Origin of the sequence: Metabacillus niabensis, assembly GCF_020524345.1 — a bacterium.
GTDB lineage: Bacteria > Bacillota > Bacilli > Bacillales > Bacillaceae > Metabacillus > Metabacillus niabensis_B.
In genome coordinates this window covers 1-57,671 of sequence record NZ_JAIVLH010000020.1, presented here as the reverse complement: position 1 = coordinate 57,671, position 57,671 = coordinate 1, and the positions used below count along the sequence as shown (strand labels likewise).

59 protein-coding genes and 2 pseudogenes are annotated in these 57,671 nt (G+C 35.8%); 23 read left to right on the top strand and 38 right to left on the bottom strand.

The window, feature by feature from the left end; translation table 11 throughout:
• Positions 1-287 precede the first annotated feature (287 nt).
• Positions 288-575 carry a hypothetical protein gene (locus tag LC095_RS20080; protein WP_226529858.1) on the top strand — a complete coding sequence of 96 codons (288 nt, stop codon included), beginning with the start codon at positions 288-290 and terminating at the stop codon, positions 573-575.
• Positions 576-610: 35 nt separating this feature from the next.
• Positions 611-1,393, top strand: a complete 783-nt coding sequence (gene yidC, locus LC095_RS20075) for a membrane protein insertase YidC (protein WP_226529857.1) — start codon at positions 611-613, stop codon at positions 1,391-1,393.
• A gap of 165 nt (positions 1,394-1,558) precedes the next feature.
• Here the strand turns inward: yidC and LC095_RS20070 are convergent.
• The 5 genes and pseudogenes from LC095_RS20070 to LC095_RS20050 form a co-directional block, all read right to left on the bottom strand.
• Positions 1,559-1,639, bottom strand: a pseudogene (locus tag LC095_RS20070) (dihydrofolate reductase); the annotation flags it as partial.
• A gap of 205 nt (positions 1,640-1,844) precedes the next feature.
• The gene (locus LC095_RS20065; RefSeq protein WP_226529856.1) at positions 1,845-2,138 is read right to left on the bottom strand and encodes a putative quinol monooxygenase; all 294 of its coding nucleotides are present in this window, start codon (positions 2,136-2,138) and stop codon (positions 1,845-1,847) included.
• A 13-nt stretch (positions 2,139-2,151) separates the two neighbouring features.
• Positions 2,152-2,796 carry a nitroreductase family protein gene (locus LC095_RS20060; RefSeq protein ID WP_226529855.1) on the bottom strand — a complete coding sequence of 215 codons (645 nt, stop codon included), beginning with the start codon at positions 2,794-2,796 and terminating at the stop codon, positions 2,152-2,154.
• Positions 2,793-3,248, bottom strand: a complete 456-nt coding sequence (locus tag LC095_RS20055) for a MarR family winged helix-turn-helix transcriptional regulator (RefSeq protein ID WP_226529854.1) — start codon at positions 3,246-3,248, stop codon at positions 2,793-2,795. Before LC095_RS20055 ends, LC095_RS20060 begins: the two co-directional genes overlap by 4 nt.
• 532 nt (positions 3,249-3,780) lie before the next feature.
• Positions 3,781-4,479 (bottom strand): polysaccharide deacetylase family protein, encoded by a 699-nt coding sequence (locus LC095_RS20050; protein WP_226529853.1) that lies wholly within the window; start codon positions 4,477-4,479, stop codon positions 3,781-3,783.
• Positions 4,480-4,641: 162 nt separating this feature from the next.
• Between LC095_RS20050 and LC095_RS20045 the strand changes: the two genes are divergently transcribed.
• Positions 4,642-5,100 (top strand): GNAT family N-acetyltransferase, encoded by a 459-nt coding sequence (locus LC095_RS20045; protein WP_226529852.1) that lies wholly within the window; start codon positions 4,642-4,644, stop codon positions 5,098-5,100.
• 93 nt (positions 5,101-5,193) lie between these two features.
• Here LC095_RS20045 and LC095_RS20040 read toward each other — a convergent pair whose 3' ends face one another.
• A complete protein-coding gene (locus tag LC095_RS20040; protein ID WP_226529851.1) occupies positions 5,194-5,352 on the bottom strand; it encodes a hypothetical protein in 159 nt (52 codons plus the stop codon).
• A gap of 210 nt (positions 5,353-5,562) precedes the next feature.
• Here LC095_RS20040 and LC095_RS20035 point away from each other — a divergent pair, with 210 nt between their 5' ends.
• Complete coding sequence (locus LC095_RS20035) at positions 5,563-6,120, top strand: YtxH domain-containing protein (protein WP_226529850.1); 558 nt, start codon at positions 5,563-5,565, stop codon at positions 6,118-6,120.
• A 183-nt stretch (positions 6,121-6,303) separates the two neighbouring features.
• Here LC095_RS20035 and LC095_RS20030 read toward each other — a convergent pair whose 3' ends face one another.
• The 9 genes from LC095_RS20030 to LC095_RS19990 all read right to left on the bottom strand — a co-directional run bounded on the left by LC095_RS20030 (position 6,304) and on the right by LC095_RS19990 (position 19,253).
• Positions 6,304-8,052: a methyl-accepting chemotaxis protein gene (locus LC095_RS20030; protein WP_226529849.1), complete on the bottom strand. Its 1,749-nt coding sequence runs from the start codon at positions 8,050-8,052 to the stop codon at positions 6,304-6,306.
• A gap of 161 nt (positions 8,053-8,213) precedes the next feature.
• Positions 8,214-9,482 carry a SpoIID/LytB domain-containing protein gene (locus LC095_RS20025; protein WP_226529848.1) on the bottom strand — a complete coding sequence of 423 codons (1,269 nt, stop codon included), beginning with the start codon at positions 9,480-9,482 and terminating at the stop codon, positions 8,214-8,216.
• 146 nt (positions 9,483-9,628) lie between these two features.
• Positions 9,629-9,829, bottom strand: a complete 201-nt coding sequence (locus tag LC095_RS20020) for a twin-arginine translocase TatA/TatE family subunit (protein ID WP_226529847.1) — start codon at positions 9,827-9,829, stop codon at positions 9,629-9,631.
• A 24-nt stretch (positions 9,830-9,853) separates the two neighbouring features.
• Positions 9,854-11,605, bottom strand: a complete 1,752-nt coding sequence (locus tag LC095_RS20015; RefSeq protein ID WP_226529846.1) for an alkaline phosphatase D family protein — start codon at positions 11,603-11,605, stop codon at positions 9,854-9,856.
• A 502-nt stretch (positions 11,606-12,107) separates the two neighbouring features.
• The gene (locus LC095_RS20010) at positions 12,108-13,094 is read right to left on the bottom strand and encodes an ABC transporter permease (protein ID WP_319005825.1); all 987 of its coding nucleotides are present in this window, start codon (positions 13,092-13,094) and stop codon (positions 12,108-12,110) included.
• Between the two features lie 4 nt (positions 13,095-13,098).
• The gene (locus LC095_RS20005; RefSeq protein ID WP_226529845.1) at positions 13,099-14,649 is read right to left on the bottom strand and encodes a sugar ABC transporter ATP-binding protein; all 1,551 of its coding nucleotides are present in this window, start codon (positions 14,647-14,649) and stop codon (positions 13,099-13,101) included.
• 79 nt (positions 14,650-14,728) lie between these two features.
• On the bottom strand, positions 14,729-15,724 hold the full coding sequence (locus LC095_RS20000) for an ABC transporter substrate-binding protein (protein ID WP_226529844.1): 996 nt from the start codon (positions 15,722-15,724) through the stop codon (positions 14,729-14,731).
• Between the two features lie 546 nt (positions 15,725-16,270).
• Complete coding sequence (locus tag LC095_RS19995; protein ID WP_226529843.1) at positions 16,271-16,999, bottom strand: alpha/beta hydrolase; 729 nt, start codon at positions 16,997-16,999, stop codon at positions 16,271-16,273.
• Between the two features lie 67 nt (positions 17,000-17,066).
• The gene (locus LC095_RS19990; RefSeq protein WP_264196140.1) at positions 17,067-19,253 is read right to left on the bottom strand and encodes an MMPL family transporter; all 2,187 of its coding nucleotides are present in this window, start codon (positions 19,251-19,253) and stop codon (positions 17,067-17,069) included.
• 183 nt (positions 19,254-19,436) lie between these two features.
• Between LC095_RS19990 and LC095_RS19985 the strand changes: the two genes are divergently transcribed.
• A complete protein-coding gene (locus LC095_RS19985; protein WP_226529841.1) occupies positions 19,437-20,054 on the top strand; it encodes a TetR/AcrR family transcriptional regulator in 618 nt (205 codons plus the stop codon).
• A gap of 103 nt (positions 20,055-20,157) precedes the next feature.
• On the opposite strand, the gene LC095_RS19980 is transcribed toward LC095_RS19985, so the two are convergent.
• From LC095_RS19980 to LC095_RS19965, 4 genes are all read right to left on the bottom strand, one after another.
• Positions 20,158-20,616, bottom strand: a complete 459-nt coding sequence (locus tag LC095_RS19980) for a YfmQ family protein (RefSeq protein WP_226529840.1) — start codon at positions 20,614-20,616, stop codon at positions 20,158-20,160.
• An 80-nt stretch (positions 20,617-20,696) separates the two neighbouring features.
• Complete coding sequence (locus LC095_RS19975) at positions 20,697-20,888, bottom strand: hypothetical protein (RefSeq protein WP_226529839.1); 192 nt, start codon at positions 20,886-20,888, stop codon at positions 20,697-20,699.
• A 170-nt stretch (positions 20,889-21,058) separates the two neighbouring features.
• Positions 21,059-22,492, bottom strand: coding sequence for a PLP-dependent aminotransferase family protein (locus LC095_RS19970; RefSeq protein WP_226529838.1), 1,434 nt, complete (start codon positions 22,490-22,492; stop codon positions 21,059-21,061).
• Positions 22,493-22,554: 62 nt separating this feature from the next.
• Positions 22,555-23,415: a LysR family transcriptional regulator gene (locus tag LC095_RS19965; protein WP_226529837.1), complete on the bottom strand. Its 861-nt coding sequence runs from the start codon at positions 23,413-23,415 to the stop codon at positions 22,555-22,557.
• A 183-nt stretch (positions 23,416-23,598) separates the two neighbouring features.
• Here LC095_RS19965 and LC095_RS19960 point away from each other — a divergent pair, with 183 nt between their 5' ends.
• From LC095_RS19960 to LC095_RS19945, 4 genes are all read left to right on the top strand, one after another.
• Complete coding sequence (locus LC095_RS19960) at positions 23,599-24,678, top strand: NAD(P)H-dependent flavin oxidoreductase (RefSeq protein ID WP_226529836.1); 1,080 nt, start codon at positions 23,599-23,601, stop codon at positions 24,676-24,678.
• Between the two features lie 376 nt (positions 24,679-25,054).
• A complete protein-coding gene (locus LC095_RS19955; protein ID WP_226529835.1) occupies positions 25,055-25,921 on the top strand; it encodes a LysR family transcriptional regulator in 867 nt (288 codons plus the stop codon).
• Positions 25,922-26,071: 150 nt separating this feature from the next.
• Positions 26,072-26,440 (top strand): CidA/LrgA family protein, encoded by a 369-nt coding sequence (locus LC095_RS19950; protein ID WP_226529834.1) that lies wholly within the window; start codon positions 26,072-26,074, stop codon positions 26,438-26,440.
• 17 nt (positions 26,441-26,457) lie between these two features.
• Positions 26,458-27,129, top strand: coding sequence for an LrgB family protein (locus LC095_RS19945; RefSeq protein WP_226529898.1), 672 nt, complete (start codon positions 26,458-26,460; stop codon positions 27,127-27,129).
• A 115-nt stretch (positions 27,130-27,244) separates the two neighbouring features.
• On the opposite strand, the gene LC095_RS19940 is transcribed toward LC095_RS19945, so the two are convergent.
• Positions 27,245-27,724 carry a GNAT family N-acetyltransferase gene (locus LC095_RS19940; protein ID WP_226529833.1) on the bottom strand — a complete coding sequence of 160 codons (480 nt, stop codon included), beginning with the start codon at positions 27,722-27,724 and terminating at the stop codon, positions 27,245-27,247.
• A gap of 135 nt (positions 27,725-27,859) precedes the next feature.
• Complete coding sequence (locus LC095_RS19935; protein WP_226529832.1) at positions 27,860-29,926, bottom strand: methyl-accepting chemotaxis protein; 2,067 nt, start codon at positions 29,924-29,926, stop codon at positions 27,860-27,862.
• A gap of 414 nt (positions 29,927-30,340) precedes the next feature.
• Here LC095_RS19935 and hprK point away from each other — a divergent pair, with 414 nt between their 5' ends.
• Positions 30,341-31,258 carry an HPr(Ser) kinase/phosphatase gene (hprK, locus tag LC095_RS19930; protein ID WP_226529831.1) on the top strand — a complete coding sequence of 306 codons (918 nt, stop codon included), beginning with the start codon at positions 30,341-30,343 and terminating at the stop codon, positions 31,256-31,258.
• Between the two features lie 98 nt (positions 31,259-31,356).
• Here the strand turns inward: hprK and LC095_RS19925 are convergent, their stop codons facing one another.
• Positions 31,357-31,767: an Lrp/AsnC family transcriptional regulator gene (locus tag LC095_RS19925; protein ID WP_226529830.1), complete on the bottom strand. Its 411-nt coding sequence runs from the start codon at positions 31,765-31,767 to the stop codon at positions 31,357-31,359.
• A gap of 117 nt (positions 31,768-31,884) precedes the next feature.
• Here LC095_RS19925 and LC095_RS19920 point away from each other — a divergent pair, with 117 nt between their 5' ends.
• Complete coding sequence (locus LC095_RS19920; protein WP_226529829.1) at positions 31,885-32,646, top strand: MBL fold metallo-hydrolase; 762 nt, start codon at positions 31,885-31,887, stop codon at positions 32,644-32,646.
• A 147-nt stretch (positions 32,647-32,793) separates the two neighbouring features.
• Positions 32,794-34,101: an MFS transporter gene (locus LC095_RS19915; RefSeq protein ID WP_226529828.1), complete on the top strand. Its 1,308-nt coding sequence runs from the start codon at positions 32,794-32,796 to the stop codon at positions 34,099-34,101.
• 52 nt (positions 34,102-34,153) lie between these two features.
• On the opposite strand, the gene LC095_RS19910 is transcribed toward LC095_RS19915, so the two are convergent.
• Positions 34,154-34,636: a DUF2798 domain-containing protein gene (locus LC095_RS19910; protein ID WP_226529827.1), complete on the bottom strand. Its 483-nt coding sequence runs from the start codon at positions 34,634-34,636 to the stop codon at positions 34,154-34,156.
• Positions 34,637-35,079: 443 nt separating this feature from the next.
• Here LC095_RS19910 and LC095_RS19905 point away from each other — a divergent pair, with 443 nt between their 5' ends.
• From LC095_RS19905 to LC095_RS19895, 3 genes are all read left to right on the top strand, one after another.
• Positions 35,080-36,093 (top strand): AraC family transcriptional regulator, encoded by a 1,014-nt coding sequence (locus LC095_RS19905; protein WP_226529826.1) that lies wholly within the window; start codon positions 35,080-35,082, stop codon positions 36,091-36,093.
• Between the two features lie 103 nt (positions 36,094-36,196).
• A complete protein-coding gene (locus tag LC095_RS19900; protein ID WP_226529825.1) occupies positions 36,197-36,991 on the top strand; it encodes an SDR family NAD(P)-dependent oxidoreductase in 795 nt (264 codons plus the stop codon).
• A 313-nt stretch (positions 36,992-37,304) separates the two neighbouring features.
• Positions 37,305-38,060 (top strand): class I SAM-dependent methyltransferase, encoded by a 756-nt coding sequence (locus tag LC095_RS19895; protein ID WP_226529824.1) that lies wholly within the window; start codon positions 37,305-37,307, stop codon positions 38,058-38,060.
• Positions 38,061-38,100: 40 nt separating this feature from the next.
• On the opposite strand, the gene LC095_RS19890 is transcribed toward LC095_RS19895, so the two are convergent.
• From LC095_RS19890 to LC095_RS19870, 5 genes are all read right to left on the bottom strand, one after another.
• Positions 38,101-38,952: a LysR family transcriptional regulator gene (locus LC095_RS19890; protein WP_226529823.1), complete on the bottom strand. Its 852-nt coding sequence runs from the start codon at positions 38,950-38,952 to the stop codon at positions 38,101-38,103.
• A gap of 311 nt (positions 38,953-39,263) precedes the next feature.
• Positions 39,264-39,737, bottom strand: coding sequence for a hypothetical protein (locus tag LC095_RS19885; protein WP_226529822.1), 474 nt, complete (start codon positions 39,735-39,737; stop codon positions 39,264-39,266).
• The gene (locus LC095_RS19880; protein WP_226529821.1) at positions 39,734-39,949 is read right to left on the bottom strand and encodes a helix-turn-helix transcriptional regulator; all 216 of its coding nucleotides are present in this window, start codon (positions 39,947-39,949) and stop codon (positions 39,734-39,736) included. The genes LC095_RS19885 and LC095_RS19880 overlap by 4 nt, the downstream gene beginning before the upstream one ends.
• A gap of 344 nt (positions 39,950-40,293) precedes the next feature.
• The gene (locus LC095_RS19875; protein WP_226529820.1) at positions 40,294-40,644 is read right to left on the bottom strand and encodes a hypothetical protein; all 351 of its coding nucleotides are present in this window, start codon (positions 40,642-40,644) and stop codon (positions 40,294-40,296) included.
• A 419-nt stretch (positions 40,645-41,063) separates the two neighbouring features.
• A complete protein-coding gene (locus tag LC095_RS19870) occupies positions 41,064-41,492 on the bottom strand; it encodes a MarR family winged helix-turn-helix transcriptional regulator (protein ID WP_226529819.1) in 429 nt (142 codons plus the stop codon).
• 122 nt (positions 41,493-41,614) lie between these two features.
• On the opposite strand from LC095_RS19870, the gene LC095_RS19865 reads away from it, so the two are divergent.
• The 3 genes from LC095_RS19865 to LC095_RS19855 all read left to right on the top strand — a co-directional run bounded on the left by LC095_RS19865 (position 41,615) and on the right by LC095_RS19855 (position 44,292).
• Positions 41,615-42,202 (top strand): NAD(P)H-dependent oxidoreductase, encoded by a 588-nt coding sequence (locus tag LC095_RS19865; protein ID WP_226529818.1) that lies wholly within the window; start codon positions 41,615-41,617, stop codon positions 42,200-42,202.
• 233 nt (positions 42,203-42,435) lie between these two features.
• Positions 42,436-43,011: a TetR/AcrR family transcriptional regulator gene (locus tag LC095_RS19860; protein WP_226529817.1), complete on the top strand. Its 576-nt coding sequence runs from the start codon at positions 42,436-42,438 to the stop codon at positions 43,009-43,011.
• 57 nt (positions 43,012-43,068) lie between these two features.
• Complete coding sequence (locus tag LC095_RS19855) at positions 43,069-44,292, top strand: MFS transporter (protein ID WP_226529816.1); 1,224 nt, start codon at positions 43,069-43,071, stop codon at positions 44,290-44,292.
• A gap of 313 nt (positions 44,293-44,605) precedes the next feature.
• Here the strand turns inward: LC095_RS19855 and LC095_RS19850 are convergent, their stop codons facing one another.
• The 3 genes from LC095_RS19850 to LC095_RS19840 all read right to left on the bottom strand — a co-directional run bounded on the left by LC095_RS19850 (position 44,606) and on the right by LC095_RS19840 (position 47,500).
• Positions 44,606-45,502, bottom strand: a complete 897-nt coding sequence (locus tag LC095_RS19850; RefSeq protein WP_226529815.1) for a vanadium-dependent haloperoxidase — start codon at positions 45,500-45,502, stop codon at positions 44,606-44,608.
• A gap of 161 nt (positions 45,503-45,663) precedes the next feature.
• A complete protein-coding gene (locus LC095_RS19845; protein ID WP_226529814.1) occupies positions 45,664-46,134 on the bottom strand; it encodes a FixH family protein in 471 nt (156 codons plus the stop codon).
• Positions 46,135-46,153: 19 nt separating this feature from the next.
• Positions 46,154-47,500 carry a PepSY-associated TM helix domain-containing protein gene (locus tag LC095_RS19840; RefSeq protein ID WP_226529813.1) on the bottom strand — a complete coding sequence of 449 codons (1,347 nt, stop codon included), beginning with the start codon at positions 47,498-47,500 and terminating at the stop codon, positions 46,154-46,156.
• A gap of 188 nt (positions 47,501-47,688) precedes the next feature.
• On the opposite strand from LC095_RS19840, the gene LC095_RS19835 reads away from it, so the two are divergent.
• From LC095_RS19835 to LC095_RS19825, 3 genes are all read left to right on the top strand, one after another.
• Positions 47,689-48,363 (top strand): response regulator transcription factor, encoded by a 675-nt coding sequence (locus LC095_RS19835; RefSeq protein WP_226529812.1) that lies wholly within the window; start codon positions 47,689-47,691, stop codon positions 48,361-48,363.
• Between the two features lie 176 nt (positions 48,364-48,539).
• The gene (locus LC095_RS19830; protein ID WP_226529811.1) at positions 48,540-49,916 is read left to right on the top strand and encodes a sensor histidine kinase; all 1,377 of its coding nucleotides are present in this window, start codon (positions 48,540-48,542) and stop codon (positions 49,914-49,916) included.
• On the top strand, positions 49,913-50,476 hold the full coding sequence (locus tag LC095_RS19825) for an SCO family protein (RefSeq protein WP_226529810.1): 564 nt from the start codon (positions 49,913-49,915) through the stop codon (positions 50,474-50,476). The genes LC095_RS19830 and LC095_RS19825 overlap by 4 nt, the downstream gene beginning before the upstream one ends.
• 407 nt (positions 50,477-50,883) lie before the next feature.
• Here the strand turns inward: LC095_RS19825 and LC095_RS26935 are convergent.
• The 3 genes and pseudogenes from LC095_RS26935 to LC095_RS19810 form a co-directional block, all read right to left on the bottom strand.
• Positions 50,884-52,190, bottom strand: a pseudogene (locus LC095_RS26935) (spore germination protein).
• Between the two features lie 176 nt (positions 52,191-52,366).
• A complete protein-coding gene (locus LC095_RS26930) occupies positions 52,367-52,498 on the bottom strand; it encodes a hypothetical protein (protein ID WP_264196134.1) in 132 nt (43 codons plus the stop codon).
• Between the two features lie 472 nt (positions 52,499-52,970).
• Positions 52,971-53,564 (bottom strand): dienelactone hydrolase family protein, encoded by a 594-nt coding sequence (locus LC095_RS19810; RefSeq protein ID WP_226529807.1) that lies wholly within the window; start codon positions 53,562-53,564, stop codon positions 52,971-52,973.
• A gap of 204 nt (positions 53,565-53,768) precedes the next feature.
• Between LC095_RS19810 and LC095_RS19805 the strand changes: the two genes are divergently transcribed.
• Together LC095_RS19805 and LC095_RS19800 are read left to right on the top strand one after the other, a co-directional pair.
• Entirely contained in the window at positions 53,769-54,518 is a 750-nt protein-coding gene (locus LC095_RS19805; RefSeq protein ID WP_226529806.1) for a hypothetical protein, read from the top strand.
• Complete coding sequence (locus tag LC095_RS19800; RefSeq protein ID WP_226529805.1) at positions 54,515-55,231, top strand: hypothetical protein; 717 nt, start codon at positions 54,515-54,517, stop codon at positions 55,229-55,231. Before LC095_RS19805 ends, LC095_RS19800 begins: the two co-directional genes overlap by 4 nt.
• A 105-nt stretch (positions 55,232-55,336) precedes the next feature.
• Here the strand turns inward: LC095_RS19800 and LC095_RS19795 are convergent, their stop codons facing one another.
• The 4 genes from LC095_RS19795 to LC095_RS19780 form a co-directional block, all read right to left on the bottom strand.
• Positions 55,337-55,765, bottom strand: a complete 429-nt coding sequence (locus tag LC095_RS19795) for an N-acetyltransferase (RefSeq protein ID WP_226529804.1) — start codon at positions 55,763-55,765, stop codon at positions 55,337-55,339.
• 231 nt (positions 55,766-55,996) lie between these two features.
• The gene (locus LC095_RS19790; protein ID WP_226529803.1) at positions 55,997-56,242 is read right to left on the bottom strand and encodes a hypothetical protein; all 246 of its coding nucleotides are present in this window, start codon (positions 56,240-56,242) and stop codon (positions 55,997-55,999) included.
• A 118-nt stretch (positions 56,243-56,360) separates the two neighbouring features.
• Positions 56,361-56,813, bottom strand: a complete 453-nt coding sequence (locus tag LC095_RS19785) for a VOC family protein (protein WP_226529802.1) — start codon at positions 56,811-56,813, stop codon at positions 56,361-56,363.
• Positions 56,814-56,833: 20 nt separating this feature from the next.
• Positions 56,834-57,322, bottom strand: a complete 489-nt coding sequence (locus LC095_RS19780) for a pentapeptide repeat-containing protein (RefSeq protein WP_226529801.1) — start codon at positions 57,320-57,322, stop codon at positions 56,834-56,836.
• Between the last annotated feature and the right edge of the window lie 349 nt (positions 57,323-57,671).

The window sequence follows — 57,671 nt, the reverse complement described above, 5'->3', positions numbered from 1 at the left end:
CCACTGGAAAAGTATTTCACTTAGTTATGTTGGATAAAATGTGAAATTAGATCTTCAACACATGCACTTGATTGTTGAAGATTTAAAAATGGGAAAGCACTTTTTTTGAGTCTGTTTAATTACATTTCCTCATACTTATAATCGAATTCGACAAAATGGACCCATAATCTTGTCATTTTACAGGATCTTTTGTTTATTCCGCAGCCCCTTTTTAGATATTCATTCCATTGCCTTGCACTTAATCTTTTATTATACTTCTCTTATCAGCTCATTTTAGGGGTGAAAATTTGTACGAAATAATTTCGGATTTAATGAATATTTCCACTATATATACATTCTATGCTAGCTTTCTTTTGAGCTTAACGATTAAATATATTTGGACTTGGCATGTAGAATATGATTTCATCGAAACAGTATGTGCCTCGTCTTCAAAGGTAAATATAACTTTATCAACACCTTCTACTTTGCAGATTTATGAATGGATGTCTAACTCATTATTAGGTTGGATTGCAAGATATATTCGCAGAAAAGAAAGTTCGGATGACGATTCTGAAAGTTTTCATTCTTTCTCTTAAAAAGCATTTTTAGAAAAATGACTGGAGGAAGAAAGATGAAACGAAATAAAAACCTTATTGTTATTATTGTAGTTATGATATCTGCTTTTGTACTTTCTGCATGTTCTGCACAGAACTCAATTGGGGATGGTTTTTTTCAAAATGTATTTGTTCATCCATTTGGATCAGCCATTCATAGTATCGCTAATTTATTTAATGGCAGCTTTGGATTGTCAATCATACTGATTACACTGATTATTCGACTAATTTTGTTGCCATTGATGTTAAAACAGTATAAAAATCAACAGTATATGAAGGAAAAGATGGACTTATTAAAGCCTGAAATGGATGAAATCCAGAAAAAGATTAAGGCTGCCAAGGACCAGAAAAAACAACAAGAGCTACAGCAGGAAATGTTTGGATTATATAAAAAGCACGGAGTTAATCCACTTTCTATCGGCTGTCTTCCCATGCTTATTCAAATGCCGATCTTGATGGGGTTTTACTATGCAATCAGAGGCTCAGAAGAAATTGCGACTCACTCGTTCCTATGGTTCAGCTTAGGACAGCCGGATATTTGGATTACGGCAATTGCTGGGATTGTTTACTATGTACAATTTAAAGTATCGATATCGAATATGCCTACTCAAAATCAATCTCAAATGAAAATTATGGGGCTCATATCCCCGCTTATGATCGTGATGTTCTCTCTAAATGCTCCGGCAGCACTCCCTCTATACTGGGCAGTCGGTGGGACATTCTTAATTTTCCAGTCCCTGTTAGGGAAGAAAATATACCAGCCAAAACCAAGCAAAGCAGTTAAAACGGAGAACTTATAGCAAAAATAGGTCTGTTAGTAGCGCCAATGCTAACAGGCTTGTTTTTTATTTATATGTTGATGAAATATAGAGACATCTGGCTTGCTAATCAGGCAAGCAGCACTAATTTAGGGGTTAGTCTTTTGACCTTTATTTTTTTCAATTAAGTGTAGCTATTTAGACCTAAATCATGATATTCCTCCTATCAGGTAAAGACTTTCCGATTGACTAAAGGGTCTTTCTACCTAATATAATTGGATGTCCCTTAAGGTACAAGGTTAACTTCCTGGATATACCTGTTTACACTCCACAGATGAATGTTTAATTCGCAAATTCCATCTACTACGCAATATCAGAGTTACTTTACAATCTGGCCTTTAACATGAATATGTCGGAAGGTAACTAAGGGTATAGCATATTGCAGCGTTTGTGTAAATAGAGAAAGGATGACCGTCATGGTCATCCTTCTCAATTAATTTAATTTCTCAGCTTGATAAACATCCGCATTCAATGGAGCACTTAGCATCTCCTTAGCAGCTACGCTGAATTTTTGGAAGTGACTGCTTGCATTATGGGCCTGGACAGCCTCCATGTCCTTCCAACTTTCTACCATAATAAAGCTGTTAGCATCTTTTGGATCCTGGAATAGGTCGTAGCTGTTATTACCAGCTTCTGCACGGCTCCCCTCCATAACCGCTTCGATTTCTTGAAGGAATTCTTCTTTTTTCTCTGATTTAACTGACATTCTAGCGTGGATGATAATCATAGTTTCTCTCTCCTTATTTCCATTCTGTAATTTGTTCTACCGGCATACGATAGGACTTGTAGCCTGTATCTACTGCTTTACCGATAGAAAGCAGCATGACTGGAACATAACGGTCCTTATCCAAATCAAATGCTTCTGCAATTTGATCTTTCTCATATCCGCCAATCGGACATGTATCATAACCATATGCCTTTGCAGTCAGCATTAGCTGCATCGATACTAAACCACTATCGATTAAAATCGTTTCCCTATTTGCCTGCTCCGTTATAGCAGAAAGCAGGTTACGAATAGAGGTTACTTGCTGATCTTTTACTTCTTTAGGCATTAGACCATGCTCTACCGCTTTTCCATAAATTTCTTCCAAGTACTCAAGGTTATTCATATCAGCAAAAACAGCTATTACTGCCGAAGATGTTTTCACTTGCTGCTGATTGAATTTGGCAAGCGGTGCAAGCTTTGCTTTTGCTTCAGGGCTTTCAATAACAACAAAACGCCAAGGCTGTAAATTGACTGATGATGGCGCCTTAGTTGCAGCTGTGAGTATTTCGTACATTTCTTCTTGACTGATTTTCACATTTTCATCATACGTGCGGATGGCACGGCGATCCTGTACGATTTGTAGAAAAGCTTCTTTATTGTATATAGGTGTTTGGTTCATTTGTTTTCTCCTCCTAGTTGATTTTTGGTGACACTGGACACATTTAGCCTGACTTTGTTCAGCATCCGCAAAAATTGTTCTAGCTCTGCTTCTGTAAAGCCAGCAAGAGTCTCATTCACAAACTGACTTTTTTCCTGATATGATTGCTTAATGTGACGCTTCGCTTCTTCCTCCAGCTTCACCCATGTAGCTCGCTGATCATCTGACTTCTTATAGCGCACAATCGTACCGGCAGCTTCAAGTTGCTTTAAATGTCTGGTAACAGCGGCGGCATCGATATTGACTTCCCCTTGCAATGCTGATTGGGTAACTTCCTCATGCTGCAATAAATAATGAAGAATCTCCACACGAGAAGGGCTTGCTCCTAAGCATGACTCAAACTTTGAGCAGAGCTCCTTATTCACAGCCTGCAACTCCAAGAAAATCTGCAAACGGACGGAACAAATAGTCATCGGCATAACCTCCTTCTATAAAGTTGATACATCAATAATTGATACGTCAATGTTTGATAGGTCAATAATACATTGAAACAATAAGTATGTCAATTCTATTGCTTCATAAATACATTATTTATCATTCAAGCAACAGAATGTACAACCGGTAGGTTATTTTATTCTCCTTCTGCTTAATTCACAATTTACTTCATTTTCTATACTTTCTTAACCTAAATAAGCACTTTTCATTGTTGCAGAAAAGCGCCCTAGGGTTGAATATCGTTCATTAAGCTAAAAGCTACCCCTTAAAAAGAAAAAGTAATCTTTAACATAAACATCTGTTTGCCTCATTGTTTCTAACAAAAAATACTGAATTTATTACACTCTACTTTTTTAGTTAGACACCTGAATTTGCTTCCTTTCCCCCTCTAGTGCCCTGTTCACTTTAATAAGGAAAAAGAGATACATGCCTATACAACAATCATCCTTGTTTTACCAACTATATATTTCCAAACGAAAAGGCTAAAGATAGATCAATTTATTTCTTACCTCATAATTCTTGAAGCTCATCCACAGTCACAAATTTATACCCTTCTTTCGTAAGTTCTCTTAAAATATCTTCAATCGCTTGCATTTCCCCACCTGTTTGGTCGTACATTGGATGCAGCAAGATAATAGATCCTGGTTTAATGTTCTCTACTACATATTTTACTTTCTCATCAGCACTTGTGTAATATGTATCCGGTTCTAGAGACCACATAATAGTTTCTCTGTTGTGCTTTTTTAAATAATAAGGTAATCCCACAAATTTTTTCCCATAGGGAGGTCGAAAGTCAATTTCACTCTTATATCCAGATTTTCTAATCAACTCATCAGTTTTTTCAATTTCTTCTTTAATAAAAGCGGGAGATTTTAAAACCATTCTTTTGTGTGAAAAGGTGTGATTTCCAATTTGATGCCCTGCTTCCACCAATTTTTTTGCTTCTTCAGGGTATTTTTCAATATCATTTCCAATAAGAAAAAAAGTAGCCTTTGCCTTGTATTTATCTAATAAAGGCAGAATCTGATTCACATTCTTTGTCGGACCGTCGTCAAATGTTAAAGCAAGAACCTTGTTTTCCGTTTCAACTTGGTATGTTAAGCCTCCAAAAAATTGAAAGGTTCTTAATTTTGTAACTTTAAAAGTTCCTGCGAATAAAAGAACTATGAACAAAAATCCAATTCCTAAAAATAGTAATTTCTTTTTCATCTGTGTTTCCTTTCTTTCAAAGGCTAATATATAACCCTTGGTATTTTAGCATAATTGATACAATAAAAAGTTGGTTGCTTTAATTTACTATCGTCATATTTTCTCACATCATCATTGAAAGGATAATGGGTTAACCTTTATAGTCTAATTGGAGGTTTTTTTATGGAGATAAAAAAAGATGATTTAACTGGAGTTAAAGTAGCAGAATTAATAAGGGAGCACCTTCATGGTATGACGTTGAATTCTCCCCCTGAAAGCATCCATGCTTTAAACATAGAAAAGCTAAGACAACCAAATATTACATTTTGGACCGCATGGGAAGGTTCTGAATTAGCTGGAATGGGAGCACTCAAAGAACTCGACAGTTCTCATGGTGAGATTAAATCAATGAGAACTTCATCCTCATATCTGCGAAAGGGCGTTGCCCGAAGAATTCTCCAGCATATCCTTGACGAAGCCAAAAAGCGAGGTTATAAACAACTGAGTTTAGAGACGGGATCAATGGCTGCATTTGAACCGGCAAGAAAACTATATGCAGATTTCGGATTTAAAGATTGTGAACCCTTTTCAGACTACAAGGAAGACCCGAATAGCGTTTATATGACAAAGAAACTTGGGTAAGTTCTGGTATGGAATTTACCCTTTTTTTCACTCGTGCAACTACTAGATTTTCCACCCCCTCTCTCTCTCAATTTTTCAAGAACATACAATTTGTCAATTCTTTTTAGAAAGGTTCTCTTTTATTTCATCTAACTTCTTTTCTATCATATTTAACCTATTTTTCGTATCGTTAAAAAAGTGAGCAACTCTTGAGATCAAATAAACTACAAGAACGAAAAATAAAATAAGTAAAATAGCTCCAATAGCATCCATAGTTTCTCTCCTTTACTTTTCTAAATAACCATTCTCTCTTCAAGCACAATATCCTTCAAAAATTCATTTCCATCAATCTATCTAAAAAGGAAAAGCGTCTTTTGTTAAAGACGAACACACATCTTCATGGCACTAAAAGTTTAAACAGAAAAAAAACGGGAAAGAAAAAACTAATACCATCTATCAAATTAGTATAGGGAGATGATTTTTATGACACAAGCAGTTTCATATTCGAATGTCACATCAAACGAAGAAGAAAAGAACGGAAAGCTAGTTAAAGGAATGGTATTGGGCGCAGTAATTGGCGGAGCACTAGCCATGCTTGACTCAACCACTAGACAGAAAGTCGCTTCCAATACGAAGAGTATGAAAGACTCCACAATGGAAATGGTTGGACAAGTGAAAAATGATCCATCCGGAGTAAAAAACGACTTGCAAGATCGAATGAAATCAGCTGTATCTATTTTGAAGGAAGCCATCAATGATGCTCAAAACTTATATGAAAAGGTAAATGACGATATTGTCGGCCAGGTCAACCAAGTCAAAGAGGGGTCAACTGAAATTCTTTCTTCTGCCAAAGAAGCTACTTCCGACCTTAAAGACATCGGCGGAAAGGTAAAGGAAGCTGGTGAAGAAGTTGTGGATGAAAACAATAACGGATCAAATGGCAACATGAATAGCGATTCTACTTCAAACAATAGTACTCGCTTTAACAACTCTTCATCAGAATATAAAACCAGCAAAATACCAGGTGAACTTGGAAGATAAAACCGGTTTTCACCGGTTTTTTTGTGCTTTCATATGGAAAAAATGGTGGTTTTTCTCATCATGACACTACTGTTTTTAGCATTTGATATAACATAAATTTTGGGTGATCAGAAAAAGGCAAACTGTCAATCAGCTTGCCTTTTTTAAAAGATTCCTTTTACGATTTTTACGTTTTCTATTCCTTTATATTCGATATTTCCTTAACATGTCATCAAGTTCTTTATTCATGACATTTAAATGCTCAGCTGATTTTGCTACCTGTCCTATCGCATGGTTTTGTTCGTCAATTGAAGAACTAATTTCCTCAACAGATGCAGCAGTCTGTTCAGAAACACCCGATGAACTTTGAATTCCTTCTCCTATCAGCGAAGTCTGATTGGTAATATTCACAATTTCATCATTTAAGATACCTAGTGCTGAGACAGTTTCAATAATTGATTTTGATAGTTGTTCAAATTTATCTTGGGTTTCTAAAACATCATCATTTAATTTAGTTGATGTCATCATGGTTTGTTCTACAATTTCTACGGTATTTCTTGTTTCAGCAGCAATAGTTTCCACTACACCTCGAACTTGATATGTTGCTTGCTTAGACTGTTCAGCAAGCTTTCGTATTTCATTTGCGACAACAGAAAAGCCTTTTCCATGCTCCCCAGCTCGAGCTGCTTCAATACTAGCATTTAATGCGAGTAAATTTGTTTCAGCCGCAATGTTTTCAATTGTTTGCATAATATGGTGGATTTCCTGAGTCTTATCATATAGACTTTTTACGCCTGTATTTATTTTCTCTGACGCTTCTAAAGAAGCAGCATTCGATTGTCTCAATGATAAAACGATTTTATTTCCCTCGTTCGATAATATTTCAGATTTCCCTGTAACATCTTTTATAATATCACTTTGTTGATTTATTGAATCAATGGAGAGAGTCAATGTTTCTACACTATGATTAATGTTTTCCAGATCACTTGCTTGCTCTTGTGTTCCTAAAGAAATTTCCGAGATCGCTGTTCCAATTTCTTCACTGCTGGCTAAAGTTTGTTCAGATACGGCAGAAAGCTCTGTTGCTGAATCAAGCAGGTGTGAACTAGTACTTTTTACGCTTTGTACTAATTCAAGAAGCTGATTCGACATTTTATTATAAGCACCTGCAAGTTGACCAATTTCATCTCTTGATTCTAAAAGATTTGTAGCCTGAATCTGTCCATTTGCAATATTTATCGATGAGAGTGCAACTTCTTTCAATAAAGATATTTTCTTCCTTATCGCCATGTAAAATACTGATATACTTATTATGATAATAACTAAAGTACCAAATAAAATGATATATTTTACAACTTCCAGCCCTTCATAAAATTCATCTTCATACACAGTTAGACCCACGTACCAATCCCATGGCTCGAAATGCTCCATATAAGATATTTTTTTTCTCATTTCACCGGTTTCATCGTTCAAATCATCAAAATATACATACCGGTCTTCGATATTAGAAGCTAATGAACCTTTAACCATTTTTTCACGGTTTGTTGTGTCCTTAGGAATATCCCCTACTGGATTACTAGGGTGAACTTGTGAAGAAAAGTTTGCATCATAGCCGAGGATATAGCCTTCTCCTTTATATAAAAAATGAGATTTTTTATAATCATGTTCCCCATTCTTCAGTTTTGGTCCACTTAATAGCAACCTGGCTTCCTCTTTACCTTCTTCTATCGTTAAGTGACCACTTTCCACTTGGTGATTTATTGATTCTAGTGTAGCTAGAGAACTTTTCACAATGTGATAAAGCTCTTGCTTCCCAGCTTTAGTTAGTTGATTTTTCGCAATGTAATAACTAGTTAACCCAATCGTTGATACTGAAAACACAATGATAATAGTAAGTAATATCATCATCTTAATTGATATACTGTGCCAGTTGACCTTAAATTTCTTCTCCAAATTCAGTTCCCCCATAAATTTTCTCATTATATATATCGTTCATTTTAAAGATAATTAAAATGTTTTCGGCTTTTTTTATAATGGAAAAATTTTCTCGAGATAGGATAGGAAAAGCTAAACTTAGTTTTTTATAAGCGTACAGGTTAACTTTCATTTATTTCTTATTTCTCTTGTATGTCAGCTATCTTTCTAATCGTAGTTCCCGGATAATAATAATGGATGATTTCTCTATATGTGTAACCTTTATCACCCATTATACTTGCTCCCCATTGACCCATTCCTACACCGTGACCAAAACCTCTACCCTTTATGAGATAAAAATGATCGTGTTCTTCGAATGAATCAATGAGGTAGCTTCTAAAGGTGGATCCTCCTATTAGAGGTCTTATTTGATTTATTGCTATATCGTTGAGCTCGACCACTTCATAAAGAATTGTTCCTTCTATTAAGCGTCTTAAAAATTCTATTTTAATCGAACCTTTTTTAGCACGATTTGATTTATTATGATCTGGTGCTATACCTAGATTCGAAATAGATAAGATTTTTATATCTCCTTCAAACCCTTGTTTGTTTAGCCTTTTTTTCATAGGTTCTGTTATTGAAGGGTCCTTTTCTTCTAGCTTGACCCAGCAGTTCATTCCGGTCGCATCTATCTCCTTTAATAACAGCTGCTCTTTGTGTAAACGGAGTGTCCATGGTTGAATAGGGTCGAACTGGTCAACCTTTATGGGAAAATAAGGTTTTGCAGTTTCTTTCCATACATTTTCATTGTTTTCAGTTACTCCACCATTACTTGCCGAATAATAAGCATTGATAGGCATATTTTTAAATGTAATAATTTCATCTTTTGTTTCTTCAACAGCTTTTGAAGCTTTTTCGTGCCATTCATACCCTCCATAGACTTGAAATTGAATCGTGTCATCCATTTCCATGTCCAAATGTGTCATTGTGTAGGTCCTGGCAGCAAGCGCCTGAGCTTTTAACGTTTCCAGTTTCCAAGATGGATACACCTCAAACGGAACAACACCTTTTAAATAATCTTCCAGAGGGATTTGGTTAATCGGCCTAATGTATTGACCATCTTCTATAGTAAATTCCATTGCCCCAAGATATTTTTTATCATTAACTGTTATCACATGCTCCTCATCATATTGATCTGGTATTAAGACAAAAGATTTAGTTAATGCCAGTTTTTCGTTTTGATTGGTTAATACAATGGAACCTTTTTTGATGGATAAAATATGGACAGCACCTTCTTTTATATCTTCAATTCCATCCATAAATGTATATCTACCTTTTACCTGTATGGTAAGCTTCTCTTTATCTCCTATGTCATTTTTTAACTTAACTTTAATCATTTCATTCGCATATACAAATTGTTGACTTGCAAATACAGCAACAAATAGGAACAGTGCCATAATACGTTTCATAGTTTTAGTATTGTATATCTTTCCTAATCGTATTCTTTGCTTATATTAATCCGAAATAGTGATGAAAATCCTGTCCTTAACAATTTCGCCCAAAACTAAAAAAAAGATGTAAGCACATTGCCTACACCTTCCTTTTATGTTAAACACTAAAGTGCTTTTTTCTTAGCCTGACCTGTCTCTTCCTTGCTTGACTCCTCATCGGAAACCAAGTCCCTAGTTGAATTTTTGAATTCTTTTAATGTAGAACCCACGGCACGACCTAATTCCGGCAATTTTGCTGGACCGAAAATAATTAAGGCTATGACAAGGACAAGGATTAAGCCGGGAATTCCTATATTTGAAAGCATTTATACAGCTCCTTACATTTGAAATTAATTAGTGACTTTTTGTTTCTTCTTTTGCTTCTGTTTTTCATGTGCACGATTATGTGCCCTGGTTCTGTCTTCTTCCACTTCATTCGTTTTTTGGACCCCTTGAGACACTAGTGCAGAAGAAACCTTCTTAAGCCCTGATTGATCTTTATCATAAACAAATGAAGCTCTTGTTGATATGTCTGCTCCTGGCTCGGTTACAAATGGAACAACACGGTAATCTGCTCTCCATTGCTCCGGTGTTACTGTACATCTCACGTAGCCACGGTAATCATTGAAGAATTTAATGTGAGGATTCTGAGCTAAGATTTTATCAGTATCAGCTCGCTTATCAGCGCCATTGCCTCCAGATGTTATGGAAGTCCCGACAAATTCGACACCCACTGTTTTGGAATTTTGGAATGAATAATCCTCCTTTAAGTTTGATGCCCAGCTTGCATGAACATCTCCTGTCAGGACAACCAGGTTTGTTATGTCATTGGCCATTACCACTTCCATTAGTCTTTCGCGCGCTGCCGGATATCCGTCCCACGAATCCATGCTATAGCGCGGCTCAGTTGGTGTCCCATAGTTTCTTTCAGCAAAAAAGATCTGCTGCGGAAGAACATTCCATTTAGAATTTGAATTTGACAAACCATCAGCAAGCCACTTTTCCTGTTCTGCACCAAGGAGAGTCCTGCTTGGATTCAATGATTCCTCTGTCTGAGGTGAACTTGTATCTCCGTTTGCCTGGTCATCGCGATATTGGCGGGAATCTAAAACAAAGAAATGAGCAAGATCTCCAAAAGAGAAGCTTCGGTAAAGTCTCATATCAGCCCCTTCAGGAAGAGAAGATTTGCGAAGCGGCATATGTTCATAATAAGCTTGATAAGCTGCAGCTCTGCGTTTTACAAATGCTTCAACAGATTGTCCTTTTTCCGGGATCAAATTGGCATAGTTATTTTCTACCTCATGATCATCCCAAGTTACTATCCAAGGAAAAGCAGCATGGGCAGCACGCAGATGGACATCCGAGCGGTATTGAGCATATCTGTTTCGATAGTCGCCAATAGTCATAATCTCTGGTCCACTGTGCACACGGACATTGCCAGTCGATGAAATATATTCATTTGGCCCGTACTCATATATGTAATCGCCCAGATGAAAGACCATATCAAGATCTTCCTTTGCCATATGCTTGTAAGCCGTAAAATAACCATGTTCAAATTGCTGGCAAGATGCAAAAGCAAATGTGAGACTCTTTACACTCGAACCTTCTGCCGGCAATGTTTTTGTTTTGCCAGTCTGGCTGACCTCTCCTCCGCATATAAAACGATAGTAATAGACTTGATTTGGTTTCAAGCCATCCACTTCTACATGAACACTATGTCCGAGTTCAGGTACTGCCGCCACTTTGCCTTTCTGGACCATTTTGCGGAAATTCTCATCCTTAGCCACTTCCCATTTCACTTTTACCGCTTCATTTGGCATGCCGCCACCATTCAGCGGATCTGGTGCAAGCCTTGTCCATAGAACGACACTGTCAGATAGCGGATCACCAGAAGCTACACCAAGAGAAAAAGGGTAATCATTGAATTTCGGTGCAGCATTAATAACATCAAGGCCTATTACGGATTGGGTAAGAGCAAGACCTAGTGATAAACCGGCAAGCTTGCTTGCACCCGAGATAAAATTCCTTCGGTCTATATTCTTCTCTAAAGCCGTTTCACTCCACCTTTTTACTAACTCATCAAAATTTTCTTCATTTGTCATTGATATCCCTCCTCAAATTGAGTTACAGGGAAAGTATAAAAAAAATATTTGAAGGTAGTGTTAAGAAATGTAAAGATGCAAATTCCGCTTCAGGTAGATTTATTCGGACCTATTGTAATAGCTAAAAACAAATTAAACGAAACTTTACAAATATCAAGAAAAGATGATACAGTCAAACTATTTTAAATTCCTACATATTCCCCATAAAAAGTAACAGTAAAGTAAACAAAAGTTTACATTTTCCATTTCACAACCATTGTTTTTCATTTACTTTTGAACGGTGATCTTAAACAATCTGGCTTATATAGAAAGAAGCACACATCCTTGTTCTAGAAAGGCGCTTGGATTGAAGTTCAATAAATAAGATTTACGATACATAAAAAGAATCCACTATAATAAAAAATGGATTCTTTTCCTTTTTGAACTGGCTATTATACTATTGCGCTTGAATAGCTTGATTTACAAGCCTCAATGAACTAGCAAGTGTTTCCCTGGATGTGTATTAAGCAGCACTATCTCCACGTAAGCGATCTAGTAATACAGCTGCAATAATTACTCCCCCTTTTACAACTAATTGCCAATAGTAATTAACATCCATTAGTGTAAGTCCGTTACTAATCACTCCCATAATTAAAACCCCAATAATAGTTCCTTGAATCTTACCTCTTCCACCTACTAAACTTGTCCCTCCGAGAATAACAGCGGCAATCGCATCAAGCTCATACATTTGTCCAGCAGTTGGCTGACCAGAATATAATCTTCCTGCTAAAACAACCCCACCTAAGCCTGCTAACAATCCGCTAATTGAATAAACATTAATTAAAGATTTTTCTACTTTTATACCTGTTAATCGAGCTGCCTCTTCATTGCCACCAATTGCATAAATATGACGACCAAACATTGTATACTTCAGTATAAAAAACATCACAACATAAACTAAAAGCATAATATAGATTGGAGTTGGGATACCGATAATTGACCCTCCTCCAATAAACTTAAACGTCTCATTTTCCAAAACAATTGGGTATCCACCACTAATGACATAAGCCAGACCACGTACATATGTGAAACTTCCAAGTGTTACAATAAAAGCTGGCAGTTTTGTCTTAGCCGTGAAAAATCCGTTAATTAATCCTACTACATAACCTACCGCAGCTCCTGATAACATGGCAATATAGGGGTTAACACCTGCAGAGGAAACCATAACTGAAATGACTCCAGATAAAGCCACTGTCGACCCTACCGATAAGTCAATACCGCCTGTTAAAATAACAATTGTCATCCCAGCAGCTAAAATTGCAATAATTGAAACTTGTTTTAATACATTTAATAGATTTGCAGTATCTAGAAAGTTTGGAGCTGTGAAAGAAAGCACGATACATAATAATAATAAAATCATAATCATTCCTAAACGATTCCACAATCCATGAATAATATTCCCTATGTGTAGACCTTGAGATTGAGTAGCTGTTTGAACATTTGCTTTCATTTTGTTACTCCCCTTTTGTAGCAAAGTACATGATTTTTTCTTGTGTAGCTTCTTTTCTTGATAGTTCACCAGTTAATCTTCCTTCACTCATTACAAGAACTCTGTCACTTATTCCCAGCACCTCTGGTAATTCTGAAGAAATCATTAACACTGCTAAGCCTTCATCAGCTAACTTAGAAATAATCTTATGAATCTCTGTCTTCGCACCAATATCAACTCCTCTAGTCGGTTCATCGAGCAGGAGTACTTTTGGTGATATAGACAGCCAACGTGCAATTACTGCTTTTTGTTGATTTCCTCCACTCAGATTGGAAACAGGCTGATCAGGAGAAGCAATTTTAATACTTAATTCCTTGATATAACGATCTGCAGTAGCATTAACGTCTTTCCAACGAACTACTCCAGATTTTGAGTGCTTCTTAAGTTCTGCCATTAAGATATTCTCTTTTACAGACATAGATAAAAATAGTCCTTGTTCTTTTCTACTTTCTGGTACGTGTGCAATACCTTTGGATATTGCATCAATTGGTGAGTTGATTTTCACTAATTTATCTTCTACATAGATTTCTCCGCTTGTTAGATTGGATGCACCGAATATGGCCCTCACTAATTCTGTTCTTCCTGCACCTACAAGTCCTGCAAGACCGACAATTTCACCTGGGTAAACCTTAAATGACACATTTTTCACTACCTTTTTATCAGAAATATTTCTGAGTTCCAATACGGGTATATCCTTCTTTCGTAAAGGATTAAATGCCTTGGTACGATTAAATAAATCTTTAAGGTCCCGTCCAACCATAAGTTTGACAAGATGATCATTATCAGTTTCTTCTATAGGACCACTCGCGATCCATTCACCATCACGTAATACTGTATATCGATTTGATATCTTAAAAATTTCTTCCATTCTGTGAGAAATATAGACAATGGCTACCCCTTGTTTTTTTAAATCATGAATTATGTCAAATAGTTTTATAATTTCTTTATCTGTTAACGAAGCTGTCGGTTCATCCATAATAAGAACCTCTGCCTTAAAGGAGAGGGCACGAGCAATTTCAACCATCTGTTGCTGAGCAACACTAAGAGTTGATACTAATTGGCGTGGGTTAAGACTAGATCCCATTGAATCCAAAACCCTTTGAGCACGTTCATGAACTTCATCCCACTTTACCATTCCTAAACTATTTCTAGGAAACTTTGTACCCATTAAAATATTTTCACTGATCGTTAGGTTCGGAGAAAGATTTAATTCCTGATGAATAACACTTATTCCTTTATTTCTCGCATCGATAGGATCCTTCCACAAGACAGGTTGGCCTTTATAATAGATTTCCCCTCCATTTTGATCCGGTTGATGAATTCCTGCTAAAATCTTCATGAATGTAGATTTTCCGGCACCATTCTCTCCCATTAGTGCATGTACTTCGCCTGGATATAACTCAATTTTCACGTTCTTTAATACAGTGACTCTTGAGAAGGTTTTACTTATTCCCTGCATATTCAAAACAGGGTGTTTTAAGTTCGTTCGCTGCTTTACTTCTTCTTTGACAACCATAGCTTATATCATCCCTTCTATATTTGAAGAAGACTGATGAAGGAATAAAATCCTTATCAGCCTATATAAGTTTGGAGGTTTACCATCCTTTGTAAGAATCTAATGTCTCTTGAGTTACTAGCTCAACTGGAACTTTAATTAACTCTTCTACTGCTTCTCCATTTTTCACTTTCATCCCAATTTCTGCTGCTTTTTTCACCATTTCACTAGGCGATTGTGCTGAAGTTGCATAAATAGAACTGTCTTCTTTTGCCATTGCTTCTGTTGCTTCAGGGGCTCCATCTACACCTACAATGAAGAATTCATCTTTGCGTCCTGCTTGTTCTTGAGCAATTTCCACCCCGATTGCTTCTGGATCATTAATAGCAAATACGGCGTTAATTGTTCCAGATGGATTAGCTTGTAAGATGCCCTCCATAACCGTTAACGCTTTTTCACGACTTCCTTCACCATTTTGTTTTGCTACAACTTTAATATCAGATCCTTTGATTGCGTCCTCAAATCCCTTAATACGGTCTGCTACAGCAGAAACAGGAGGTCCATCGATAATAGCAATATTGCCCTTTCCACCTAATTGTTCGATTACATACTCACCAGCTAGTTGACCTGCCTGATAGTTATCAGATGTAACTGTTGCATCCACTCCGCCATCTGCATTTACATCAACTGCAATAACAGGAATTCCCGCTTCTTTTGCCTGCAGAACGGCTGCAGCTATACCTTTTGTATCAACGGCATTAAGTAAGATGACATCTACCTTTTGGGTAATAAAGTTTTCGATTTGTGATGTTTGCTTCGCCAAGTCATATTCTGCACTTTCAACAATCACTTCCGCTCCCAACTCTTTTCCTGCTTCTTCTGCACCTTTTCCCATCGCAACAAAGAAAGGATTTGCAAGTGTACCCACTGATAAAGCTATAGTTAGTTTTTCATCCTCTTTCGATTCACTACTATTATTAGAACCACTGTTTGAGCTACCCTCGCTTGTTGATTTACTAGCTCCACTACACGCTGTCATCAAAGCTAGTACTAACATTAAAACAAACACCATGAACTTCTTTGAATTACTTTTCATTATGATCCCCCTAAGACAATTTGGTTTTTTCCGAGCACAAGTTAACCACTGTAAGATTCACGAACGATGGAAACGCTAACATTTTAGTGTTTTATATCACCACCTTAAAGATAGATTTCTATTAAATGATCAGGCTTAAAAAAGTGGTAACGCTGTCATTTTAGGCAATTAAAAATACTGATAACATTCATTGCTCATTAGTGAAAGTTTTTGTGATTGAATATGAGTATTTACGATTACTTTTGATTGATTTCGATTATATTATGATCGGTTTATTTTGTCAATTGAACCAAAATTTGTAATTTACTATTTTAATAATCTTAAAATTTATCTAATACTTTGGAAAAGTCTTAATTTATTAATGTTAACAAGAATAGTTTTCTATAAGCATGTTATATCAGCACACTAATCAAAAAAATCACAAAAAATTTTTTTATAAAAAGATCGTTCACCGCATCTTTTGATGTAAGTTACGTTTGTATATAGTAAGAAGCTAAAAAACCCCATTTCTCAATGGGGTTTTTTACTGACTGCTACCTATCATTATTATTTCATTTCTTTTAGCCATTCAGAAGTAACACTCACCATTTCATCTTGTTGCTTCTTAACAGATATTCCTGCCTCATTATCTCCTTTCTGTTTACCATAAACACCAAATTGACCATGATTGCCACCTTTTATTTCATGCATTGTTGCATGACTAGACAAAAACTTCTTAGTTTCGTTAATTTTTTCTACTGTGGTTAAGCCGTCCTTTTCTGCATAGATCGAAAGCATCGGAGTGTTCGTTTTTGAGAAATCATTCCCTTCACTAGGATAGGAACCTAATAGAAAAACTCCATCTACTTTTTTAGGATGATCAAAAGCAAATTTAGCAGCTGCAACTCCGCCTAATGAATGTCCACCTACTACCCATTTTTCAATTGATGGGTAGTTCTCTATTATCTTAGTAGCTTTGTTGGAATCAAACAGTGCAAAATTAAAATGAACTTTAGGTATGGCAACCAAGTACCCTTTGTTTGCTAACTGTTTTCCATAATAGCTGTATGCTTCAGGTTCTACTTTTCCACCAGGATATAACACCATCCCTATTTCACTTGAATGCTGATTGAAAATAATCCAATCTTCCTCATACTGAATTTCACTTTTATCTAAAAGTGTATCGAGCTCTGAAGAGGGTTTATAGGTTTGTTGTGACCATGTAAAAAACCCAAGAAATAACACGACCAGTAATAAAATAATGCCGAGTAGCATGTATTTCAATTTTCTTTTCATCCGTAGACTCTCTTCCTTTCTGAAATGATAAAGGATGTGCAAAAATCAGGGCACATCCTTTTTTTGATTAATTCTCTTTTTCTTGTACTCTTTTCAATTTACCTGGCCAAAAAGCAAATTTCCCTAAAACGGTCGTAATGGCAGGTACAAGGAATGGACGAACAATAAATGTATCTAAAAGAACACCTAAAGCTGTGATAATCCCAAACTGAACCAGAACTTGTATTGGCAATGTAGCTAGAACGGCAAAGGTTGCAGCGAGAATAATACCTGCCGAAGTGATAACACCACTTGTTTCACTTACCCCTTCTTTAATCGCTTGTTTCAATGGCATGTGCTTTCTTTTCTTCCATATGCTTGAGATCATGAAGATATTATAATCTTCTCCAAGAGCTACTAAGAAAACAAATGCATATAAAGGAATGGCTCCTTGTATTGCATCGACTCCCATTACATTATGGATAATAAACCACCCTAACCCTAAAGCTGCACTATAAGATAAAACAACGGTTCCAACTAAATACAGCATGGCTACAATGGAACGTAAGTAAGCTAAGAGCAGAATAGATATGAAGACAATTATTAATGGAACAATGAGATTCGTGTCTTCATTACTGGTGATCATAGTGTCATATTGGGTTGCCGTTTGACCTCCGATCCATACTTTTGACTCCGCAGAGGATATATCTGATCGTGTTAATGCCTGTTCCGCTGCATCTCTTAACTCTGGAATAGCTTCCATCGCCTCTGCACTATAAGGATTCACATTAAATTTGACATCATATACCTTTAAATTTTCATGATCAACACCATTTTGCGGGGCAGATACTGTATCAACAAGATTATGTTTCTGTAACTCTTTTTCTATGTCTACTGTTTTTCCTTCCGTATCAATGACGACTTGAACCGGTGCTAATTCACCAGGGGAATAAGCATCAGAAATAACCTGAAAACCTTCCCGTGACGGCATATCTTCAGGGAAAGAAGATAATAAATCATAGGTATATTTAATTTGGCTGGAATACATGGAGAAAGCCCCAAAGAAAACGAGACAAGCGATAATAATTGTCCACGGCTTCGTTGTCACAATCGTTCCGACCCAATTTCCGAAACGACTCTTTTCTTTACGTATTCGTATCGGCTTACCTTTCTTTTTAGCTAGCTCTTCCTCCATTTCAGGAGTACGGGGAATGAACGGATAGAAGGAAGCTCTTCCCATAATAGATAATAAAGCTGGAATTAGCGTTAAACTCGCTATTCCCATAACAAAAATAGATAAGCTAAAAGGGATCGCAAAACGATGGTATGCTCCATATTTCGCCACAATTAATACAAGCAGAGCAATGACAACTGTTAACCCGCTCATCGCGATTGCACCTGAAGCCTCTTTAAAGGCATGAATAAGTGCTTTTCTCTTATCTTTTACTTTTCGAAGTTCATCGCGGTACTGAGAAATTAAAAATAAACAGTAGTCTGTTCCAGCTCCAAATAATAATACGGTCATGATAGCTATAGCTTGTGAGTCAACCGTAATCCACCCTTTGTCTGCTAAAATACCTAGAATTGGACTAAGGACCATATAGGCAAAACCTACACCAATTAAAGGAATAATCGCTAAAATTGGGGAACGGTAAATGACAAGAAGGAGAATTAACACTAATAAAACTGTTGCAATTAATAATGTTACATCTGCTCCTTCAAAAAGGCTTGTAGCATCTACTTGAGTCCCAACTGGACCTGTCACTCGAGTGCTTAGTTTATCAGGATCATCAATATTTGTAGCAAAAGAATCGTAAGAAACCTTCTCTTCTACTTGCTCTTTGATCTTCTCTACATTTTTTTCAAGAATACCAGTCTCAATGTTTTCTTCAAAGAATATAGGTTGTACGAGTGTGGTGCCATCTTCAGAAATCATCTCTTGCAAAGCAGGTATTGGCATCTTATGCAAAGGAGGTGTAGATGATTGTCCTTCTAACGGTTTATCAGTTAAATCCTCTGACATTTCTTGGACAGCTTTTATATTTTCTTCATTAAAACCTGCTTCATTATGCCATGTAAGTAAAGCCGGCACTCCTGAAGAATTAGGGAATTCTTCTTTAATTAGATTTTCTGCCTCTACAGAAGGTGAATCTTCACTTAAGTTCGGGGCATTATTAACCTCAGTTTCGCTAACAGGCGGTAAGGCAATGGTTAATACCACAGTTACTATAATCCAGACGGCAATGACAATCCACCGACTTACTTTCCCTGTCATATACTGGATGATCGTGGTTAAAGGCGATTTCTTCACATAAACTCCCTCATTTCAATGTTTGTTTGTTTTACTAAATTACATTAAAATTAAAATATAACTAATGATAATTATATATACCGGAAGGTTAATTAATCAACTAGTTTAAATGTGCCAATTTCTTGAACTAGAAGGAGGAACGTATGCATGGACACTAAGAAATCTAAGAGAACACCTGGTAGACCTAGAGTTAAGGCTGAAATGAATATAACGAGGGAGCGAATTGCAAAAACAGCAGCACACCTATTTATGACATATGGATACGAAGTTGTTTCGATGCAACAAGTAGCTGAAGCAAGCAATGTAACAAAAGCCAGTGTTTATTACTATTTTAAAGATAAGGCAACACTATTCACTACAGCTGTATCAAGCATGTTTCAGCGTATTACAACACGTGTGGAGGAACTAGTAAACAGCTCGAAAGGATTAGAGAACAGATTATATGAAGTTACGTTAGAACATCTAAAGCGACCTCATGTCGATTTTGAAACATTATTACAAGAAGCGAGTTCTTCCCTTACAGAAGATCATATCCGTGAAATTCGTGACTCTGAGAAAGACATCCATAAAGCACTGGAAAATATATTTAAACAGGCAATGGAAAATGGTGAAATCATCACAACTAGCCCATTGCTGCTAGCACATGCATTTTCTACCGTAACAATGATTAAAAACAAAACAGAATTAATAACTGAATTAGGAGGATATGAAAAAACAGCTCAGTCTTTAGTAGATCTTTTTTGGACAGGTATAGCACCTAAATAAAGCAGTGAAGGCTCCCCCCTTTTCTATAAAAGGATTGGAGCCTTCAACTTTGATGTTCTGAGACGAATTTAGCCTCTCGTCTTTTCAAGCGACAGATTCTTCATTATGAAAGTACTGCCTCATTCAAATAACGGATCTCAGGTGATAAGGTTTGGAGACCGTCTGATCTTAAACTGTAAGAAACTACTTTACGTTTAAACTGTTTGACTACATCAATATGATCTTCATAACAGAAAACATATAATATAATCGTTTTTTTCCCTCTTCTCATATTGACAACAATGGGAGATACATCTGTCTCTGGATTCAAGAATAAGTGTTCGTTTCCCGGGAATATATAATATTTTTTCAAAAATGTGGCTTCGTTAAAGTAATCGGTAAATTTCATTTTCTCTTCAGATTCCAAATGTTTACCGTTATATGTCACTTTGACATCTTGTGAATTTAGATTTGGATGTAAGGCAAATTTACTTAAAATCCAATCTACTAGATCAGACGGCATACAAGTTAACACAATTTTAATTGCGGCTAGTATAAATGAAACAATAAAAGCAGATATCATCTACTTTTCAACTCCTTATTTATGAAAACTTTCATTTGTTTCACAGTTCATTTTCATTTTCCTATTAATGAATGGCAAGCTTATTTTATAAAAATATACGCGCCAATAACTAAGATAGAAAGTAAAATCACAACAGCATAAATAGCTGTTAATCTACCAATATTACTTTTTGTATTTTCCCCATAACGAACCTCTGTATCTTTTGCTGCAAAGATCGTTCCAACTAATGCCAGTATGGCTAAAACAATAATTAGAATGACTGCAAATGCCATTTATATATCTCCTCTTAGAATGAATTAAGAAAATAGTGATCGATCTTTTTATATAGTAACTTATGTACGTTATAAGTTAACCATCCAATTTGCAACTTTTTAACCCATCCACTTCAAAAGGAAACGATTTTCCCAGGGGCATTAAGATCGGATACGAAGCGTTTAATAACTTACTGAATGTTGTTAAACGCTTCAGCAAACCGCGAAATTCCCTCTCGAATTGAGTGTTTGTCCTCTCGTCCAAATGTAAAGCGAACATAGCCTTTTTCCGTTCCAAAAATACTTCCCGGGATAAAGGCTACCCCCTTTTTCACTGATTCTTCGAGTAATTTATATTCATTAATAGAATTATTTAATTTGCACCACATATGGATTCCTCCCTTAGGGATGAGAAACTCCATTTTGTTACCTAATAATGCCGTTAGACTATTAGTTAATTCTTCTCTTTGATGTTTTAACTCTTTTCGGAGCATCGTAATGTGGGAAGTGAAATCCGATGACCCTATAAACTCGTTGGCTACCCATTGCGGAAAAACACTATGACCAAAGTCAACCTGTTGTTTCGCATCTGCCAGACGTTGAATAACTTTTGAGGGACCAATAATCCAGCCAATTCGTAAACCTGATGCAACAATTTTTGATAATGAACTAATATATAAAACATTTCCGTTAAGATCCATTGATTTCAAGGTAGGATTCACACTACCGTCAAACGTCGTTAAACTGTAGGGATCATCTTCAATGATTGGAATGCCAAATTCCGCAGACAGTTCTAACACACGCTTCCGACGTTCCAAAGAAAGAATCGTCCCTGTTGGATTGTGATGGTCAGGATTTAAAAAGACCATTCGAATTCTATGCTTTTTATGTAAAGTTACAAGATCTTCGGGATTCATCCCATTCTCATCAACAGGTAACAAAAAGGTCCTCAGTCCGGCAGATTGAAAAATCGGGAGAGAGAAGCAATATGACGGATCCTCAATAGCAACAGCATCCCCCGGTTTGAGAAGACATTGAACAATCAGATGCAGAGCCTGCTGGGCACCTGATGTAATGAGGATAGAAGAAGCACTAGTATCAATATTTTTATACTCTCTTACATGTGTGGAAATCGTCTCCCTTAAATCAGCATTTCCTTGAGGATGATCATAACCAAGATAGCCTGTAAAGGTGCGGTCAGACAAAATCTTCTGAAATTGTTCAGTAGGAAATAACTGTGCTGTTAACTCACCGCTAGCCAAATTTATCAAATCATTCTTTTCTGTTTCCATCCGAATTCGTTGTACTAAGGGAAGATTCGGCACAAAGGAACCATCTTCTACATATCTGCCCCAATTCGGAATACGTTTGTGTGATAACCCCCAAATGTCTGTACTAACTCGGGTTCCGCTTCCTTTCTTTCTGCTCACAATTCCAAGTGACTGTAACTCTTCATATGCAGCAACTACTGTGCTGCGATTCACTTGTAATTCCTTTGCAAGAGTCCGTTCCGAAGGCAACATAGAGTCTGGCAGAAAAATCCCTGCTGAAATCTCTTGTTCAATATAGCTGGCAATTTGTTTATAAATAGGCATTTTATCCGTCCGGTTAGGCTTCCATTCCATTTCATCAAAACCCTTTCTGCTGTCTACTTTATCAGTAATTACTTAACCCCTCCTCTTCTTATCTAATCACTCAACATATTTATAAACTTTAATAAAGACGAAGGTACATACTTATCTTTTCTATGAATGAATACTGTTTTGACTTTTCCATATATGTTCGGAATAAAATGCTGCCTAAGGAGTCCATCTTGTACATGCTTTGCAACAACACTTTTGGGAAGCATACTTATACCTAGACCAGCAGATACACATCCAATGATTGCATCCATCGTTCCAAATTCCATTTTCTTTTTAGGAATCACGCTCTCTTCGTGAAACCATTGTTCAAGCCTTTCCCGATAAGAACATCCAGTACGAAATACAAGCAGTGTCCTTGTTTGAATATCTTTGAAAGAAGATATCGGCGGATGAATGGTATCTGTTACGAGTACCAATTCCTCCTCAAAAACTTCCTTTTGATTGAGTACAGATTGTTCAATAGGTCCAGCCACAAATGCTCCGTCAATTTCGTATTGAAGAACACCTTGAATATTTTCCTCGGTAGAGCCTGTTTTTAGGGTTAGGTCAACGTCTGGATAGTCTTTAAGGTAGTTTGAAAAAAGCACTGGTAAACGAACTGCTGCCGTTGTTTCCATTGAGCCAATTATTAACGGACCTCTTGGTGTTTGATCATCGTTCATAATACTTTTTGTTTCTTCTATAAGATCAAATATTTTTTCAGTGTATGTTAGCAACATGCTTCCTTTCGCTGTTAAAGCAGTACCACGATTATGTCTATAAAATAAAGTAGTTTTAAGATCCGATTCCAACTGCTGAATTTTCATTGTAATATTCGATTGTGCATATTGAAGTTCCCTTGCTGCCTGTGATATACTCCCCAACTTTGCAACAGTCTGAAACATTTTTAATGCAAGCAGATCCATAAAATCCTCGTCCTCTTTTCTTTCCCCATCTAATAAACTGATAGCAAATATCATTATTATGTATTATTCAATATACCAATAAAAAGGTATGCTTAAAATATACTATTTCTTTTTTTGTTTTGAAAACGTAATTCAGTTAGATTGATTATTCTGTTAAGAAAATTGAATACGGGGTGTGTAATGATGTTAACTAATAAAATGACAGAACTTTTAAAAATTGAGTATCCGATTATACAAGCTCCTATGGCTGGCGGAATAACAACATCAAAATTAGTGGCTGAGGTTACGAATTCCGGGGGACTAGGAATAATTGGAGCAGGCTATATGACTCCTTGTCAATTAAGGGAGCAAATTACTGAAATTAAGGAGTTAACACCAAAACCTTTTGGTGTTAATCTATTTGTACCTAACGAATTTACTGTTACAGAAAGTGAAATAGAATTGGCTAATCAGTTCTTAAACCCCATTCGTCAGCAGCTAAATTTGCACCAAAATGATAACATTGAACTTCCTGATTTTAATAATGATTTCGAGAAATTCATTGAACAAATTAAGGTTGTAATTGAGGAAAAGATTCCTATTTGTTCTTTTACATTTGGCATTCCTTCTAGAGAAGTAATTTACAAATTAAAACAGTCAAAGACTATTTTGATAGGGACAGCCACAACGGTTGAAGAAGCAGTTAAAAACGAAAAAGCAGGAATGGATATTGTTGTGGCACAAGGCAGTGAAGCTGGCGGGCATCGCGGGAACTTTATCAATCGATCACAAGAAAGTTTGATAGGTTTAATGTCGCTAATTCCACAGGTTGTAGATCATGTAAGCATTCCTGTTGTTGCTGCCGGTGGAATAATGGATGGCAGAGGGTTAATGGCTTCTTTTTACTTAGGAGCTAATGGCGTTCAAATGGGTACTGCTTTCTTAACTTGTATTGAAAGTGGCGCACACCAACTTCATAAAGAGGCAATCCTAAATACTAACGAAGACCAAACGGTTGTAACTCGTTCTTTTTCCGGTAAATGGGCTAGAGGGATAAAGAATAAATTCATTTTACAAATGCAGAGGCATGAAAGACTTTTACCAGATTTTCCTGTTCAAAACACACTTACTCAAGATATTAGAAAAACTTCTGCTACACAAGACAATCAAGACTTCATGTCACATTGGTGCGGACAAAGTCCAAGATTAGCAAAAAACCTAACCGTTGAATCATTACTAAAAAACATTATTAAGGAAGCAAAAAATATAAAGTTAAATATATAAAATTTGTATAATAAGGTCAGCCAAATTTCTGGTTGACCTTTTGATAAGATAGGTCTGCGAAACCTTGTTAGCCCAGTAAAACAGCAAGAATAATGATTACTTTTCTAAATTTTTCTTCTCGTTGGATCGGATAATGCTTTGAAAGCTTCATTAAGAGACATTTTGTCACCTCTACTCATGATTTATGACAACGGTTAGATAATTAGATAAGTTTCTAAATACCTAATTCCATTTTATGGTTACTGTTGACTAAATCAATGTTTTGAAGTGAAAATTTCCTCCGACCTATGATTTTGCTGTTTGGCAAGTTAACAAATTATTGATATTTTCACGATAGCTGCAGAAACATTTATACTATAGTTGGAGGTGTGAATGGTTGGAGTTAAAACAATTACTATATTTTTTAGAAGCTGCTAAATATAAAAATTTTACAAAGGCATCTGAAGTCCTTCATATTTCACAACCGGCTTTAAGCAAAATGATTAAAAGTCTTGAAGATGAATTGGATATGACATTAATTGTTCGGTCCAATAAGACGAGTGAAGTAACAGATGCCGGTTTTATTGTCATGCAATATGCTCAAAAGATTCTATCACAAATTGATGAAATGACGACGATTTTGAACGATTTAACAGAACTACAAAGAGGAACCATCAGGGTAGGAATTCCGCCGATTATTGGCAGTTTATATTTTCCGAGTGTTATGGCTGAGTTTCATAAGCAGTATCCGAATATCTCCATTAACATTACCGAATATGGCGGTGCAAAGGTTGTGAAATCTGTGGAGGAAGGTGAAATTGAACTCGGCGTTGCAGTTTTACCTGTAGACGAAGAGATGTTTAATATTTATCCGATTGTGGAAGATGGGATGAAATTATTACTACATCATCGGCACCCATTAGCAGATCGTGACCTTATTCACCTAAAGGAACTGAAGGATGAAGAGTTTATTTTTTACCACGAGGATTTTGCCCTTCATGATATTATGTGGAACAATTTTATTCGAGAAGGATTTCAGCCAAAAATTTTATTTAAAAGCTCTCAATGGGATTTAATGTCTGAAATGGTTGGGGCTAACTTAGGTGTAACCATCTTGCCTGAATCGATTTGTACCCGTGTAGAAAATAAGTATGTGAATATCATCGATATTGAACCTTTTACACCATGGAATTTAGCTGTCATAACAAAAAAGGATAAGTATCTCTCATTTGCTGCGAAACGGTTAATTGAATTTTTTCTTTAACCCATTATAACTTTTAGTTATCACTTTAATAGTTATTATGTATTTTACGAATGATAAAAAGCGTAGTACCATGATCCATAGACTAGGATTTGAACCGGTCTAAAAAGGGGCTTGGTTTGCTCCTTCCTACACAAGGGAGGGTTATCATAAATGAAACTACTTACAATTTTTATACAAATTTTATTTATCGCTCTATTCTTTTTTATAGGTGCAGGGATAAAAGAAATAATCTCAATACCAGTGCCTGCTTCAATGATTGGGTTAGCATGTTTGTTACTCGCCTTATTTACAGGTGTCGTAAAGTTGAAATGGATTGAAAAAGGCGGGAATTGGCTATTGGCAGAGCTATTGCTTTTCTTCATACCCTCCGCAGTCGGTATTGTCAACTATAATGAAATGATGAGTTGGCAAGGAATTGAATTGGTGTTAATTATTGCTGCCAGTACATTTATTGTCATGGCCGTAACAGCCTTTACTGCAGACTTTATCCAAAAAAAGCAAAGTAGTGCTGTCAAATGAATATTATTCTATTGACAGTGTTAACGATCATTATTTATAAGCTTATAAAGCTAACGAATAAAAAGTGGACGTTAGCTTTTTTACACCCTTTATTACTTTGTCCCATTGTCATCATTTTGTTGATTCAAGTGCTTGGTATTTCGGCTGATACGTATATGGATTCTGCAAAAGTGCTAACAGATTTATTAGGACCCGCAACAGTTGCATTTGCGATTCCAATATACAAACATTTTCATTTAGTTAAAAAATATATCGGGACAATTATTGTCAGCATTACAATTGGAACATTGGTTGCGATATCGTCTACTTTTGTTTTATCACTTGTTTTACACTTAAACTCTACTTTTTTAATTAGTATTTTACCTAGATCCATTACCACTCCGATTGCTATTGAAGTGTCGAAGGAAATTGGCGGGACCCCTACCTTAACAACAATCTTTGTGATCATTACAGGAATAAGCGGGGGAATTATTGGTCCCTTTACACTGAAATGGTTGTCCATTAAATCACCGATTGCAAAAGGGTTATCGCTTGGTATGAGTGCACATGGTGTCGGTACTTCTAAAGCAATGGAATATGGTGAACAAGAGGCTACTTTTTCCTCCCTGGCGATGATTTTCGCAGCGATTTTGACGATGGGATGGGGAAGCTTTCTCATTCCATTGTTAATGAATATGGCACATATTTAACGTAAAAAGCCAAAACTGTGGTGAACATAAATAAGAATAGATCTAACACAAAAACGCATGAATGATCCGTTCATGCGTTTTACATTTACTTGCTTTTTTCTACATAAAGCCTCGCTTATTTTAACTCTTTTATATACCAAGCATCACAAGCATTATGATCTGACCCATCCAGTGCCTTATCAAGCTGTTGGAAACCAAATTTGAGGTAAAGATGATTTGCTGTTTGGAGTTTCTTCAACGTTTCTAAATAACAGTATGTATAGTGTTCCTTGGCGAAGTCGAGTGCTACTTTCATTAACTTTTTCGATAGTCCTACTCCTTGAGCTTCAGGTGATATGTATAACTTTTGCAACTCGCAAATCCCGCGCCTCTGTCCAAATGGTGCGATACCTACACCGCCTACCACTTCATTTTGATCATTCACAGCAACCCAATATTTCGCATTTGTTAGCTTCATGTAAAATTGTGCAAGAGTACTTAACTGGGGGTCAGAATAGGCTGTCCCTGGAATATTTAAGTGATAGGATTCTAATGAGTTTTTAATAATTTGCTCTATTTTTTGATTGTCCTTTTCTTCCATTTCACGAATCCACATTGCTCTCCCCCCTTAACTTTATTATTAATATATTCTACTATTCTTTTCATCTCATGAGAAACTTAGTTTATTTAACAAAAAAAAGGCGGGAACTTTAGTGTCCGCGCCTAACGTATATTATTCAAATAGATGATACTACTTTTCCAGCTTAAAGAAGTTCATTTTCCCTCTCATTTCATTAGTCATTTCACCTAAGCTTACAGCTGAAGCACTTACTTCTTCTATCGAAGCAGACATTTCTTCTGCTGATGCCGAAATTTCCTCCGCTGATGCAGCTACATCTTCTGCTATTGCTCCGGATTGATCCAATTCTTCAAGAATGATATCTTTTTCTTTCTGAATCTTTGTTGAGGTTTCTTCTGTTTCCTTTATTTTAGGAGATATACTCTCAACCGACTTAATGATTTCCTCAAATGAGGTAATTGTCGTATCTAACTGCTCTCTTTGTAATAGAAGTTCTTTATTTACATCTTCTGTTGATAAAACCATTTTACCGGTGTCTTGAGACACTCCTTTAATGATCAAATCAATTTTTTCAGAAGACTCCCTGCTTTTTTCTGCTAAGTTTCTTATTTCATTCGCAACAACAGCAAAACCTTTTCCTGATTCACCAGCTCTGGCTGCCTCAATAGCCGCATTTAAAGCTAATAAGTTTGTTTGGTCTGAGATTGAATTAATGATCTCTGTCATCTCATTAACATTGCGAATATTGATTTCCACTGACTTCACTCGTTCTATCAATTCCATAAATGTTTTATTTAGTGTCTCAAAAGATTTCATCATCATCGTCATTTCTTGGCTGCTCTCATTTGCCATCATTAAAATGGAGTTAGTTGAAGAATTAACTTCACTAATTGATTGATTCATAAAATCTAAGCTTGTTCCAAATTGATTAATTCTTGTGTTTACACTTTTTAACTTTTCATGTTGCTCTGCTGCCCCTTCCGCAACATTCGTTATAGCTGTTGCAACGTTTTCCGAAGTGGCACTCATTTGTTGAGAAAACGAAGAAAGATTTTGAGCATGGTCATCAATACTTAAAGCATTAGCCTGAAAGTTTTTAATAACATCTGTTAAGTTATTTTGCATAGAATGAAGAGATCTTCCAATATCCCCGAGTTCATCTTTTCTTGCCAAGTCTTTCTCTTCAAATTCATTTACCAAACCACCGTCAGCTACAACTTCTGCAATCCCGCTATATTTCTTAGCTGTTTTTCCCATGCGATTTGCAAACACAACAATAACTGCCGTGACAATTACAATTGAAACAAAACTTGATACAACAAAAATACTTAACAAGTCATATAGGTTATTAAATAAATTGGTTTCACTAACACTTATACCGATCTTCCAGTTTGTATTAGGAATAGTAGAGAAGTAGAAAAAGTACCTCTCATTGTCGATTGTATATTCTGTTTTTCCAACCTCATTCGCTAACATGTATTCAGACGCTTTTACCAAAGAAGAGTTATGATCGTCCAATATGTTTTCCGTTGTTAAACGATTTTCATCTACACCACCGAGAAGAATCCCATCACTCTGTACCAATAAGGCTTTTCCATCGTAATCAATTTTAGTTTCAGTAATTAACTTTTGGATACTGCTAATATCAACATCAACTGTAACAACACCCATTTGGTCACCATTTTGTTTCTTGAAAGGATATGCCGTAGTTACCATTGATACATTAGTAGACGGGTCAGTATATGCTGCCGTCCATCCTCCATCTGGTTTGGAACCAACTTCATACCACTCTGTTGTCCATATATCGAGATCTCCTGTAGTGTATGAGTTATCAAGAATTACCTCATTGCCATCTTTATAAGCAAATGGTGCATACTTTTCTTTTCCTTTATAGCCGGATGGTTCAAACCAAATTCCCATACCAAATGTTTCATCGTACATGGGAATATAGTTTTGTAATAAATCATTGTACTTATTTTCCGTTAACAAATCTGAATTGACTTCAATCGTTTTGGCCATGCTTCGTGCAATGCTATTTTCCCTTTCCAAAATCGTGTTAATTTCCTGAGCAGTTTCTCGAAGCTTTGTATTCATTGCATAATCTAATTGATTTGTAATGATTTGTTTTGAAAATGTATATCCAATTGACGATATGACTACTAAAGCAATGATAATGATAGGAACAATAAATGATATCAATGATGTTGTAATGCTCTTCTTTCGTTGCCTATTTTTCATATTTTCCCCCTACTTATAGTTATTTTTTAGATTTATATATAACTATTATCGTCAGGGGATAAACAATAATGAAGCGATCCTTCATAAAAAACTACAATTTTCGACATTTTTTTCATTTGGTAAATTTTGAAGATAACCTTTAAAGAAATGATGAACGAAAAAGACTTAGTGAAAATTTATATGGAAAAGGAAATAACCAAATAGATTAAGACTTTTTCCGCACTAATTCGTTTATAAGAAATATCTATTTATTTTTCGCTACATGTAAAAAAACACGAATGAATCATTTCTGTGACATTCTTCCATAATGATAGATATCCACTCCTAAAATCATATATGATGATATAAAATAAATTGTTTTATTAGAGCACCTTATTAAATAAATACGCCTCTAGAAAGGAGAGCATCTTCATATTGAAATTATTAACCGTTGAACATTTGGTTCAAAAATTTGCATTAAAAGTTCTTGCTGGTGAAGAACAACTCCAAATAGCTATAACACAACCTAGATCTCACCGTCCTGGTCTAGAGTTCGTTGGTCACTTTGATTTTTTTCCAACAGAACGAGTGCAAATACTAGGAAGCAAAGAGATTACCTATTTACATAAATTAAGCTTGAATGAGCGTCAATTTCGGATAGGGAATATTGTGAAATATCACCCGCCTTGTTTCATTGTTACGGCTGGTGAAGAAGGACTAACCTACTTAACACAATATTGTCTTGAAGAGGGAATCCCTCTATTATGTACGAATACACCACAGCCAACCTCAGAATTTATTACAAAACTTGATGCTTATATGGTTAAAGCATTAGCACCTGAGGCAGCAATCCATGGAGTTTGTATAAATGTCTATGGAATGGGGATTTTAATTCGGGGAAAATCCGGTGTTGGGAAAAGTGAAACAGCTCATACGTTAATTGGTCGCGGACATCGACTTGTTGCGGATGATATTGTCGTGTTAAAAAAACTTAGTCCGACTACCATTCTTGGCACCCATGACGAGAAAACGAAGGAATTTCTTTCACTCCGAAGTATTGGGCTTTTAAATGTTGTCCGATTATATGGAAGAAAGGCGTTTCAAGATGAAACAAGAATTGCGCTAGATATTGAATTGACTAAATGGCAAAAAGATACTCTCAATAATGAATTAGAGCAGGAATCGAAATTCACAGAATATATGGGGGTGAAAATTCCTCATATTGAAATTCAATTGCAGCCTGGACGTGATGTTGCAGGGTTAATTGAAGCAGCGGCTAATAATTGGCTTTTGAAACAGCAAGGATATAGTGCAGCAGAAGAATTTATTAAACGCCTGGAATCTGAGTTTTAATGTAAACTTACATCATCGCATTTTTCCAAGAGTCGCTGTCCTTGACCTAAAAAGTAAAGGATAGCGACTCTTTTGGCGCAGCCTCAAATACCACATCATTACTTACTTATAATAATCGTTAATTTATAGTTCGCATGCTGATTCAAATCTTCTAAAAATTGATTTAACACTTCATTAGATGGAAATTTACACTCAAGCAGGTAACAACCATCCCCACTAATTTTATAATTGTTTAAAACAAATGATTTCTGAGCTTTAATAAATGAAAGATATGAATCATGATGAGGACTTTTTGTATAAATATTGATCATCGCATGAATCAGGCAGCCTAATTTTGCCTGGTTCACTCTAATTGTATACCCCTCAATAACTCCATTATCCTCTAACTTCACTACTCTTGTGGCAGCTGCTTGGCCAGTCAAATGAACCTTCTCACCCAATTCCTTCATCGTGATCCGACTGTTCTTGGATAGTTCTTCAAGGATACGCATATCTGTGTGATCTAACATTTATTCAATTCCTTTCAATAATCAAGTTAAACATCCAAAAGACTTGATTTTATCTATGTAACTGATAACTGTTCTTCATATAAACTATATCTAATTCAAAGAAAAGGAGCAAAAAAAATGAAGATACAACAAATTCGCAATGCGACAATCGTTGTTCAATATGCAGGAAAGAAATTTTTAGTTGATCCATTTTTAGCAGAGAAAGGGACTTATCCTCCTTTCCCAAATTCATTAAGACAAGATCAACAAAATCCATTAGTCAATTTACCAGTTTCCATTGACGAACTTACGCATGAAGTAGATGCTGTTATTGTCACACATCTTCATTTAGATCATTACGATGATACAGCGAAAAATGTCATACCGAAACACCTAACAGTGTTTGTGCAGAATGAAGAAGATGCTGCAGTAGTTAAAAGTGATGGCTTTCAACATGTTGAAGTTTTAACAGAAGACACGACTCTTGAAGGGATTCAGATAATCAAAACGAAAGGTGAGCATGGCAGAGGAGACATTTTAAAAATGGCCGGAGACGTTTGTGGTGTTGTTTTTAAGCACCCATCTGAAAAAACATTATATCTTGCAGGTGATACGGTTTGGTATGAAGGAACACAGGAAGTGATCAATACTCATAATCCTGACATTATAGTTGTAAACGGTGGAGATAACCAATTCCTAGAAGGCGGATCTTTAGTTATGGGGAAAGAAGATATCTTTGAAGTGTATAAAGCTGCCCCTAACGCAACGATTGTTTCTGTCCATATGGAGGCCGTTAATCATTGGACATTATCCAGAAAAGAATTAAAAAGCTTTGTTCAGGAAAAAGAAATCTCATCTCAGGTACTCGTTCCTGATGACGGTGAATCTTATACATTTTAACAGCTCTTAAAACCTATTTTTCAAAAAATCTTTTTCATTTTCAATTTTGACCATTAACAGTAATATATTGGTAAGGGCTCTTGAATGTATTGTTCATCTCATGAGCTCTTTCTAATTAGGATGAAGCATTTTAAGGAGGTGCAAAGAATGAAAAATGAAACACAACAGCATCCAAGTTGGGTGCAGGAATACATTGATTCACCTGAGAAACAACAAATGCTTTACAAAAAAACATTAAAAATCGTGATCTTGTCACAAATTTTTGGTGGAGCAGGGCTTGCTGCAGGGATAACAGTTGGTGCCCTTCTAGCCCAGGATATGCTTGGGACAGAAAGTGCAGCAGGCCTTCCGGTTGCATTGCTCACATTAGGATCTGCAGGGGCTGCATTGCTAGTTGGCCGACTTTCACAGCGTTTTGGACGAAGAATAGGACTTGCAGCAGGTTTTTTAGCTGGTGGTCTTGGAGCCATTGGTATTATCACAGCTTCATTACTTAACAGTATTTTGCTATTATTTTTATCTCTTCTTATCTATGGAGCAGGTACTGCTACAAATCTATTAGCAAGATATGCAGGTACAGACTTAGCAACTCCTAAACAAAGGGCCACTGCTGTGAGCATGGCGATGGTCTCAACTACTTTTGGTGCTGTAGCAGGTCCGAACCTTGTTGATGTAATGGGTAATTTTGCACAATCAATTGGTATTCCTCCATTAGCAGGTCCCTTTATCTTAGCTGCTGCTGCCTTTCTTCTCGCCGGTTCCGTTCTCTTCATTTTTCTTCGTCCGGATCCATTAATTGTATCGACAGCTGTTGCCAAGGCACAGGAAAAAACGGATCTTGTACAGAAAAAGCAAACTTTAGATAACCCGAACAAAAATAAAAGCGGGATCGTCGTTGGTGCAACCATTATGGTATTAACGCAGCTCGTGATGGTGGCAATTATGACCATGACACCTATCCATATGGAACACTATGGTCACGGGCTCAGAGCAGTAGGGTTAGTCATCGGATTCCATATTGGTGCTATGTATCTACCTTCACTCTTTACCGGAGTATTAGTAGATAAAGTGGGACGTACGGCTATGGCGATTGCTTCCGGTGCCACCCTATTATTCTCAGGCTTGGTTGCTGCTTTTGCTCCTGGCCATTCAATGGGACTGCTTATTTTTGCTCTCATTTTACTTGGGGTTGGTTGGAACTTAGGTTTAATAAGTGGAACAGCCCTTATCGTTGATGCCACACATCCAACTACCCGTGCCAAAACACAAGGATCTGTTGATGTGTTAGTTGCATTATCAGGGGCCTCCGGCAGTGCGTTATCAGGAATGGTTGTCGCACATTCCAGTTATGCCGCGCTATCTCTTTCCGGAGCTGTCCTCTCACTTTTACTTATACCTGTAGTTGCTTGGTCACATGCGATTCAAAGGAAAGAAAAGGTCAACTTGTTAAGCTAACGTATAAAGACAAGATCTTTTTTAAAAGAAGAATCTTGTTTTTTTTCTACTTTTATACGCTTACTACCTTAGTGGACTTAACATACTTAACAAATAAAAAGCGAACCAGCGGTCCCATAATAATGATTTGTAGAGGCAATGCCATCATAAAGTTCTTTCCGAATACAGATAAATAATCTGACAAAATGGAACTTGTAGTCAATCCGTTGTGAATATACGATGTAACAAGACCATAAATAGACATAAAGAATGCCATCCCTATCACCATACATATAGAAATTGATAGAATTGTATAAACTTTATTATTTGTCTTAGCCGTTAATTTCAAAGCAATTTTTTTGGCATTAGGCCCAACGATAAACAAATCAAGTATGAATGCAATAACAAATCCAATAAGAAAATCAGAAATGCCCTCTATAAGTGTGAGTTCCCCAATCATTCCATTCAGATAAAAATTATAGATCGTCATAAAGAATACCATTCCAAAACACATCATAAAACCAAATTGAATACTTTCCTTCTTTGTTGTTGGCAATTTTTGTTCCTCCTTTTTCATACCTCTGTATTATAGAGAGTATAAAAATCCCTCGTAAGTGAACATTTTGTGAACCTTGTTTTCAGGGTGGAGGAACAACCAACTCTTAACCTCTAATGCGTAAAGTGACAATATAGTTGTTTCATTTTTGATATTAGATACTTCAATGTTTCTTAAAAATATAACAATGAAGTCGTTTAAAAATCTAATTTTTCTTCTACAAACGCGCAGCTGCAACGAAGTGACCAAAAGTTCAGAATAAAAGTCCTTATGTATACCATTCGTTTTTCTTATCATTTGGCGTTGTTAGCAAGTGATTTGTCGCAGTTTGCTAGTTACAAGGCATTATTGGAGAGGTACTATTAAACTGTGCCCTTTAGCAAAGAAGGACAAAAATTACGCTTAAAACTACTAATGTAAATAGATAAAGGAGGTCCATATACATGACGTTCTATACCTCTGATCGTATTAAAATTCCGGCAGGATTTTGGACAGGATTACGTCAATTGGGGATAGTCGCCCACGACGTGGTTCGAAAAGCACAATTGCCAATCACCATTATTTCTGATCCTGTTGTCACCACAGCTCAATATTTCGCGATCTGGCAGGCTTATTCCGATCTCATTGATGACACTGCCAAAGGAATCATCAAGCTTGCGACATCCTTTGAAACAGATCATTTCCCCCCGACTGTCTTGGCAACTTACCATGCTCGTGACTACCGTGATGCTTTAAAACGAATGGCCAGGTACAAACAACTGTGCCCTCCTGAAAGCATACATATCACAGAGGAAGGTGAACACTGCACTATTGAAATAAAATCATTGCATAGTGAACAACCCGGTCTGCCCATTCTAATTGGAATTACGTTGGCATTTCTACTCGAGCTGGGACGCCGGGGCACAGGTCAACCTTTGACAGCAAAGTTCGTCGAATTGTCTACCCATTCAATTGGCGACCTGCAGATACTTGAAGATTACTTTGGCTGCCGAATTCAGCTCGGTACAAATTGTAACAGGTTGACTCTACATCGAGCAGATCTGGATCGTCCCTTTGTCTCGTACAATGCAGAATTGCTGGAGATCCTAACTCCCGTACTGGAACAGTCGTTAAATGAGCAGGTACGCAGCCCCTCAATTACTGAGACAGTCAAGTGGATCATGAAACGTAGTCTAACAGGAGGTCGCCCTGACATTCAGACTATTGCCAGCGAGTTAGGGATAAGCGATCGTACCTTGCAGCGGCGGCTTACTGAAGAAGGCACGAGCTTCAAGCATTTATTAACAAAAGTTCGACATGAGCAGGCAAGAGAGTACCTTGCAGATCCGTCACTTGATATTAAAGAGGTTGCCTTTTTGATTGGATATGAAGACCAAAACTCATTCTACCGCGCCTTTCACCTTTGGGAAGGTGCTACCCCTTTAAAATGGCGTACTGAACATCTCGGTTTAAACTAGATTAATTGACTAGCTTACTTTATGAACTGTATGAACAGACGGATCACTTAATAATAACTACAAAATAAAAGGATTTTTTTAAAACTAAAAGGAGCAATGTATGATGAACATGGATTTGAAAAATAAAACAGCTTTAGTCACTGGATCAACAAGAGGGATCGGTAAAGCAATTGCCATTGAACTTGCAAAAGAAGGTGTTCATGTACTAATTAATGGACGAAATGACGAAGAGGTGGAACGAACCGTAAAAGAAATGAAGTTAGAGTTCCCTGATACCTTCCCTCAAAATGCTACTGCCGATATTGTAGATACTCAACAAAGGGAAGCATTATTTAAACAACATCCCCAAATTGATATTTTAGTTAACAATATGGGGATTTATGAAATGATGAAATATGAGGACGTCGACGATGAAGTATGGGAAAAGTATATCCGTACGAATGTTCTTGCCGCAAATGGATTATCTAAATTTTACTTACCTAAAATGATAAAAAATAATTTTGGTCGAGTTATCTTTATTGCGAGTGAAGAAGCCGTTATGCCTTCTGGACAAATGCCTCAATATTGTATGACAAAATCAATGCTATTATCATTGTCAAAAAGCCTATCTAAATTAACAATAGGAAAAGAAGTGACTGTCAATACGATCATGCCGGGACCAACACTCTCCGAGAATGTGCATCAAATAATTGAGGGGATGTACCCTAATGAAGGTATGACTTTTTTAGAAAAAGAGAAAGAATTTATGATTACAAATCTACCTCAGTCTGAAATCCAACGATTTATCAGGCCAACGGAGATAGGTAGATTAACTACCTTTATATGTAGCCCTTACGCTTCAGCTTTTAAAGGTTCTCCGATCCGTGTGGATGGAGGCATGGTACCGACTATTTTCTAGTACTTTTTCTCTTACTCATCTCTCAAGGTGAGTAAGAATTCTTTCAAGAAACAAACCTTCGTCAAAAATGAGAAGCGTGCACTTCTTTTTCTGCTAAGCTCTGTTTGCTGAAGGTCACTCTTTTACTATATTTAGTTACACCCAGCCATTTTACACCATAAACCCTCCCTAATATCTACTATCTAAAATTTCATAAGCAATATAAAAGATGAGTTAATTCCTGATAGGAATCAATTATTATTAAATTAATTATTAGATTGAAATTCATCTGACATGATAATCTAAATGTATCAACTTTTGGGGGATGGTATAAATGACTGATTGGAATGCGACACTTTATGATAACAAGCACAAGTTTGTTTCAAATTTCGGTGAGGACCTTGTTTCCTTCTTAAATCCACAAAAGGGAGAACATGTTTTAGACGTTGGTTGTGGTACAGGAGATTTAGCTTATGATATTTCAAAAAAAGGTGCTACGGTTACTGGTATTGATGCTGCACTGTCTATGATTGAAGTTGCAAAAGAAAAGTACCCTGATATCCACTTTAACGTTCAAAATGGCGAGAATTTTTCTTTTGACCCTCAATTTCATGGAGTGTTCTCAAATGCTGCCATTCACTGGATGAAAAATCAGCAAAAGGTAATTCAAAATTGTTATGATGTTCTTCTTCCTGGTGGCCGTTTCGTCGCCGAATTAGGTGGAGCAAATAATATACAATCTATTGTGGATGCCATAAAGGAAGCATCGGAACGCTTATCAATTTTGTATGATGCCACTTTATTTCCATGGGTTTTTCCAACAAAAAAAGAAATGGCAGAGCATCTTATCAACGCTGGTTTTAATATAATAACAATCGAGCATTATGAACGACCAACACCTTTAGTTGGAGAAGATGGTATTCGAAACTGGCTTGAAATGTTCAGTAACAATATGTTCAAGAATCTTACAAATGAAGAAAAAGAAGCAATCCATAGTGAATGTGAATGTATTTTACGTCCTCAACTTTATAAAGAAAATGGTTGGGTTGCTGATTATTGGCGTATTCGTTTCATTGCACAAAAACCTTAATACAAAGCAGCTTAGATATTCCAAAGATCTAAGCTGCTTTTCACTTTTGATATACAGTGATACATGCTTTTATAAATCGATCAAATATAGGATGGGTGTATTTAGTATAAACGAATGTGGCAGAGAGAATGTCATCGTCTATTTTAGGAATTTGCGCAAAAAGTTCACTTTTTTCTATTTCTGTTTGGACAACGCTTTTGGGTAAGAACGCAATACCCATCCCCTGTTTAATAAACGTTTTAATTACTTCTGTTTGGTTCAGTCTTTCTATTCGGCAATCCCTAGGTAAATGACTTTCAATTTGCTCCCAATAAGGAGAAAAAGCATGTGTATATATCGGAAATTTTTTTATTAATAAGTGAAAATCCTTTGCAACGAATGGTTGAGGACCTACAATCATAACAGGTTCATTTGCAATCATCGTTGTTAGTAGCTCTCTAGTGGAAGGAACTTTCGATAGCCCAATATCAATTTGTTGACGGAAAACAGCCTCACCTATCTCATTTGATGGTAAAATGTCAATTTGAACGATTATATCTGGTTGAAACTTTTTAAAATGCTGAATGATAAAAGGAAGCGTGGAATTCGCAATTTGTGGAGCTACCCCTAAAGAAATTTTTTGAAAATAGCCAGCTTGAAATGCTTTCATCTCCAGGACTATTTGTTCTTCAAACTCTACTAACTGAATTGCTCGTGGTAAAAAATAATGGCCATTTGCATTTAAATTCACCCGTTTATGAACCCTATCAAACAATTGAATACTCAATACTTTTTCAAGTTTTTGAATTTGTTTTGTAACAGCTGATTGCGTCATCATTAATTCTTCTGCAACTTCACGAAAGTTTTCTTTTTTCGCAGCAAATATGAATGTTTTTAGTAATTCTATTTCCACATCTTTTTCCGCCTTTTTAAAAATTCACAAACTAATCCAGATTAGATCGTATATATCTTAATTATTGAATAAGTTTATTCCAAGATCCGGCCTGGTACATAATTTTCTCTGTATATTTTAACATAAGTATCCAATTTACTTGTTGGATGGTATTCAAGGAATTGTCCTAAAACGGTAAAGGAGCGCAATTCCTCTGGAATAGCGCTCTTTTCTGGAACAACTTTATTGACATTAAAGATCTAATTCTTGATTTTTAATTTTGTTTTCCATTGTGGCTCTTAATTCTTCAAATCGTTCTCTTACCCCTTTTTCTATAGATTTTTATGAAGTGAATGAAAGTAACTAATCATTTGTACAACTGGCAATAACAACAGAATAATGATTGGATAGTATGGAATATTCTCTTGAATTAACGGATAAAAAAGCAGTAATCCCGCTGCGATCGGTGCTGTGTACCACATAGCAATATAAGAACTTCTACATGCCTTTGCTGTGATCATTTGTTCCCTCTCATCCGCTTCTTCAAGTTCTGGTGGAAGCATAAAAGCTTTCCACATGCTTTTGTGCTTCTTCTTTCCTTTTGCGATAAAATAGGTTGAAATTGGGATGCAAATCATAATAAATAGTAATAACGGTAAAATATTCACAGAAATTTCCCATGGTGGTTCTGGATCTTTTATAATGTCTGCAAATTGCATTTGTGCCTCATAAAACATCACAAGCGCCCACCCAAATAAAATGATCGTCACACTATTTAATATTGCTGGTTGAAAAATTTTCTTCATTTTTCTCCACTCCTTCCATTAAGCCAGAAAACATCTTCCATCTTTGATTTAAATACTTCACAAACCTTTAAGGCTAATAAAAGTGACGGTGTGTAATCCCCTTTTTCAATTGCAGCGATTGTTTGACGAGAGACCCCTACAAGTTCAGCTAACATTGCTTGCGTTAGATCAAACCTTGCTCGTAGCTCTTTCACACGATTTTGAAGTTCCATTTAGTCACCTTCCAATATTAACTATATTTATATTGTAAAGTATATTTAACATAATGTAAAGTCAAATTAACATATTAACTGTAAAAAAACAGTACATTTTATGTAGAATTGTACCGTTCCATTAATTTAAACTCTCAAAATTTCACTAGGAGTTACTTCACTACCTGGCCCTTAACATAAAGAAAAAGCACAATTCTTTTACTGTAGTATTGCGCCTTATAGCAGAAGACTTGATTTTTAAGATAATCTTAAAAGACTTTAATAAATGGTCTTCACTATTGCCCAGATTGTTGAATAAAAAAATCAATTAAATAAGGTAAAAAAGATAGTTAAAAGCTTTGAGTTCAATTTCTGGAAGTGCTAAGAGATAAATAGTCTGTCTGTGAAATAACATCTATTTCTTGGCCATCTTTTTCGTAAACGGTTAAACTACCTTCTTGCTCTTTTTTATCCCACCCCCATAGCCTAATGATTGCTCGGTACCTTAAAGGCAGACCATTTTCTTCTGAAGCTGCTCCCCAGTTATAAGCTTCTAGATTACATTTATAAGTTGTCATTTCAGCAGTTTTGGGAACTGGAAACCCCTCAAATTCTTCTGATTCCTCATATAAAAAAAGAATTAGTAAGGGAATGACAATTAATAAAGCAGTACATGCAATTAACCCACTTACTATCTTTTTATTAATTTTGATCATCCTTCCTCTTTGTTTTTAACGAATTCAAAAATCACACCAAAATCTTCTTCATTTCTTCCTCCGTTAAACTGTCATACTGTATATTACCAATTGTTTCAAGACAAGTGATCCAGTTCAACAATTTTTAACAAGATAGGCGCCCTATTGCTGAAGAGTAAATAAAGGAAAATCTATCGTTAACTACTTTGAATATGATGTATTTTCACTTCATTCACCTTTTTATGATTATCTTTCCTCCAATAGTTTTTACTTCTCCATGCATATGATTTTAGCAGCAGAAACGCGGAAGTTAACGTTATTCGCAAAAGTTGTCTCATCAATATTCCACTTTAATTGGATCTCTTCAAAAATAAGGATATCTATGGAGCTCCACCGTTTGAAAGTTAATCAGATAACGATTTTTTTGTCATTCATGCCTATTAGTAAAATAGTTTTGTTTGAAGAATTTCTAATGCATGGTCAATATCATCTAAATCTTTATTCGAAGCATTTTTTATTCGATTCAGGAAACGAGTTTCTATGCATGCAAATGCTTCTTTCATCATCTTTTCCCCCTCTTTCGAGAGACGAATGTATTGTTTTCGCCGATCTTCCTCATCACTAAATTTTTCGATTAAATTTTTTTCACTTAACTTTTTCAACTCACGACTCGTGTTCGGCATTGATATATGCTGACAGTCACTAATTTCACTAGGAGTAACAGGCTGACTAACTGTTATATACTCAAGAATGTTGTATTGAACTGGTGTGATAGAATCCGACTTGACATTTACTGTTAATTCGTGTGTCACACGATGAGCAGAAGTTGCAAATGATACCCACTTCTCAAAAAGAGCTTTTTTGTCCATAACTTTCACCTCTTACTGAGAAGATAACAAGAACATTATCTAAAAACAATTATCAATTGACAACTAAATACAGTAGATGCTACATTATTATTATCAAATGATAAGCAACGGGGGGATGAATGATGAAAATTTTAGTTATTTATACGTATCCCAATCACACAAGTTTATGTTACGCCTTTTTGGAAAAGGTCATCGAAGGAGGTAATGAGAATCCTAACATAAAGGCGTTAAAGGTGTTAGATTTATATGATGAGAGTTTTAATCCTCTCCTAGTTTTTAATGAGCATAAACGAAGGCGAGATATGCACCTTGATCCTAGCCTTAACAAATATAGAGAGCAAATTACTTGGGCAGACAAGATTGTTTTTATCTATCCAATCTGGTGGGGAAGGCCCCCGGCAATGCTTATGGGCTACATTGATCAATTATTTGCATCAAATTTTGCATACAGGGATAAAAAGGGGCTACTACCTGAAGGCCTTTTAAAAGGAAAGTCTGTTGTATGTGTGTCGACCATGAAGGGACCTGCAAATTATCCATTTTTCTGGTTGAATAATGCCCATAAAATATTGATGAAAAGAGCTTTATTTAATTTTGTCGGTATCAAAAAAGTGAAGTTTTTTGAATTCGGTAATATGGAAAGCCCTAAAGGAAAACAAATAAAAAAATTAGAAAAAGTTTACTGTTATTTTAAAAACGTAAAACGCTAATAAGTTTATTTTTGCTGATTGTATTTATATACAATACGGAAGAGGTTACTACTGCTTTTTGGCATAATCCTCTCCTCACAAATATTGGTATATTTTAGTAGGAATTAGTTGGAATTGTCAGGTTTCCCACTTAAATTATCCTACCACTCACAATCTTTGATTAAGAATATGTTTTTCTGGACTCTTCGTTCCGAAACCTCTATACTAATTTATATGAATGGGGGTGTTGTAAATTGGGTAGAAGGATTAGTTTTGACAAAGAACATGCTTTGAATAAAGCTATGTATTTATTCTGGGAGAAAGGGTATGACGCTACATATATCTCAGATCTTATTGAAACGATGGGAATAAGTCGATCTACTCTCTACGATAGTTTTGGAGATAAGGATGAACTATTTAAACTGGTTTTAGAACATTATAAAAACTATGGCTATCGAAGAAGAAATTTACTTCTTAGTGGTATAAACACTAAAGATTCACTTACATCCTTTTTTTATCAACAAATTGAAAAATGCTATTCAGATGACAATCCCAAAAGTTGTATTATCACTAATTCTTCACTGCTTATTGGACATATTGATCCTTCCATAGAAGAAATACTTATAAATGATTTTAATGAACTTGAGAAAGTATTTAAGCAAGTCATTGAAGAAGGAAAAAAGAAAGGAGAAATTTCACAAGAGGTTACCTCTGAATTAGCTGCATATTCTTTATTAAGTTTAAATCACAGCATTAATTTAATGTCCAGATACAAAAAAGAGAAAAATCTAGCCTATCATCTAGTGGATAAGACTATTGCAGACCTATAGTCTTTCTTTTTTTAGCATAATGGAACGATCGTACCAAAATAAAAATGAACAAAAGGAATGATAAAATTGACTAAAAAAACAAATTTTCTAATTTTCATTTTGGCAATTAGTTGCGGTTCACTTGCTACTAATATTTATTATGCTCAACCAATTGTACAATTCATTGCAAAAGATCTAAACATCCCTTCTGATTTATCTGGATTGCTCCCTACTTTAACCCAAATTGGGTATGGATTGGGATTATTTTTTATCGTACCAATGGCTGACTTATTTAGAAGTAAGAAAATAATTGCTATTCTGATCGGGCTTTCTATTATTTCATTAATTGGTACTCTTATTTCAACAAATGGAATTGTCTTTTTACTATTAACAACCATAATTGGCATTGGGGCCTGTGCGGCTCAAATATTAGTTCCACTAACAATGAGGATTGTGCCTGTTGAAGAGACAGGTAAATATGTAGGTAAAGTGATGAGTGGTTTATTGATTGGAATTATGATTGCTCGCCCATTATCTATCGGAATAACTGACTGTTTCGGCTGGAGAATGGTATTTCTATTTTCATTAATAACGCTAGTTGCCGTATTACTGTTAATTATGAAATTTTTGCCTAACTATGAAGTTGGATCAAATAGTAACATGTCATATTCAAATCTAATTGCTTCTATGGTGAAGGTACTAATAAATACTTCTCCTTTACAACAAAGAGCTTTTTATCACGCATGTTTATTTGCAACATTTAGTCTTTATTGGACAGTACTCCCAATTTTACTAAGGTCTGAACCATTACATTTTTCAAATAATGAAATTGCATTAATTGGATTTGTTGCAATAGCTGGAGCTTTATTAACTCCTACTATTGGCAAAATAGCAGATAAAGGTTATATTTTTTCAATGACTAATGTATCAATGGCGCTCGTACTATTATCTATTGTGCTTTTATTTTTTGTTCACGATCATTCACTATTGAGTGTAATATTAATCCTTATCTCCGGAATTAGCATCGATATTGGGGTATCAGGAAATTTATTATTAGGTCAAAAAGTTATCTTTGGTTTGAATCCCGAGATAAGAAACAGACTTAATGGATTATATATGACTATTTTCTTTTTGGGAGGAGCCTTTGGTTCTTGGATCGGAAGTTACTCATACTATAAATTTAATAGTGAAGTAACATTACTCATTGGAACAGCTTTGCCTTTAATCGCCTTATTAGTTCATTTAATAAAAAATAAGACAAAAAATTTATCAAAAACCACTAAAAGTAAATACATGTTATAAATATAAATGTACCCCAAAGGTTAGAGTGAAAATCTAATTTTTCGGGTGCATACATTAGTATTATCTTCTACATCAAGAGCAAATTAATCACTATTATCGCTTATCTTTATTCGATTTTGCTATGCCAAAAATAAGATTATAGCCAATACACCACATACATCTCTCCAATGCCTTATTATTAGCGGAGTTATTGGAAATGAACAAAGCTACAAAAAAACAACCTCCCACTTACCCTTTGTTACGGGGGAGGTAGGAGGTTATGTTCCAAGTACTCGTTTAATCTACGACGTTCATATTCATTTCAGCGCAATCCCTATAAGTATATTAATGGTTTGGGAACATGGATGTTTTTATCTTTATCTGTGCTCGTTTCTTTTTCATCCATTACATGAGAAGTACATGTTTTTGGGAAATCGAAGGGAATAAACTGATTGTAATCGTCAGGAAAAATATCTGCATTTAGGAAATTGTTAGATGGATGATCCATGGGTTTCTGATCACTATCACGTTGTGTTTTTAAGTGATTTACTATAACTGTCCCAATAAACCTCCCTAATTTCAGTCCTTCATCGTTATCTGCTGGAAAATGAACTCCTGCATACAAACGACTAAGAGCATTGTCATTTGCTATTTTCCGAAGCTTTTTTGCTTCCTTTGGAAAGAAGTAGCTTAGCACGACTTCTGCACATCCTGACATAGTGGCATGACCGGATGGATAAGTTGGAAAACGAGGTGTGCATAATAATGTTCTCATTTTTGGGTCATATTGATTTGGCCTTGCTACATCCCATCGATATTTTAAATTCCACACTATGATCATTGTGTCATTAACAGCACCCTGTACAGCAGCTAATATCCTTGCTGCATCTGTTGGACCAACACCATACGTATCAATTAAGCGATCGATTACTGGAGTCCACTGTTTGGTAGGGACACCTGTTCCATAATATATCCCAATCTCTTTTTGATTAGGGGTAAGTTTTTTTAGCGTATTTTGAACAATAAGTAACTCTCTATTGAAGTCAATCAGGTTGGGATGTGTGATAGGAAGTTTCATTTTCCTTCCGTTAGGGGTAAGAAAGTTTCCGTTCCTGTCTCTTTGCAAATAAACCAGAGGCCATGAGCCTGCCAAAGGGGTAACCGGATTAGTAGGTTGTTTCGCTTCTCCCGCATATGGCACCTCAGACCATCGTAAATATGTTGTGTTCATAACTAAATTACCTCACATTCTTAATTTCTAAATACTTCATAGTATGAGAGAAATTAAGAAAAGTATAGGCAAATAGGCACTAGGCTTGTAACTTAATCATTTCGCTTTCTTATTCCATGTTTAACTCTATAATATTATATAAGTCTTTATTGTCACTTAATTTAATGATGACCTTCATGCCCATTACTCTGTGGTTTTGTATGACTTTCTAAAAATTCCACATCATTCTCTGTTAACTTTCCAACGACAAATTGCTTTTGCGGCATGATGATGGAACCATCGTTACTTGCATGAACTTGGACAAAATAAAGACCTTCTTCATTAAAGTCTTTCCTTACACTGTATATCCCATTTTTCTCTTTCTTAGCTTGCTCCATTTCATAATGAACAGTACCTTCTTGATTCCAAATTTCAAAATGGACATAATCCGCATCTTCCACCGGCTCTCCTGATTGTGTAAGCTTTACTTTTATCGTCTCTTGTTGATTGTCTGTAAATGTTTCCGGTATATAAATGTCCAGATTAATAGGGTTTTCTTGTTTATATAATGTTACGACCTCCTGTTCATTTGAACATGCCGTTAAGATCATGACAAACAAAGCTGCGATTGAATAGCTAAATCTTTTTCTCATTCTACCTCTCCCCCTTCCCTTAAGCATGAAAGAACTGCTTTAATTTTGGGATTCTTTGAATGAAAAGCCAATCAATAAGCCAAACAACAATGATCGACACCCCGACCAACGGGAAAATAATACCTAATATAATTACTAGAATCAGAAATCCTTTTACTTTCCTTGCGCTAGGTGCTTTTGGCGCACTAAGATCATGTTTCTTTTTTCGAATTAGCCACAAATAATAGCCGCTAAATGCCACAAAGATAATTCCCCAGCAAATGATAAGACTAATGAATTGATTGAACCAGCCAAACTGTGTTCCTTTATGAAGGGTAACCCCCAAAGCTACTACTTTACCAATGAGTCCATAGTTCTCGAACCGATAATCGGTTAAAACTGCACCCGTATACTGATCCACATGCATCGTTAACTCATCCTGTGCTTTTGGAGGATAAGCTGATAATGTATAAACTCCTGTCGGGTCACTTGGCATATAGATCGTATAACTTGGATGAATTCCTTCACGTTCTGCTACTGTAACCACTTCATCAATCGGTATTGGAATAAATCCCTCTACTTCTGAAGAGGGGATTTCCAGGTTTTCAGCTGCCCATGGTACGTCTGCAATATCCTTTGTTTGGATCGTTGCAGTCGGAGCACTTCCGAAATAAATGGAAGGTGGGTATCCTACACCTGTTTGTGTGGCGAAGTTTTGGAAATGACCTCCCCAGAATCCTGACCAAGGCAGGCCTGTCATGATTAAGAACAACATACCAGCTGCAATCCAGAAACCGGGCACTGCATGCAGGTCCCTCACGAGGATCTTTTTGCCCTTTTTAAATCGGGGAATAAGGACTCCTGAAACCGTGAATTTTTTCTTAGGCATCCACAAATAAAAACCAGTAATGACAAGGATAACAGCCCAACATGCAACTAACTCAACGATTCGGTCACCAACTGTACCTGCCATTAATTCACCATGGAATTCTTCTATTTTATCCATGATTCGATCTTCGTTGTTCAATTCTCCAATAATGTTTCCTGTATAAGGGTCACTAAAAATGGTAAGAGATTCATCATGATTCATAATGCCGACTTCACTCGAACGATTATCTGACTCTCCAGGTCGAAATGTCGTTACAACTGCATCAGGATAGTGTTTTTTCACTTCCTCAATCTGAGTAGTTGGAGAAATTCGCTCATCCTGCGGGGTTACCTCATAAAGGTCTTTATAGAGAAAATTCTCAATCTGCGGCTTATATAAATAAATCGAACCCGTAACTGCAAGAATAATAAGAAATGGGGCAATGAGCAGCCCGGCATAAAAATGCCATCTCCACACCGTCTTATACAGAGAAGGCCGTGTTTGCTTATCTGTTTTCATCACTTCTGTAACTCCTCTTCCATTATTTTTCGTTAACTATCATAATAAAAGAAAAATGTGTGGGAATTGTGAAGAAAACTAGTTTCTAAAACAGTAGACTCTTTTAAAACTCACAAAAACTTCACAACTTAAAAGTAAAATGATATGTATGATAGATAATCATAGTGTAAATAAGTGAGGGACATCACATGAGTGTAACCATAATGATTATTGAAGATGAAGTCCAAATGAGACAACTGGTCAAAACCTTTCTACTAAAAGAAGGATACTCGGTATTAGAAGCCTCAAATGGCATTGATGCACTTTCCAAAATCAAACACAATATACCTGAGCTTCTACTAGTTGATGTCATGATGCCCTATATGGACGGGTTTACATTTGCAAATGAAGTGAAAAAAACCCATGACATCCCACTAATCTTTTTAACCGCAAAAGGAGAAGAATGGGATAAAATCCATGGGTTAAAACTAGGCGGTGATGATTATATTGTGAAGCCGTTCCATCCCGGTGAATTATTAGCACGGATCGAATCGGTTTTAAGAAGGGCAAAAGTGGCCACTACACCCTCTTCCAGAAAAGCAATCGGCCCGCTTACATTTGATGTAGAATCACACTCTGCCACGATAAATGGGCAACCCCTTTCTTTAACATTAAAGGAATATGAGCTATTGCTTCTACTTGCGACAAATAACGGAAAAGTTTTTTCGAGAGAACAGCTATTACAATCCATTTGGGGTTATTCTTATACTGGCAGTGAACGAACAGTTGATACACATATTAAGACACTGCGTTTGAAACTTAAGCAGCACGGGACTCTTATTCAGACTGTTTGGGGAAAAGGCTATAAAGTGAGACTTCCATAAGTGGGGGTTTTCTTCATCCCCCACTTGTGGTTAGCGAAACTTATCGGATCTTTACGGGCAGTTATCTCTAATTTATGCTTGTCTCATATCCTTCTTTAATAGTTATACTGCCCGTTAAGATGGGACAAAGTAGAGGTGTAAAGGTGAGAACTTTATCTTTAAGTCAAAAAGTATTTTTGCTAATTTTAGTTAGTATTGCGAGCACCATTTTGTTTTCATTTTTCTTTTTACATTTTTTATATAAAGATTTATACCTGGACAGCATTCGTGAATCTGTTATTTACCAAGGAGAAAACACTGCCTCTCATTATCATTACGGCTCTTTAAACGAGGAAATTATCGAAAAGATCCATTGGTTTAATATTGTATCAGAATATGAAGTATTAGTTGTTGATACATTTGATGAGCTTCAGGAGTATTTTCCTTATCAAATTGGTAATGAGTCGTTAATAAATTCTGAGGATAAAGAAACATTATCTCAAGGAAATTATATTTTAAAAGAAGGCTATGTAAAAGAATTTGACCGGAATATCGTTGGTGCCATGTTTCCTATTCAAAACGAAACAGAACTAATTGGAATTGTCTATATTTATGTCCCGTTAGCCGCGATGCAGGAGGTATTTGAAGGCAGTCTTCCTATTCTCATTTTAGCAGGAACAATCTTTTTCATTCTATTGTTAGTGATCGTCAACAGAATCAGGCAATCTCTCTTCAAGCCGTTAACAGATATGCAGGCATTATCTAAAGAGGTGGCAGAAGGAAATTACTCAAGCAGGCTTCCATTAACAAGTTCTGATGAAGTTGGACAACTAGCCGATGCATTCAATCTTATGAGTTCATCACTGGAAGAGCAGGAAAAAAGAAAAAAGGAGTTTCTTTCAAATGTTGTCCATGAACTAAGGACACCTCTCACCTATATTGCCGGCTATACTCAAGCACTTAAGCAGCATTTATATTCTTCTAAGGAAGAAGCAGACAGCTATTTAACTACTATCGAAAAAGAAACAGATCGACTGAACAAAATTGTTCACGACCTTATTGAACTTAATCATTTAGAAGAAAATTTATATGTGATAGAACAAGAACCTATTGCCATGGCACAACTGCTGTATGATACGGTTGATCTCTTTAAAATTCGCTTTGCCCAAAAAGAGATCCAACACTCAATGAAAGTTGAAGAGGATGTGATCATCATTGGCGATATTAAACGGATGGAACAGGTATTGTATAACGTGATGGATAATGCGATTAAATATTCACCTTTACATAGTGAAGTGTTGATCGATTTAGGGACAGATCATGATATGATGATCCTCACTGTTACCAATATGGGGCATGTGATTGACAAGGTTGATATTCAAAGAATCGGGGAGCGTTTCTACCGCACGGATAAAGCAAGAAATCGTTCAACAGGCGGAACAGGCCTAGGTCTCTCAATCGTCAAGCAAATCGTCACCTTACATAACGGCACCTTTTCGATCACAAGTGACAATCAAAACGGTACAGTTGTGACCGTCCAAATTCCATTATTATCTGAGGAGAACTCATCATGAAAAAAGTTTCCCTTTTCGTCATCATATGCTGTATGTTTTTATCGGCATGCAGCGCGAAAGACGAGCCATCTTTTCAAATGAAATCTTTTGCATATACAGATCAAAATGGACAACCCTTCGGATCCGAAAACCTAAAAGATAAGGTTTGGATCGCGAACTTTATTTTTACAAGTTGTGAAACGGTTTGTCCACCAATGACTGCAAGCATGTCTGCCCTTCAAAAAGAACTAAAAAAACAAAACATTGACGTTGAACTTGTTTCCTTCAGTGTTGATCCAACGATTGATACTCCGGATGTATTAAATACTTTTATGGAGAAATTCACAGGAGATTCATCAAACTGGCATATGCTGACAGACTACAGTCAAAAGGAAATTGAGGAATTTGCAAGAGAAGAATTTCAAACTCTTGTTCAAAAGCCGTCATCATCTGACCAGGTGATTCATTCAACTAGCTTTTATTTAGTCGATAAAAATGGAAAAGTTGTGAGCAACTTTGGGTTTCAGCAGAGTCATTTTGATGAGGTGATTGCGGAAGTAAAGAAACTACTGAAGTCATAATTGAATGTTTTCATTTAGCATACTAAGGAGTAAACCCTAATTCGATTAAAAATATCTGGACAAAAATTTGCTATCTACTAACCAACTTCATTTAGTAAAGAATTCTAACAAACATTGAGATTTTAGGATCTATATCACAACAGTGAACAAGAATTAATTGTAGTAGTAAAGATGGAGGCAAAAACGTGAGATTTCTTAAGTGTTTCAATGCCTTTTTGTTTTCCATATGGACACAACCCCTAAGGTAGAAACATTTTAATGCTTAACTAAGTTGTGTCCAAAACCATACTAGCTTTATTCGGCACCTACATTTATATTCGAAATAGGAACAATATAGCCAAGGACGAGATATGTTGATAAATAATATTTTTTGTGATCTTAAGAAATAGAACCATACAAACAAAAAACTAATCATCATCCTCAGTATAAGTGTGTTTGCTATTAATTAGTGTCTGTAAATCCGCCCTAAAAAATATATCTTTCAATTCCTCTATTTTAAATGGAATCACCGGAGACAGAAAGGGAACTCCAATTGATTTAAGACTTACCATATAAATAATTTGAATAGTTGCAGCAATGATCATTCCGCTAAACCCAAAAAAATGAGCAACTATCATAAAAAGAAATCTTAAAATATTTTCAGCCGCTAGCGTTCCTCTGTTAGCGAGTAAATAACTACAAATAGCTGTTATACCTACTATTATGAGGCTAACTGGATGAATTAATTTTGCCGTAACAGCTGTTTCGCCTACTACAATGGTTCCAATTAAGGAAAGCAAAATCACAGCACTTTTCGGAATCCGAAATGAAGAATCGAATAATATTCTTATGAAAAATAATAGAAACACCATTTCCCAAAAGGTTGGCATTAACTCATCTTTAGTTATTAAAGCCTTTGAAACATTGTTAGGTAACCCCTCTTTGTGAAAGTTTGCTATTGCAACATATACACCTGGTAAGTACACAGCTAAGATAAAGGCAATCATTCTTATGAGTCGATTTGTACTGTCGTTCTTACTAGATTGAAAAATGTTTTTGGTTTGCCTTCCAATGCATCTTCCACAACTTTTGAATTAAGTAAATATTTTATTTTAAGACCTTTTAACCTTTTTCGTACTTCCATTAAAATTCCTTTATCAACAGTACCTTCTATAAATAATATTGAAACAGCGGTTTTCGAAATTGTTCCAAATTCCATTGCCTCTACACATAAATCCGGCGTTTTTATTGAATTTCTTATTAAATTAATATTTGTTTTCATTTGCTCTGTTAGCCCAACAACCGGCCCCCTTGGTGACCGTTCTCCTAGTGATTCTTCCAGGCTTCTTTCCTTCCACTTTGCGGAGGGAATGATAATTCCTTTCTGATACCCATTAATCAAAATAACGGTATTTCCTTGTACGATAGCATCTATTAAGTCATTATATTGATTTGTGGTATTCACATCTGCCGCTTCAATAAATCTTTCGATCATTTCGTCAATAAGTGATTCATTCAACTCTACAGTCTTAAAAGGCTTTAATAAAGGTTTGACTACATATTCCTGTATGCGGTCTGTATCAATAATTCCGTCCAAATATACAACATTGATTTCGAAAGAACTTTTGATATCTGTTTTTATTTTTCTTGCGATAAGGTCAGAGGTATGATGAAATGTATTTTTTATATTGCTAATATTTTCTTGAAGGCAATCTTTCAATTCTTGCTTAACCATAAATTTCACCCTTAAAGTTTTTTTCTCTATTTTAGTTTGTGGAAATATCTAAAATTTCATCCATATTTGTGAAGATAAAAAGCACTATTCTTATTCAAGAACAGTGCTCGATTGCTTATAAACAAAGAAATTCATTTATTATTGTCTGGTATTACTTATTAAACTTGTATTGAAAACTAATCTTGATATACTTTTTGTGTTTCATATATAAATCCATGATAATTATAGTTTTGTTTTTTGTACATTTCTCTAGGGGCATCTTCTCCGTCGGCTACTAATATGACAATTTTCTCGGGAAATGATTCCATTACAAATCTTTGTTACCTGCTCCCTATTCCTTTGTTCTGATTATCAGTTTCTGCTGTCCCTCAAATAAGCTTCAGTATCTTGAAATTCAGTTAAAGATGGTAAAGTTTTTTTGATACGTCTAGACCTACAGATTTTATGGTATCCTTCATAATAACTAGCTCCTTCCGTAATGTAGCTCTAATTTGTTTTTTTTGTTTACTTACCAATAAACATTCTTACCAAATTAACCTACGAATTTACGAGTAAGGAGCTAGTTTCGTTCATGATAACTCGTCTTTCGCCTGCTTGGTCTCAGACTTTCCTCGACTCCCGCAGAAGTCGAGTATCTTCCGCTACATTCGACTATAGTGTTGAAACAATAGTATTAAACAACAATATCTGCGGATATAGCGGAAGAAAAATATCAAATTTAATATTCTTCATTCAGCCTCTGCATTCTAAATAGTTTAATAGTTAGATACATAAGAGGAATCAATGTTCTATTAAAAAGTCTATCATCATGTTATATGCATATTTTGAAGATTCACTATGATAGTTTGTAGAGTATGGATCACTAAAACCATGATAACCGTTAAATTTATATGTAGGTATCTTCTTTTCTTCTAGACTGCTTATCAATTTATCAACATCAAAAGATTGCTCTTCTTGAGGGAAAAATAGGATGGTAGGACAAAGTGGAACTACATCTAAAAAGTCTCTAATTCGTGATCCATAATAACCTACAACACCGCTAACAGATTCTTTATCACTACACAACCATGCAATAGTTGCTCCTACACTAAAACCCAAAATGAAGACTTTTTGATAGTTGCCTTTTACTTCTACTAATAATTTTGTCATGATCTCTGAAGCTTTAGAAAATCCAATGTTGCTTATAAAATTTCTATAAGCTTCATCCTCCTGTGAATAGTCAAAAGCTTCCTCTTGACCTAGCAAGTCAGGGCAAATAACATCGTATCCTGCTTTATAAAGTGATTTGCACACTTCCTCTATATGGATATTAATCCCATATATCTCATGAACAACGATAATAACAGCCTCTGAATTTTGATGTTTTAATCTCACGTTAAACCTCACATACTTTTTATTGATTATAACAAAAAAGCACATTCCTTTTTATGAAATGGAAATTGTTATTTTTATCATAAAATTAATAAGGTTATACTTGATAGCAAATAAGTTAGATAGTTTTGGAATATGCAAGTGAACGTCATGATAAAATGATGAAGGATAATTGTACTACTTTTTATCAATATTGGGGTGTAATGATTGGCGATTAACTGGGAATTTGAATTGAATATAATTGAGGTGGCGTGTACCATGCTTGCCTGGATGGTCCTTGCCTTTTGGTTTTGGCGTACATGCAAGGCACAACCTATCGAGGAACGGCCGGATCGTTGGAAAATAATGATTACTGTGTTGACTGGGCTTTTTTCTTTTTCTATTAACCTTCCTATGTTTGATGAGGTTCTTACCTTAGCTATTCTTCCTCTCGGGGTTTGGATTTTATATGGGATATTAAAGAGAAATGAGCGCTGGCAAGCGTATCGAAAATATGCTTGGATAGGCTTCCTTGGGAACTATATCTTTTTCGGAGCTGCGATACTGGCAATTGGATTATCAGGACTGTTTTATCCGAAAGATTCAATCGAGACATATCTTGCTGATATTTCCAACGTTGAGTTAATACCTATACATCCGTCAGGAAAAGAAGTTGACCTTAACATAACGAAACTGGAAGAATCTTTAGTTACTTTTGAACGTGAACATGGGAATGTTGTTCAGTGGTATGAAGAAATTAGAGAGCAAAAATGGCCGACCGAGGAGAACAAAGAGCCGGAGAAAGCTCAAGAAAAGTTTCCCTATCTGTTAACAGGTGTGAAAGCAAAAGCTGGGAAAAATGTTCAGGTATATGTAGAATTAGATGGAAAAGGGTTACTTGTTACATCGGAAGACCATCAATACTATTTTCGTTCTAACACGGCCTCCTTCCTGAAGGAAAGGGGAAGTGAAGAATGAAAAAGAAGATGCTAGCACTTCTTGTCATTATTGTTGGATTTGTTGCAGTAAGTACGTATATTATTTACAGATTGATCGTTCCTCAAGATTTTTATACAAAAGAAGAACTTTTAGAGAAAATTCCAATATCAACATCTGAAAAGGAGATTCAAGCTATTGTCCAACTAGATGACAAAACCTATTTTGTTCCTTTTTTATCCGAAGATGGTTCTTATGGTTCGAGTATTTGGATATGGAGAATTGGAAAATGGGAATGTGTAGGAGCGGATTCTGCTTCTGGTCCTCAAATTATAGCGAATAACGGGAGCTCCTATGTTTATTGGAATGTCCATCCTCAAGATGAGGTTCAAAAGTGGGATATCTATTTAACTTCTGAGAGAAATTATTCTGTAACCAATGGGAATGGTGCCGGTCAATTGGAGGTTTACTTTCCGAAAATACAAGTGAAACACTCGATAGAAGTTGGGAAAGAGAGCTACGGATATGTTGAGCTGCCATCGCAGTGGAAGGAAATGATTGGTTCATTTGACCTTAACCCGGCAGAAACAGGGCTCTTGCCATCTAGCCATTCCTTTCTATTTCAATGGCAGGCATATAACGGTAACCAAGAAGAGATAAACCTTGATCATACGTTTCGTAACGGTGGAGGCGGTACTTATACAGGAGATTATATTCAATACATGCAACAGTTGAATCCTGAAGAGTTAGAATAATTGGTACTCTCATTCAACGAAATTACAATACACCCATCCACAGCAACTACTCTTTGTGACCTGTTTATTAAGATAGAGAGTTTCACTCTTCATCTTGTAAACAGGTTAATTTTTATTCCATTCCATTAGATACTCCGGCATATCAGTCTGCTCATCTATCAGTTCATCTTTGATAACAAAGCCATTATTTAGATAAAAACGCAGTGCAGATGAGTTACTCTTATATACTTTTAATTCGATCACTTCTCTTTGATCTTGTATAAAGTGCAACAATTCTCTTCCAGCCCCATTTTTTTGAAAAGATACATCAACAAAAAGAGCTGCTAAATAGTTGTCCAGCATTGAAATAAAGCCTATAACCCTTGATTGGTGAATCTTCACATATGTCTCTGACATCGGAATATATTTTTCTTTCATCTCACTTATTTGTGATCTCCAGTAATTTGGCTCAATAAAACTGTGTGATTGTAATGAACCTTTATACCAAATATCGACCAAAGTATCAATATCTGTTTTTTTATATTTTCTTATCATAATAATCCCCTCTTTGTTTGCAATTGTCATCACCTATGTAAAAGCTTAAATATAAAACAGTAAAACTTAGAAGCTAAGAAACATGCCAAAACGACAGAAAAAATAGCGCCAATTAAAAGTGAGCTCTACCTCTTTTTTATTTATAAGGAGTTTGCTTAAACTTAAAAAAATCCACAATAGAGCGCAATTGTGTTGAAGATCATTATTGGATTACTGTTCCCTTTAGTAAACCTATTTTTTATTGGTAGTAAATACTCTTTTAGACAATAAATAAGCTAATGTTGCGGCAAATAATGACGCCAAAAATGGTATTATTGAAATTTCTCCAAACACCGCTTCTTGACTCACAATATTGTTCATTGAAGATAAATCAGGAGTATAAAGAGCTGTCTGGAGCAATCCTGTTAAAACTTCAAATACTATATATAACAGTACAAAACTTCCTATAAATACAATACTTTTTTTCAAAATTTCCACTCCCTTCTCCTTATTTACGAAACAATAAAGAGTAAGGTTTCACTTACTTTCTTCAAAAAAGGTCCTTGATTGTTTAGAATCTTTTCTTATATAAATATTCACTATTAGTCTTGTCTAATTAAGGCTGCCATATTTCCAACATATTTCCATCTGGATCATAAAATTTAAAATTAGATCCAAAAGGACTTTCCTGAATTTCTGTTAAGATATTTACTTCATATTCCTTGAAACGTTTATACATCACATGGATATGAGGCGTAATGAAACACGCTATAGGATGTTGATTACTACCTTCATCTTTAAACAATAAGGTTTCAACTTCTCTCTTTTCCGTTACTAGGAAAATTGCTGGTACCATTTGCCTTAAACTCGGACTAGAAAAATCCCCTTTATTATCTGGAAATCTTAAGATTGAACTTTCCATTCCAGGCTTAATAGGGTTATGGTTTGTAGGTTCACAGCCTAGACTTTTTTGGTACCATTTAATAGACTCGTATACATCTTTAACAGGGATGTAAATACAAGTTATACCTGTAATATCTTCTATTTTGTTATCATCACCTTTTTTCATTTACATCTTCACCCCTCCGTTCATTTTTCAGTTAAACTTTCCTGTTTCTTCATTAAATCTTCAATTAAGATTCCATTAATCTTTAACCCTGAAATATCACAATCAGTAATTTCCATATTAGATAAGTTGCAGTTTTTTATTTGCGCTTTCGTAAGATCACATTGATGAAAGCTTACCGGTTTGTATTCTCCATCTTCCTGATAATTACTATCGCCTTCCTCTGGTAGAACAACGTGATGAAATTCAGTTCCAAATAAATGGACATGATTAATAACAGCATGACTAAAATTAGCATGAGTAATTTTCGCTTGAGCTAGATTCGCATTAGAGATATCTACATGTTCCATATTGACATCATTAATAACCATACTATTCATGTTAACATTCATTGCTTTTGTGTTCGCTAAACTCACATTATCTATCTCCAGCTCTTGAGCATTCACTTCATACCACTTCGATCCGGAAATATCAGCTTTTTGTAAATCCACTTTTTGAACATTTAACGACATTGGACAACATCTCCTTTATTTGTATAAAAGTCTCAATCAATATCATATTTATTATTCTTTAATTAACAGAAATTCCCTTCTTATACAGACACTTTTATATCTAAGATACATTCACATACATTATTGTGGCAGAAATTAATAGGACATTCTGTAGTTTATGGAATATATAGATAAAAAGAGCTGGTACCAGCTCTCAGGCTGTCGAGAAACCTCGGCAGCCTATTATTTTCATCTGAATACTTTAACTTTTCACCGCGTTAATTTGGTATAATATAGATAACTAATTGGGAGGGTGATATTTATGTTCAATACAAGAGAAAACACACAAAATGAAGTTGAATTTATAGTA

Bases quoted from the DNA above. Each gene is read 5' to 3' on its own strand.
- LC095_RS19870 (WP_226529819.1), bottom strand. From the start codon at position 41,492: ATGGACAAAAAAGCTCTTTTTGAGAAGTGGGTATCATTTGCAACTTCT.
- LC095_RS20050 (WP_226529853.1), bottom strand. From the start codon at position 4,479: ATGAAAAAGAAATTACTATTTTTAGGAATTGGATTTTTGTTCATAGTT.
- LC095_RS20035 (WP_226529850.1), top strand. From the start codon at position 5,563: ATGACACAAGCAGTTTCATATTCGAATGTCACATCAAACGAAGAAGAA.
- LC095_RS19920 (WP_226529829.1), top strand. From the start codon at position 31,885: ATGAAGATACAACAAATTCGCAATGCGACAATCGTTGTTCAATATGCA.
- LC095_RS19895 (WP_226529824.1), top strand. From the start codon at position 37,305: ATGACTGATTGGAATGCGACACTTTATGATAACAAGCACAAGTTTGTT.
- LC095_RS19990 (WP_264196140.1), bottom strand. From the start codon at position 19,253: ATGACAGGGAAAGTAAGTCGGTGGATTGTCATTGCCGTCTGGATTATA.
- LC095_RS19840 (WP_226529813.1), bottom strand. From the start codon at position 47,500: ATGAAAACAGATAAGCAAACACGGCCTTCTCTGTATAAGACGGTGTGG.
- LC095_RS20010 (WP_319005825.1), bottom strand. From the start codon at position 13,094: ATGAAAGCAAATGTTCAAACAGCTACTCAATCTCAAGGTCTACACATA.
- yidC (WP_226529857.1), top strand. From the start codon at position 611: ATGAAACGAAATAAAAACCTTATTGTTATTATTGTAGTTATGATATCT.
- LC095_RS20015 (WP_226529846.1), bottom strand. From the start codon at position 11,605: ATGACAAATGAAGAAAATTTTGATGAGTTAGTAAAAAGGTGGAGTGAA.
- LC095_RS19970 (WP_226529838.1), bottom strand. From the start codon at position 22,492: ATGGAATGGAAGCCTAACCGGACGGATAAAATGCCTATTTATAAACAA.
- LC095_RS20000 (WP_226529844.1), bottom strand. From the start codon at position 15,724: ATGAAAAGTAATTCAAAGAAGTTCATGGTGTTTGTTTTAATGTTAGTA.
- LC095_RS19940 (WP_226529833.1), bottom strand. From the start codon at position 27,724: ATGTGGATTCGTGAAATGGAAGAAAAGGACAATCAAAAAATAGAGCAA.
- LC095_RS19845 (WP_226529814.1), bottom strand. From the start codon at position 46,134: ATGAGAAAAAGATTTAGCTATTCAATCGCAGCTTTGTTTGTCATGATC.
- LC095_RS26930 (WP_264196134.1), bottom strand. From the start codon at position 52,498: ATGGAATCATTTCCCGAGAAAATTGTCATATTAGTAGCCGACGGAGAA.
- LC095_RS19850 (WP_226529815.1), bottom strand. From the start codon at position 45,502: ATGAACACAACATATTTACGATGGTCTGAGGTGCCATATGCGGGAGAA.
- LC095_RS20020 (WP_226529847.1), bottom strand. From the start codon at position 9,829: ATGCTTTCAAATATAGGAATTCCCGGCTTAATCCTTGTCCTTGTCATA.
- LC095_RS20055 (WP_226529854.1), bottom strand. From the start codon at position 3,248: ATGACTATTTGTTCCGTCCGTTTGCAGATTTTCTTGGAGTTGCAGGCT.
- LC095_RS19905 (WP_226529826.1), top strand. From the start codon at position 35,080: ATGACGTTCTATACCTCTGATCGTATTAAAATTCCGGCAGGATTTTGG.
- LC095_RS19975 (WP_226529839.1), bottom strand. From the start codon at position 20,888: ATGGCATTTGCAGTCATTCTAATTATTGTTTTAGCCATACTGGCATTA.
- LC095_RS19780 (WP_226529801.1), bottom strand. From the start codon at position 57,322: ATGTCGTTAAATGTTCAAAAAGTGGATTTACAAAAAGCTGATATTTCC.
- LC095_RS20065 (WP_226529856.1), bottom strand. From the start codon at position 2,138: ATGATTATCATCCACGCTAGAATGTCAGTTAAATCAGAGAAAAAAGAA.
- LC095_RS19950 (WP_226529834.1), top strand. From the start codon at position 26,072: ATGAAACTACTTACAATTTTTATACAAATTTTATTTATCGCTCTATTC.
- LC095_RS19915 (WP_226529828.1), top strand. From the start codon at position 32,794: ATGAAAAATGAAACACAACAGCATCCAAGTTGGGTGCAGGAATACATT.
- LC095_RS19795 (WP_226529804.1), bottom strand. From the start codon at position 55,765: ATGATAAGAAAATATAAAAAAACAGATATTGATACTTTGGTCGATATT.
- LC095_RS19985 (WP_226529841.1), top strand. From the start codon at position 19,437: ATGGACACTAAGAAATCTAAGAGAACACCTGGTAGACCTAGAGTTAAG.
- LC095_RS20040 (WP_226529851.1), bottom strand. From the start codon at position 5,352: ATGGATGCTATTGGAGCTATTTTACTTATTTTATTTTTCGTTCTTGTA.
- LC095_RS19800 (WP_226529805.1), top strand. From the start codon at position 54,515: ATGAAAAAGAAGATGCTAGCACTTCTTGTCATTATTGTTGGATTTGTT.
- LC095_RS20045 (WP_226529852.1), top strand. From the start codon at position 4,642: ATGGAGATAAAAAAAGATGATTTAACTGGAGTTAAAGTAGCAGAATTA.
- LC095_RS19865 (WP_226529818.1), top strand. From the start codon at position 41,615: ATGAAAATTTTAGTTATTTATACGTATCCCAATCACACAAGTTTATGT.
- LC095_RS20005 (WP_226529845.1), bottom strand. From the start codon at position 14,649: ATGGTTGTCAAAGAAGAAGTAAAGCAGCGAACGAACTTAAAACACCCT.
- LC095_RS19900 (WP_226529825.1), top strand. From the start codon at position 36,197: ATGAACATGGATTTGAAAAATAAAACAGCTTTAGTCACTGGATCAACA.
- LC095_RS19880 (WP_226529821.1), bottom strand. From the start codon at position 39,949: ATGGAACTTCAAAATCGTGTGAAAGAGCTACGAGCAAGGTTTGATCTA.
- LC095_RS19980 (WP_226529840.1), bottom strand. From the start codon at position 20,616: ATGATATCTGCTTTTATTGTTTCATTTATACTAGCCGCAATTAAAATT.
- LC095_RS19935 (WP_226529832.1), bottom strand. From the start codon at position 29,926: ATGAAAAATAGGCAACGAAAGAAGAGCATTACAACATCATTGATATCA.
- LC095_RS19960 (WP_226529836.1), top strand. From the start codon at position 23,599: ATGTTAACTAATAAAATGACAGAACTTTTAAAAATTGAGTATCCGATT.
- LC095_RS19965 (WP_226529837.1), bottom strand. From the start codon at position 23,415: ATGGATCTGCTTGCATTAAAAATGTTTCAGACTGTTGCAAAGTTGGGG.
- LC095_RS19925 (WP_226529830.1), bottom strand. From the start codon at position 31,767: ATGTTAGATCACACAGATATGCGTATCCTTGAAGAACTATCCAAGAAC.
- LC095_RS19835 (WP_226529812.1), top strand. From the start codon at position 47,689: ATGAGTGTAACCATAATGATTATTGAAGATGAAGTCCAAATGAGACAA.
- LC095_RS19785 (WP_226529802.1), bottom strand. From the start codon at position 56,813: ATGAAAAAAGGTGATGATAACAAAATAGAAGATATTACAGGTATAACT.
- LC095_RS19995 (WP_226529843.1), bottom strand. From the start codon at position 16,999: ATGAAAAGAAAATTGAAATACATGCTACTCGGCATTATTTTATTACTG.
- LC095_RS20025 (WP_226529848.1), bottom strand. From the start codon at position 9,482: ATGAAACGTATTATGGCACTGTTCCTATTTGTTGCTGTATTTGCAAGT.
- LC095_RS19825 (WP_226529810.1), top strand. From the start codon at position 49,913: ATGAAAAAAGTTTCCCTTTTCGTCATCATATGCTGTATGTTTTTATCG.
- LC095_RS20060 (WP_226529855.1), bottom strand. From the start codon at position 2,796: ATGAACCAAACACCTATATACAATAAAGAAGCTTTTCTACAAATCGTA.
- LC095_RS19885 (WP_226529822.1), bottom strand. From the start codon at position 39,737: ATGAAGAAAATTTTTCAACCAGCAATATTAAATAGTGTGACGATCATT.
- LC095_RS19875 (WP_226529820.1), bottom strand. From the start codon at position 40,644: ATGATCAAAATTAATAAAAAGATAGTAAGTGGGTTAATTGCATGTACT.
- LC095_RS19855 (WP_226529816.1), top strand. From the start codon at position 43,069: ATGATAAAATTGACTAAAAAAACAAATTTTCTAATTTTCATTTTGGCA.